At 69.1% G+C, this 57671-nt stretch carries 51 protein-coding genes, 2 tRNA genes and 1 pseudogene (2 of these 54 running past the window's edge); 38 read left to right on the forward strand and 16 right to left on the reverse strand.

Features of this window, described 5'->3' with window-relative positions:
- From hrcA to JDV09_RS05220, 9 genes are all read left to right on the forward strand, one after another.
- Positions 1-302 carry the final stretch of a heat-inducible transcriptional repressor HrcA gene (gene hrcA, locus JDV09_RS05180; protein ID WP_221368036.1) on the forward strand. Its footprint begins 730 nt before the window's first position, so the window shows 302 of its 1032 coding nt (coding positions 731-1032); the start codon falls outside the window, past its left edge; it ends in the stop codon at positions 300-302.
- A 50-nt stretch (positions 303-352) separates the two neighbouring features.
- Positions 353-1498, forward strand: a complete 1146-nt coding sequence (gene dnaJ, locus JDV09_RS05185) for a molecular chaperone DnaJ (RefSeq protein WP_221368037.1) — start codon at positions 353-355, stop codon at positions 1496-1498.
- 1 nt (position 1499) lies between these two features.
- Positions 1500-2279: a 16S rRNA (uracil(1498)-N(3))-methyltransferase gene (locus tag JDV09_RS05190; protein ID WP_221368038.1), complete on the forward strand. Its 780-nt coding sequence runs from the start codon at positions 1500-1502 to the stop codon at positions 2277-2279.
- 50 nt (positions 2280-2329) lie between these two features.
- Positions 2330-3379, forward strand: coding sequence for a PhoH family protein (locus JDV09_RS05195; protein WP_221368039.1), 1050 nt, complete (start codon positions 2330-2332; stop codon positions 3377-3379).
- Positions 3380-3388: 9 nt separating this feature from the next.
- Positions 3389-3925 (forward strand): rRNA maturation RNase YbeY, encoded by a 537-nt coding sequence (gene ybeY / locus JDV09_RS05200; protein WP_221368040.1) that lies wholly within the window; start codon positions 3389-3391, stop codon positions 3923-3925.
- Complete coding sequence (locus JDV09_RS05205; protein WP_221368041.1) at positions 3922-5229, forward strand: hemolysin family protein; 1308 nt, start codon at positions 3922-3924, stop codon at positions 5227-5229. The genes ybeY and JDV09_RS05205 overlap by 4 nt, the downstream gene beginning before the upstream one ends.
- Positions 5226-5555 (forward strand): cytidine deaminase-like protein, encoded by a 330-nt coding sequence (locus JDV09_RS05210; RefSeq protein ID WP_221368042.1) that lies wholly within the window; start codon positions 5226-5228, stop codon positions 5553-5555. The genes JDV09_RS05205 and JDV09_RS05210 overlap by 4 nt, the downstream gene beginning before the upstream one ends.
- A gap of 133 nt (positions 5556-5688) precedes the next feature.
- Positions 5689-6597 carry a GTPase Era gene (gene era / locus JDV09_RS05215; RefSeq protein ID WP_221368043.1) on the forward strand — a complete coding sequence of 303 codons (909 nt, stop codon included), beginning with the start codon at positions 5689-5691 and terminating at the stop codon, positions 6595-6597.
- Positions 6598-6764: 167 nt separating this feature from the next.
- Positions 6765-9866: an ATP-binding protein gene (locus JDV09_RS05220; protein WP_308124010.1), complete on the forward strand. Its 3102-nt coding sequence runs from the start codon at positions 6765-6767 to the stop codon at positions 9864-9866.
- A gap of 37 nt (positions 9867-9903) precedes the next feature.
- Here JDV09_RS05220 and JDV09_RS05225 read toward each other — a convergent pair whose 3' ends face one another.
- The 3 genes from JDV09_RS05225 to JDV09_RS05235 form a co-directional block, all read right to left on the reverse strand.
- Complete coding sequence (locus tag JDV09_RS05225; protein WP_221368045.1) at positions 9904-12522, reverse strand: AAA family ATPase; 2619 nt, start codon at positions 12520-12522, stop codon at positions 9904-9906.
- Positions 12523-12594: 72 nt separating this feature from the next.
- Positions 12595-13065, reverse strand: coding sequence for a CAP domain-containing protein (locus JDV09_RS05230; protein WP_221368229.1), 471 nt, complete (start codon positions 13063-13065; stop codon positions 12595-12597).
- Between the two features lie 25 nt (positions 13066-13090).
- On the reverse strand, positions 13091-14614 hold the full coding sequence (locus tag JDV09_RS05235) for an amidase (RefSeq protein WP_221368046.1): 1524 nt from the start codon (positions 14612-14614) through the stop codon (positions 13091-13093).
- A 62-nt stretch (positions 14615-14676) separates the two neighbouring features.
- Here JDV09_RS05235 and recO point away from each other — a divergent pair, with 62 nt between their 5' ends.
- Genes recO through JDV09_RS05255 form a run of 4 tightly spaced genes read left to right on the forward strand, consistent with a single transcriptional unit; the run spans position 14677 to position 16969 of the window.
- Positions 14677-15519 (forward strand): DNA repair protein RecO, encoded by an 843-nt coding sequence (recO, locus tag JDV09_RS05240; protein WP_221368047.1) that lies wholly within the window; start codon positions 14677-14679, stop codon positions 15517-15519.
- Positions 15455-16348, forward strand: coding sequence for a decaprenyl diphosphate synthase (locus JDV09_RS05245; protein WP_221368048.1), 894 nt, complete (start codon positions 15455-15457; stop codon positions 16346-16348). Before recO ends, JDV09_RS05245 begins: the two co-directional genes overlap by 65 nt.
- 7 nt (positions 16349-16355) lie before the next feature.
- Positions 16356-16763, forward strand: coding sequence for a hypothetical protein (locus JDV09_RS05250; RefSeq protein WP_221368049.1), 408 nt, complete (start codon positions 16356-16358; stop codon positions 16761-16763).
- Positions 16764-16777: 14 nt separating this feature from the next.
- Positions 16778-16969 (forward strand): hypothetical protein, encoded by a 192-nt coding sequence (locus JDV09_RS05255; protein WP_221368050.1) that lies wholly within the window; start codon positions 16778-16780, stop codon positions 16967-16969.
- Here JDV09_RS05255 and JDV09_RS05260 read toward each other — a convergent pair.
- Positions 16966-17370, reverse strand: coding sequence for a Fur family transcriptional regulator (locus JDV09_RS05260; RefSeq protein WP_221368051.1), 405 nt, complete (start codon positions 17368-17370; stop codon positions 16966-16968). The two genes, JDV09_RS05255 and JDV09_RS05260, sit on opposite strands and share 4 nt — an antisense overlap.
- Positions 17367-17729 carry an ArsR/SmtB family transcription factor gene (locus tag JDV09_RS05265; RefSeq protein WP_221368052.1) on the reverse strand — a complete coding sequence of 121 codons (363 nt, stop codon included), beginning with the start codon at positions 17727-17729 and terminating at the stop codon, positions 17367-17369. The genes JDV09_RS05260 and JDV09_RS05265 overlap by 4 nt, the downstream gene beginning before the upstream one ends.
- Before the next feature lie 87 nt (positions 17730-17816).
- On the opposite strand from JDV09_RS05265, the gene JDV09_RS05270 reads away from it, so the two are divergent.
- Complete coding sequence (locus JDV09_RS05270) at positions 17817-19211, forward strand: glycine--tRNA ligase (protein WP_221368053.1); 1395 nt, start codon at positions 17817-17819, stop codon at positions 19209-19211.
- A gap of 112 nt (positions 19212-19323) precedes the next feature.
- On the opposite strand, the gene JDV09_RS05275 is transcribed toward JDV09_RS05270, so the two are convergent.
- A complete protein-coding gene (locus JDV09_RS05275; protein ID WP_221368054.1) occupies positions 19324-21411 on the reverse strand; it encodes a TPM domain-containing protein in 2088 nt (695 codons plus the stop codon).
- Between the two features lie 71 nt (positions 21412-21482).
- On the opposite strand from JDV09_RS05275, the gene JDV09_RS05280 reads away from it, so the two are divergent.
- Genes JDV09_RS05280 through JDV09_RS05290 form a run of 3 tightly spaced genes read left to right on the forward strand, consistent with a single transcriptional unit; the run spans position 21483 to position 25095 of the window.
- Positions 21483-22766, forward strand: coding sequence for a deoxyguanosinetriphosphate triphosphohydrolase (locus JDV09_RS05280; protein WP_221368055.1), 1284 nt, complete (start codon positions 21483-21485; stop codon positions 22764-22766).
- 31 nt (positions 22767-22797) lie between these two features.
- Positions 22798-24741, forward strand: coding sequence for a DNA primase (dnaG, locus tag JDV09_RS05285; protein WP_308124011.1), 1944 nt, complete (start codon positions 22798-22800; stop codon positions 24739-24741).
- 60 nt (positions 24742-24801) lie between these two features.
- Entirely contained in the window at positions 24802-25095 is a 294-nt protein-coding gene (locus JDV09_RS05290) for a DUF7155 family protein (RefSeq protein ID WP_221368231.1), read from the forward strand.
- A 3-nt stretch (positions 25096-25098) separates the two neighbouring features.
- On the opposite strand, the gene JDV09_RS05295 is transcribed toward JDV09_RS05290, so the two are convergent.
- Positions 25099-25350: a hypothetical protein gene (locus tag JDV09_RS05295; protein WP_221368056.1), complete on the reverse strand. Its 252-nt coding sequence runs from the start codon at positions 25348-25350 to the stop codon at positions 25099-25101.
- 157 nt (positions 25351-25507) lie between these two features.
- Here JDV09_RS05295 and JDV09_RS05300 point away from each other — a divergent pair.
- The 3 genes from JDV09_RS05300 (at position 25508) to JDV09_RS05310 (ending at position 26633) form a co-directional block, all read left to right on the forward strand.
- Positions 25508-25583 (forward strand) — tRNA-Asn (locus JDV09_RS05300).
- Positions 25584-25862: 279 nt separating this feature from the next.
- On the forward strand, positions 25863-26099 hold the full coding sequence (locus JDV09_RS05305) for a hypothetical protein (RefSeq protein WP_221368057.1): 237 nt from the start codon (positions 25863-25865) through the stop codon (positions 26097-26099).
- Between the two features lie 66 nt (positions 26100-26165).
- Positions 26166-26633, forward strand: a complete 468-nt coding sequence (locus JDV09_RS05310) for an LppP/LprE family lipoprotein (protein ID WP_221368058.1) — start codon at positions 26166-26168, stop codon at positions 26631-26633.
- A gap of 1 nt (position 26634) precedes the next feature.
- On the opposite strand, the gene JDV09_RS05315 is transcribed toward JDV09_RS05310, so the two are convergent.
- Positions 26635-28557: an acyl-CoA dehydrogenase family protein gene (locus JDV09_RS05315; protein WP_221368059.1), complete on the reverse strand. Its 1923-nt coding sequence runs from the start codon at positions 28555-28557 to the stop codon at positions 26635-26637.
- Between the two features lie 102 nt (positions 28558-28659).
- Between JDV09_RS05315 and JDV09_RS05320 the strand changes: the two genes are divergently transcribed.
- Positions 28660-29394 carry a VIT1/CCC1 transporter family protein gene (locus tag JDV09_RS05320; protein WP_221368060.1) on the forward strand — a complete coding sequence of 245 codons (735 nt, stop codon included), beginning with the start codon at positions 28660-28662 and terminating at the stop codon, positions 29392-29394.
- A 156-nt stretch (positions 29395-29550) separates the two neighbouring features.
- Positions 29551-30105 (forward strand): hypothetical protein, encoded by a 555-nt coding sequence (locus JDV09_RS26560; protein WP_255604849.1) that lies wholly within the window; start codon positions 29551-29553, stop codon positions 30103-30105.
- 22 nt (positions 30106-30127) lie between these two features.
- On the opposite strand, the gene JDV09_RS05330 is transcribed toward JDV09_RS26560, so the two are convergent.
- On the reverse strand, positions 30128-30568 hold the full coding sequence (locus JDV09_RS05330; RefSeq protein WP_221368061.1) for a MarR family winged helix-turn-helix transcriptional regulator: 441 nt from the start codon (positions 30566-30568) through the stop codon (positions 30128-30130).
- Between the two features lie 104 nt (positions 30569-30672).
- Here JDV09_RS05330 and JDV09_RS05335 point away from each other — a divergent pair, with 104 nt between their 5' ends.
- The 13 genes and pseudogenes from JDV09_RS05335 (at position 30673) to JDV09_RS05385 (ending at position 44775) form a co-directional block, all read left to right on the forward strand.
- Positions 30673-32715: an ABC transporter ATP-binding protein gene (locus tag JDV09_RS05335; RefSeq protein ID WP_221368062.1), complete on the forward strand. Its 2043-nt coding sequence runs from the start codon at positions 30673-30675 to the stop codon at positions 32713-32715.
- Positions 32712-33539 (forward strand): CbiQ family ECF transporter T component, encoded by an 828-nt coding sequence (locus JDV09_RS05340; protein ID WP_221368063.1) that lies wholly within the window; start codon positions 32712-32714, stop codon positions 33537-33539. The genes JDV09_RS05335 and JDV09_RS05340 overlap by 4 nt, the downstream gene beginning before the upstream one ends.
- A gap of 28 nt (positions 33540-33567) precedes the next feature.
- Entirely contained in the window at positions 33568-35085 is a 1518-nt protein-coding gene (locus tag JDV09_RS05345; RefSeq protein WP_221368064.1) for a TldD/PmbA family protein, read from the forward strand.
- A gap of 3 nt (positions 35086-35088) precedes the next feature.
- The gene (locus JDV09_RS05350) at positions 35089-36462 is read left to right on the forward strand and encodes a metallopeptidase TldD-related protein (RefSeq protein ID WP_221368065.1); all 1374 of its coding nucleotides are present in this window, start codon (positions 35089-35091) and stop codon (positions 36460-36462) included.
- Between the two features lie 7 nt (positions 36463-36469).
- Complete coding sequence (locus JDV09_RS05355; RefSeq protein ID WP_221368066.1) at positions 36470-37312, forward strand: carboxymuconolactone decarboxylase family protein; 843 nt, start codon at positions 36470-36472, stop codon at positions 37310-37312.
- Positions 37313-37418: 106 nt separating this feature from the next.
- Complete coding sequence (locus tag JDV09_RS05360; RefSeq protein WP_221368067.1) at positions 37419-37814, forward strand: XRE family transcriptional regulator; 396 nt, start codon at positions 37419-37421, stop codon at positions 37812-37814.
- On the forward strand, positions 37811-38107 hold the full coding sequence (locus JDV09_RS26565) for an RES family NAD+ phosphorylase (protein WP_308124012.1): 297 nt from the start codon (positions 37811-37813) through the stop codon (positions 38105-38107). Before JDV09_RS05360 ends, JDV09_RS26565 begins: the two co-directional genes overlap by 4 nt.
- Positions 38108-38118: 11 nt before the next feature.
- A pseudogene (locus tag JDV09_RS26570) lies at positions 38119-38295 on the forward strand (RES family NAD+ phosphorylase); the annotation flags it as partial.
- A 45-nt stretch (positions 38296-38340) separates the two neighbouring features.
- Complete coding sequence (locus JDV09_RS26575) at positions 38341-38487, forward strand: hypothetical protein (RefSeq protein ID WP_255604925.1); 147 nt, start codon at positions 38341-38343, stop codon at positions 38485-38487.
- A 90-nt stretch (positions 38488-38577) separates the two neighbouring features.
- A tRNA-Ile gene (locus JDV09_RS05370) sits at positions 38578-38651 on the forward strand.
- A 1521-nt stretch (positions 38652-40172) separates the two neighbouring features.
- On the forward strand, positions 40173-40439 hold the full coding sequence (locus JDV09_RS05375) for a hypothetical protein (protein ID WP_221368068.1): 267 nt from the start codon (positions 40173-40175) through the stop codon (positions 40437-40439).
- 435 nt (positions 40440-40874) lie between these two features.
- Positions 40875-44054 (forward strand): AAA family ATPase, encoded by a 3180-nt coding sequence (locus tag JDV09_RS05380; RefSeq protein WP_221368069.1) that lies wholly within the window; start codon positions 40875-40877, stop codon positions 44052-44054.
- 124 nt (positions 44055-44178) lie between these two features.
- Positions 44179-44775, forward strand: a complete 597-nt coding sequence (locus JDV09_RS05385; RefSeq protein ID WP_221368070.1) for a hypothetical protein — start codon at positions 44179-44181, stop codon at positions 44773-44775.
- A 12-nt stretch (positions 44776-44787) separates the two neighbouring features.
- Here JDV09_RS05385 and JDV09_RS05390 read toward each other — a convergent pair whose 3' ends face one another.
- The 7 genes from JDV09_RS05390 to JDV09_RS05420 form a co-directional block, all read right to left on the reverse strand.
- A complete protein-coding gene (locus JDV09_RS05390) occupies positions 44788-45993 on the reverse strand; it encodes an ICP22 family protein (RefSeq protein ID WP_221368071.1) in 1206 nt (401 codons plus the stop codon).
- Positions 45994-46084: 91 nt separating this feature from the next.
- The gene (locus tag JDV09_RS05395) at positions 46085-46882 is read right to left on the reverse strand and encodes an ABC transporter permease (RefSeq protein ID WP_221368072.1); all 798 of its coding nucleotides are present in this window, start codon (positions 46880-46882) and stop codon (positions 46085-46087) included.
- Positions 46882-47721, reverse strand: coding sequence for an ABC transporter permease (locus JDV09_RS05400; RefSeq protein ID WP_221368073.1), 840 nt, complete (start codon positions 47719-47721; stop codon positions 46882-46884). Before JDV09_RS05400 ends, JDV09_RS05395 begins: the two co-directional genes overlap by 1 nt.
- Complete coding sequence (locus JDV09_RS05405; RefSeq protein ID WP_221368074.1) at positions 47721-48914, reverse strand: ABC transporter substrate-binding protein; 1194 nt, start codon at positions 48912-48914, stop codon at positions 47721-47723. The genes JDV09_RS05400 and JDV09_RS05405 overlap by 1 nt, the downstream gene beginning before the upstream one ends.
- 2 nt (positions 48915-48916) lie before the next feature.
- Positions 48917-50002, reverse strand: a complete 1086-nt coding sequence (locus tag JDV09_RS05410) for an ABC transporter ATP-binding protein (protein WP_221368075.1) — start codon at positions 50000-50002, stop codon at positions 48917-48919.
- Between the two features lie 98 nt (positions 50003-50100).
- On the reverse strand, positions 50101-51273 hold the full coding sequence (gene solA / locus JDV09_RS05415) for an N-methyl-L-tryptophan oxidase (RefSeq protein ID WP_308124013.1): 1173 nt from the start codon (positions 51271-51273) through the stop codon (positions 50101-50103).
- A 124-nt stretch (positions 51274-51397) separates the two neighbouring features.
- Complete coding sequence (locus JDV09_RS05420; RefSeq protein ID WP_221368076.1) at positions 51398-52282, reverse strand: NYN domain-containing protein; 885 nt, start codon at positions 52280-52282, stop codon at positions 51398-51400.
- 105 nt (positions 52283-52387) lie between these two features.
- Here JDV09_RS05420 and JDV09_RS05425 point away from each other — a divergent pair, with 105 nt between their 5' ends.
- From JDV09_RS05425 to JDV09_RS05435, 3 genes are all read left to right on the forward strand, one after another.
- Positions 52388-53203 (forward strand): SDR family NAD(P)-dependent oxidoreductase, encoded by an 816-nt coding sequence (locus JDV09_RS05425; RefSeq protein WP_221368077.1) that lies wholly within the window; start codon positions 52388-52390, stop codon positions 53201-53203.
- Positions 53204-53296: 93 nt separating this feature from the next.
- A complete protein-coding gene (locus tag JDV09_RS05430) occupies positions 53297-55495 on the forward strand; it encodes a molybdopterin-dependent oxidoreductase (protein ID WP_221368078.1) in 2199 nt (732 codons plus the stop codon).
- A gap of 199 nt (positions 55496-55694) precedes the next feature.
- A protein-coding gene (locus tag JDV09_RS05435; RefSeq protein ID WP_221368079.1) for a M4 family metallopeptidase crosses the window boundary here: on the forward strand, positions 55695-57671 show its 5' portion. Its footprint extends 834 nt past the window's final position; 1977 of the gene's 2811 nt are visible here — the first part of the coding sequence; the start codon lies at positions 55695-55697; the stop codon falls past the right edge of the window.

Consider the following 57671-nt stretch of genomic DNA (forward strand, 5'->3'; position numbering starts at 1 on the left):
ACAACACCGCTGACTTCGGCGGCTCGCTGCGCTCGGTGCTCGAGGCGCTGGAGGAGCAGGTGGTGGTGCTGCGCCTGCTGGCCAAGCAGCAGGAGGCGGGCAAGGTGACCGTCCGCATCGGCCACGAGACCGAGGCCGAGCAGATGGCGGGTACGTCGGTGATCAGCACCGCATACGGCAGTTCGGGCAAGGTTTTCGGCGGCATGGGTGTGTTGGGTCCCACACGGATGGACTATCCGGGAACCATCGCCAACGTCGCAGCGGTTGCTCTCTATATTGGCGAAGTCTTAGGTAACCGCTGATCCACGGGCCCGGAGGGGCCCGGCGGCTGGAGCGGGTGGGAAGGTTGAGCGTGGCACGCGACTATTACGGGTTGCTCGGGGTGAGCAACGGCGCAAGTGACTCGGAGATCAAACGCGCCTACCGCAAGCTCGCCCGCGAGCTGCATCCCGATGTCAACCCCGACGAGGAGGCCCAGGTCCGCTTCCAGGAGATCAGCGTCGCCTACGAGGTGCTCAGCGATCCGGAGAAGCGGCGCATCGTCGACATGGGCGGCGACCCGATGGAGACCGCCGGGGCCGGCGGCGGATTCAGCGGCTTCGGTGGTCTCGGTGACGTGTTCGAGGCCTTCTTCGGCAGCGGCACCGGCTCCCGGGGCCCGATCGGCCGGGTGCGGCCCGGGTCGGATTCGCTGCTGCGCATGCGGTTGACCCTCGAGGAGTGCGCGACCGGCGTGACCAAGCAGGTCACCGTCGACACCGCCGTGCTCTGCGACCTGTGTCAGGGCAAGGGCACCAACGGCAACTCCACCCCGGTGACCTGTGACACCTGCGGTGGGCGCGGCGAGATCCAGGCGGTCCAGCGCTCCCTGCTGGGCCAGGTGATGACGTCGCGTCCGTGCCCGGTGTGCGGCGGCATCGGCGAGGTGATCCCGGATCCGTGCAACCGGTGCGCCGGCGACGGCAGGGTCCGGGCCCGCCGCGAGATCAGCGTCAAGATCCCCGCCGGTGTCGGCGACGGCATGCGGGTGCGGCTGGCGGCCCAGGGCGAGGTCGGGCCGGGCGGCGGACCCGCCGGGGACCTGTACGTGGAGGTGCACGAGCAGGCCCACGAGGTGTTCGTCCGCGACGGTGACGACCTGCACTGCACGGTCTCGGTGCCGATGGTCGACGCCGCGCTGGGCACCACGGTCACCGTCGAGGCGATCCTGGACGGCGAGATCGAACTGACCGTGGCCGCGGGCACCCAGCCCGGGGCGGTGTCCACGCTGCGCGGTCACGGAATGCCGCACCTGCGCTCCGGGGTGCGCGGCGACCTGCACGCGCACATCGACGTCGTCGTGCCGTCGCGACTCGACCACGAGGACATCGAGTTGCTGCAGGCCTTGCGGGAGCGCAGTCGCGACACCGCCGAGGTGCGCACCGTCCGGAGCAATCATTCCTCGAGCGGCGGGGGTGGCCTGTTCTCCCGGCTGCGCGAGACGTTCACCGGTCGCTAGTGTGCGCACCCTGTTCTACGTCGACGTCCTGCCCGGACCGGGGGAGTTGGCCGTCGTCGACGGGGACGAGGGCTTCCACGCCGCCAACGTGCGGCGTATCCGGCCGGGCGAGCAGCTCGATCTCGGCGACGGCGCGGGGGCGGTGGCGCACTGCCGGGTCGAGGACGTCGCCAAGGGGCGGTTGACGGCCCGGGTGCTGGACCGCCGGGTGGTGCCGCCGCCGACACCGACGGTGACGGTGGTGCAGGCGCTGCCGAAGTCGGAGCGCTCCGAACTGGCGATCGAGCTGGCCACCGAGGCCGGCGCCGACACATTCGTGCCCTGGCAGGCGACGCGCTGCGTGGCCCGCTGGGACGGGGCGGCCAGGGTGGACAAGGGTCTGCGCCGGTGGGGCGCGGTCGCCCGGTCGGCGGCCCGGCAGTCCCGGCGGCCACATGTGCCCGCCGTCGACGGGGTGGTGTCGACCGGGCAGCTGATCGAGGTGGTCGCCGCCGCCCGCGCCGACCCGGTGCTGGTGCTGCACGAGTCGGCCACGGTGCGGCTGACCGAGATGGGGTTCACCGGGGCGGCATCGGTGATGCTGGTGGTCGGTCCCGAGGGCGGCATCGCCGACGACGAGATCGCCGCGCTGACCGGCGCGGGTGCCGTCGCGGTCCGGCTCGGGCCGACGGTGCTGCGCACGTCCACCGCCGCGGCCGTCGCGCTCGGTGCGCTGGGCGCGCTCACCCCCCGGTGGGATGACCCCGAATTGCCATTGGGAGGTGGCGGTGGACGACGCTAAACTGGGAATTCGGCACCGATGGAACCCAGAAAGCAGGCAGAAAACACCACGTGACGCCCAGCGAGACGAACGCCGCCTCGGACGCAGTTGAACCGTCGGTCCGCAGCAGCATTACAGTTCCGCCCGACCTCGTCGTGGATCTGCTCGGGTCCTCCGACGAGAACCTGCGCGCCCTGGAGCGCCTGCTCGCCGCCGATATCCACGCCCGCGGAAACGCGATCACCTTGTCGGGAGAACCCGCGGATGTCGCGCTGGCCGAGCGGGTGGTCTCCGAGCTGATCGAGGTCGTGGCCGGCGGGCAGACGCTGAGCCCCGACGCGGTGCGCCACAGCGTGGCGATGCTGACCGGGGCCGGCGACGCGTCGCCGGCCGAGGTGCTGACGCTGGACATCCTGTCCCGGCGCGGCAAGACGATCCGGCCCAAGACGCTGAACCAGAAGCGCTACGTCGATGCGATCGACGAGCACACCATCGTGTTCGGCATCGGCCCGGCCGGCACCGGCAAGACGTACCTGGCGATGGCCAAGGCCGTCAGCGCGCTGCAGGCCAAACAGGTCAGCCGGATCATCCTGACCCGTCCCGCGGTGGAAGCCGGTGAGCGCCTTGGCTTTCTGCCGGGCACGCTGAGCGAGAAGATCGACCCGTACCTGCGCCCGCTCTACGACGCGCTGCACGACATGATGGATCCCGAGCTGATCCCGAAGCTGATGAGCGCCGGGGTGATCGAGGTCGCGCCGCTGGCATACATGCGGGGCAGAAATCTGAACGATTCGTTCATCATCCTCGACGAGGCGCAGAACACCACGGGTGAGCAGATGAAGATGTTCCTGACCCGCCTGGGCTTCGGCTCCAAAATGGTTGTGACAGGTGATGTCACGCAGGTCGACCTGCCGGGCGGTGCTCCATCCGGACTGAACAACGCGATGCGTGTTCTGGGTGATGTCGACGACATTCACTTCGCCGAGCTCACCAGCGCCGACGTGGTGCGCCACCGGCTGGTGTCCGAGATCGTGGACGCCTACGCGAGATCCGAGGAGCCGGCCCTGATGAACCGCGCCCAGCGGCGTGCGTCCACGACGTCGAATCGGCCGAGGCGGTAACGGACAGCCATGACTATCGAGGTGTCCAACGAGTCGGGCATCGACGTCTCCGAACAGGAGCTGATCAGCGTCGCCCGGTTCGTCATCCGCAAGATGGACGTCAACCCCGCCGCCGAGCTGTCGATGGTGCTGCTCGACTCCTCGGCGATGGCCGACCTGCACATGCGCTGGATGGACCTGCCCGGCCCGACCGACGTGATGAGTTTCCCGATGGACGAGCTGGAACCCGGCGGGCGGCCCGACGCCCCCGAGTCCGGCCCGTCGATGCTCGGCGACATCGTGTTGTGTCCGGAGTTCGCCGCCAAGCAGGCCGCCGACGCCGGGCACTCGCTCGGCCAGGAACTGGCCCTGCTCACCGTGCACGGCGTGCTGCACCTGCTGGGTTACGACCACGCCGAACCCGACGAGGAAAAAGAGATGTTCGCGCTGCAGCGCGAGTTGCTCGAGGAGTGGGTGGCCGAGCAGGTCGAGGCCTACCACCAGGACCGGCAGACCGAGAAGGACCGCAGGCTGCTGGACAAGTCCCAGTACTTCGACGAACCGTGAGCGGCACCGGACAACTGATCGGGGCCGTCGTGCTGGTGGCCTTCGCGGGGCTGTTCGCCGCCATCGACGCCGCGCTGAGCACCGTGTCGATGGCGCGCGTCGAGGAGCTGGTTCGCGAGGAGCGACCCGGCGCGGTGCGGCTGTCGCGGGTGATGGTCGAAAGGCCGCGCTACATCAATCTGATCGTGCTGCTGCGCATCACCTGCGAGGTCAGCGCGACGGTGCTGCTGGCCGCCTACCTGGACGGGCACCTCGGCGTCACGTGGGGGCTGGTGGTGGCCGCCGCGATCATGGTGGTCGTCAGCTTCGTCGCGATCGGTGTCGGCCCGCGCACCGTCGGCAGGCAGAACGCGTACACCATCGCGCTGCTGACCGCTCTTCCGCTGCAGGCGATCTCGGTGCTGCTGCTGCCGGTCAGCCGCCTGCTGGTGTTGATCGGTAACGCGCTGACCCCGGGCCGCGGGTTCCGCAACGGCCCGTTCGCCTCCGAGATCGAGCTGCGCGAGGTCGTCGACCTGGCCCAGCAGCGCGGCGTGGTGGCCGACGAGGAGCGCCGGATGATCCAGTCGGTGTTCGAACTCGGCGACACGCCGGCCCGTGAGGTCATGGTGCCGCGCACCGAGATGGTGTGGATCGAGCACGACAAGACAGCGGGGCAGGCGACCTCGTTGGCGGTGCGCAGCGGTCACTCACGGATCCCGGTGATCGGCGAGAACGTCGACGACGTCGTCGGCGTCGTCTACTTGAAGGACCTGGTGCAGCGGACCTACTACTCGGACAACGGCGGTCACGACACCACTGTCTCGGAGGTGATGCGGCCGGCCGCGTTCGTCCCGGACTCCAAGCCGCTGGACGCCCTGTTGCGCGACATGCAGCGCGACCGGGTGCACATGGTGCTGCTGGTCGACGAATACGGTGCGATCGCGGGCCTGGTCACGATCGAGGACGTGCTGGAGGAGATCGTCGGGGAGATCGCCGACGAATACGACGTCGACGAGGTCGCCCCGGTGGAGGAGTTGGGGGACAACCACTACCGGGTGTCGGCGCGACTGCCGATCGAAGACCTCGGCGAGCTCTACGACGTGGAGTTCGACGAGGACCTGGATGTCGATACGGTCGGGGGCCTGCTGGCGCTCGAGCTGGGCCGGGTCCCGCTTCCCGGCGCCGAGGTCCTGTGGGACGGCCTGCTGCTGCGTGCCGAGGGCGGCCCGGACCCGAAGGGGCGGGTGCGGATCGGTACGGTGCTGGTCAGCCCCGTCGAGCCCGAGTCCGACGGTGACGCCGACGGACGGGAGGGACGATGACCAGCGCGCTGGACGCCGAGGACACCAAGCTGGTGGTGCTGGCCCGCGGCGCGATGGCCCGGGCCGAGGCCACCAGCGGCGCCGCCGTCCGCGACACCGACGGCCGGACCTACGCCGGCGCCCCGGTGGTGCTGGCGGCGCTGCAACTGACCGCGCTGCAGGCCGCGGTCGCGGCCGCGGTGTCCAGCGGGGCGGCCGGGCTGGAGGCCGCGGTCCTCGTCGGTGGCACGGCCGACGACCGCGGCGTCGCGGCGGTGCGAGAGCTGTCCGCCGGCACCTCGGATCCCGTCATCATCGTCACCGACCGGGCCGGTACGCCGCTATGAGAACCGCGAGTGTGCAGTCACTGCGAGATTCCGGGCCGAATATCGCGCTCAGCTCACACCCGGCGAGTGGTCGGGTGCCCAGCTCACACCCGGCGAGCGGCCGGGTGCCCAGCTCACACCCGGCGGGCAGCCGGTGACCGACCCGGCCGAGTTCCGTTCCGGCTTCGTCTGTTTCGTCGGGCGGCCGAACACCGGCAAGTCCACGCTGACCAACGCACTAGTGGGGTCGAAGGTCGCGATCACGTCCAACCGCCCCCAGACCACCCGCCACACCATCCGCGGCATCGTGCACCGCGACGATTTCCAGATCGTGCTGGTGGACACGCCCGGTCTGCACCGCCCGCGCACCCTGCTCGGGCAGCGGCTCAACGATCTGGTCAAGGACACCTACTCCGAGGTCGACGTCATCGGGCTGTGCGTTCCGGCCGACGAGAAGATCGGGCCGGGCGACCGCTGGATCTACGAGCAGATCCGTGCCGTTGCGCCGCGAACCACGCTGATCGCCATCGTCACCAAGACCGACAAGGTGAGCCGGGACCGCGTCGCCGAGCAGTTGCTGGCGGTCAGCGAGCTGGTCGGGCCCGACACCGAGATCGTCCCGGTCTCCGCCACGTCGGGCGCCCAGCTCGACGTGCTCGTCGACGTTCTGGTCGCCCAGCTTCCGCCGGGTCCGGCGTTCTACCCCGACGGGGAGCTCACCGACGAGCCCGAAGAGGTACTGATGGCCGAGCTGATCCGCGAGGCCGCCCTGGAGGGGGTGCGCGACGAGCTGCCGCACTCGCTGGCGGTGGTGATCGAGGACGTCGAACCCCGACCCGACCGTGACGATCTGATCGATGTGCACGCGATCCTCTACGTCGAACGCGACTCGCAGAAAGGCATCGTGATCGGCAAGGGCGGCGCGCGGCTGCGCGAGGTGGGCACGGTGGCGCGCACCCAGATCGAGAAGCTGCTGGGTACCAAGGTCTATCTGGACCTGCGGGTGAAGATCGCCAAGAACTGGCAGCGTGACCCCAAGCAGCTCGGCCGTCTGGGTTTCTAGGCGGAGCGCACCGAATCCGCCTGACCGGGCACGGCTGCGCCCTACCCTGTGGGAACTGGGTCGTCGGCGGTCCTTGATCGGGTGGTGCTGCAATGGCGGTGGGCGGGAAGTGTCGGTCGTGCGACACCCGGCTGCGTGCCGACGCCCGGTTTTGCGACCAATGCGGTGTGCCGACCGCAGTCGCGCCCGACCCTGCGAAGTACAAGCAGGTCACGGTGCTGTTCGCCGATGTGGTGCGGTCCATGGACATCGCCGCGGTGCTCGAACTGGAGCGGCTGCGTGAGATCCTGACCGAGTTGGTGGAGCGCTCTGTCGCCGTCGTGCGACGATACGGCGGCGGCACCGTGGAATACACCGGCGACGGACTGATGGCGCTGTTCGGTGCCCCCGTCGCGTTGGAGGATCATGCCCTCCGGGCATGCCTGGCCGCACTCGCGATCCAGGACGAGGCGAACCGGCTGGCGGCCGAACTGCACGAACGCGACGGGGTGGCGCTGCAATTGCGGGTGGGTCTGAACTCCGGTCGGGTGATCGCCGGCGAGGTCGCCATCGGGACAACGCGATACGCCGCGACGGGTGAGCCTCTGGGGATGGCCCAACGGATCGAATCGGCGGCCGAGCCGGGCGCGGTGATGGTGTCAGAGTCGACCGCGCGTCTCGTCGAGCGTCTCGCCGAGCTGGGTGAGCCGCAGTGGGTACACGTCAAAGGCGCCGCGGAGCCGGTACTGGCGCGCCTGCTGACGGCGGTCAAGAGGCGGCAGGGGATGGCCGCGCGCGCTGAGGCCAGCCTGGTCGGTCGGCGCGCGGAGATGGCGATCCTCGACGCGCTCGTCGAACGCACGGTCGCCGGCCTCGGCGCGGTGGTCAACGTGATCGGCCCACCGGGCATCGGCAAGAGCCGGGTTGCGCGGGAAGCCGCGGTGCTCGCAGCCGAGCGTGGTGTCTCGGTGGTGTGGGCCAGCTGCGAATCACACACCAACGAAGCCCCCTTCGGTGCGGTCACCACGCTGTTGCGGGCAGCCTTCGGGGTGGCGGAGTTGACCGCCGGCGCTGCGCGGGTGCGGGTGCGGGCGATGGTTCCGGAGGCCGCGCCGGACGATCTATTGATGCTCGAGGATCTTCTCGACATCGCAGACCCTGGCGTGCCGATGCCGAGCATCGACCGCGATGCGCGCCGGCGCCGGCTGATCGCGCTGGTCAACACCGCGACGTTGGCACGAACCGAGCCGGCGCTGTTCGTCATCGAGGATGTGCACTGGATCGACTCGGCCAGCGAGTCGCTCCTGACAGAGTTTCTCTCCGTCGTCGAGCGCACGCCGTCGGCCGTCGTGGTCACTGCCAGGCCCGAGTACCGGGGCGACCTCGCGCAATTGTCCAGCGGGCAGACGATAGCGCTTGCCCCGCTGGCTGATTCGGAAACGATCGCTCTGCTCGGGGAGCTGCTGGGGACCGACCCCTCGGTGGTTGAGCTGGCGCGCGTGATCGCCGGACGGGCGGCAGGCAATCCGTTCTTCGCCGAGGAAATGGTGCGTGAGTTGGCCCAACGCGGGGTGCTGGTCGGAGAAAGCGGCCGGTATCGCTGCAATGCGAACGTCGCCGAGGTGAGTGTGCCCGCCACGGTGCAGGCCGCGATCCAGGCGCGGATCGACCGGCTCAGCGCCCCGGCCCGTCGCACGGTGAATGCTGCGTCGGTGATCGGTGGCCGGTTCGACGAACACCTGCTGGCCGCCCTCGATGTGAACCCGGTGCTCGACGAGCTGCTTGGCGCGCACCTGCTCGATCAGGTGCAGTTCACACCGTTCGCCGAGTACGCCTTCTGCCATCCACTGATCCGCGCGGTCGCCTACGAATCACAGCTTAAAACCACCCGCGCGCAATGGCATCGGTGTCTTGCGACCGCGATCCAAGAGCGCGCGCCCGAGTCGGCTGAGCAGAATGCGGCATTGATCGCCGAGCACCTGGAGGCCGCCGGTGAATTGCCTGTCGCCTATGGCTGGCATATGCGCGCCGGCGCGTGGTCGGCTGGCCGCGACGTGGGTGCCGCCCGGATCAGCTGGGAACGGGCCCAACAGATCGCCGATCGGCTGCCCGCTGAAGACTCCGACCAGCTCTCGCTGCGCATCGCACCCCGGGTCATGCTGTGCGTCACCGACTGGCAGGCCCGACCGGTGCAGAAGAGCTGGGGCCGCTTCGCCGAACTCCGGGATCTGTGCACCGAGGCGGGGGATAAGGTGTCGCTGGCCGTCGGCATGACCGGGCTGGCGACCGAGCTGCTCTATGCGGGTCGGCCCGGCGAGGGTTCCCGGCTCGCGGCCGAGCAGATGGAGTTGCTCGAGTCGATCGGTGATCCCACGATGACCGTGGGATTGTCGTTTCTCGCGTTCGCCAACTGGTTCAACTCCGGAGACTTCGACGAGATCCTGCGGTGGTCTCAGACCGCCATCGAGTTGGCTGACGGCGACCCCACGATGGGAGCGGACTTCGGGGTGGGGTCGCCACTGGCGATCGCGACGGCGTTCCGTGGCATCGCGCGGTACTGGCTGGGGCGCAGCGGTTGGCAAGACGACCTCGACGACGCTGTCACACTGTCGCGGAGCGCCGATCCGGCCACGCTCGCCCTCGTCGTGGCGTGGACGTTCACGTCGGTGTTCTACGGTGCGGTGCGCTTCGACGACGAGTTGATGCGGATGCTGGAGGACGCGATGCAGCTGGCCCACGGGTCCAGCAACGATTTCGCTGTGACGGGGGCGCACTTCGGGCTGGGCGCGGCGTTGCTCTACCGACGCGGCCCGGCCGACGGGGCCCGGGGACTGGAGCTGATGTTGCATGCCCGCGACCGGTGGCTTCCCGAGCGCGCGCCCTCGCTGGTCCCGCTGGCTGAACTGCTGGCGGGCCGCGAGATGGCCACGTGCGGAGACCGCGATACCGCCATCGGGACGATGCACCGCGCCGCGCGACAACTGCAGGACGCCGGACGGCTCGGGTGGAGCGTCCTGGGCACGAGCCTGCTGGTGGAGACACTGCTCGCCGACGGCGGCCACGACGGGGTCCGTGACGCCGAGGAGGCGATCGGATGGCTGGCGCAGCTGCAGGGCGAGCGCCCGGCGCCGATGGTCGAAGTCACGCTGTTGCGGCTGCGGGCCCTGCTGGCCTGCGCCACCGGCGACGAGGTGACCCGCCGGGAGGCGGTGGGTAGATACCGCGCGATGGCGGAATCGCTGGGCTTCGAAGGACACGTCGCGTGGGCAGAGGAGATGGCCATCGGCTGACTGCGGCCCGGCTGCGGAACCCGTTTTGCGGGACGGATCACTGCGTGATGTTGTGACGCCGGGTCAGCAGCCCGGCCAGTTCGTCCCGGCAGGTGGTTCCGGTCTTGGTCATCGCCCGGTAGATGTGGCTTTCGACGGTGCGCACCGACAGGGTGAGCCGGCCGGCGATGTCGCGGTTGGTCAAACCTTCGCCGATCAAAACGACGATCTCGTGCTCCCGGTCGGTCAGCGGCAGGGGTTCGCTCGCGCGGCGTAGCGCGGGGGTGGTGGCGCCGCTGCGCCGGGCGAGCGCGTCCGCGCGGGCCGAACAGCGCAGGGCCGATCCACGCAGCGCTTGGGCGTGGAAGGCCAGCGAGGCGTGAGCGGCGGCGTCGATCGCCGCGACGAGGTCGCCGATTCGTTCGAATTCCTCTGACACCGAGTCCAGTTCGGCGGCATCCCCGTCGTGCAGGGCCTCGGCGAAGCGCGCCGCCAGGCCGGCCCGGGGTCCCTCGACCAGGGCGGTGAGTTCCCGTAGCCGCCGCCCGGCGGTGCGGTCGCCGAACTGGGTGGCGGTCTGTAGGCAGAGCACCTCGGCCGCGAGCCTGCCGCTGGCCGAAGCTCTTTCGGCGGCCGATCGGGCGATGGCGATGGCCTCGCTGACGGCGCCCTGTCCGGCGGTGATCCACGCGCGGGCCAGGCTCTGCTCGTAGTCGAGCAGCCGGAACCGGCGCGCCGTCCCGGCCAGCGCGGCGAGTTCGGCGGCGGCATCCTCGGGTGAGCCGCCGATGGCGAGCGCCGTCGCGCGCGGGATGCGATAGCGGAACCCCCAGCCGAGCGGGTGGCTGACGGTCAGCCTGTCGACGGCGTCGTCGAGCAGTGCGCGCGCCGCGCCGAGGTCGCCGGCGCCGAGCGCGGCCCGGCCCGCCACCGCCGCGCCGAGTAGTGATGCGGCTCCCGGCAGGTCGGCGGCTTGGCGTCGCACGCGTTCGGCCACCGCGCGGGCCTCGCCGATGCGGCCGGCCAGCAGCAACGCGCTGACGTGCGCGTCGGCGATGTTGAACCGCATATGTGGGGTGTCGAAAGACCGCTGCGTCGGCGAGTATCCGGCTTCCGCGCCGCTCACGGCGGCCTCGACCCGGCCGGCGTCGGCGTTGATCGTGGTCAGCGCCCACGCCAGCTCGGTGCCGACGACTGCGGGCAGTTGGTCGACGACGAGGTCGCCCGAGACCGACAGCGCGGTGTCGGGCCGGTCCATCGCAAACCAGTAGACGGCCAGGAACGCGTCGATATGGCTGCATTCGTGCGGCGGCGTGGTCCAGGCCGCATCGTCGATGAGTGCCTTGGCTCCTTGAGGATCACCGAGCGCCCAGAGCATGTTGCTGGCCCGCAGAAAGGCGAGTCGGGCGCGCTCGGCATCGGTCAGGCCGTCCTGGTCGATCTCGGCGAGCACCGCGTCGGCGTCCTCGCCGCGGCCGAGCCAGGACAGCGCGTGGGCACGAAGGAAGCCCGGCTCCGGTCCCGCACCGGCGCGGATGGCGGCCTCGGCGAGCCGGTCGGCGAGGTTCAGATCGGCCAGCCACACGGCGCCGTGGGCGGCCCGGGTCAACAGCTCGGTATCGGCTTTCAGATCGGAGTCCACGCTCAGGGTGGCGCGTCGCACCACCGTTTGGACCTGGTCGCGGTCGTCGGACGCGGCCAGTTCGGTGGCGACCAGTCCACGCAGCCGGCGCAGCTTGGTGGCCGGTGCGCACCTGCGGCGCACCTCGCCGTAGATCGGGTGCGCGACCCCTACCTCGATGCCGGTGCCGGTGGGGTGCAGCATGATCAGGCCGCGGGTCTCGGCCTCCTCCACCGCGGTCGGGTCGGTGATCCGTTCCAGGGCGGCCAGTTCGAGGGGCTCGCCGACGGCGAGGGTGTCGATGACGTCGGCGACCGCTGCCGGCAGCGCCCCGATCCGGGTTTCGATCAGCTCGACCAGGCTGAGCGGGATGACCGGGTCACCGACCCAGCGCCAGTTGCCGCGATCCCGTTCGACCCGGCCGTCGGAGATCTCCTGCTCGACGATGTTGCGTAGGTACAGCACGTTGCCGCGGGTCAATTGCCACAGTCGCCGGGCCGCATCCGGATCGGCGGGACCGCCGAGGGCAGCTGAGAGCAGGGTGCCGGTCTCGGCGGGCGACAACGGTTGCAGCTGCAGCCGATCGAACGCTCCCACCTTCCAGATCTCCTGCACCGCAGCGGGAATCGGCTTGCCGTCCAGCACGGTCAGGATCAGTCTGGCGGCGCCGCGCTGCACGATCTGGTGAACGACGAACGTGGAGAGGTCGTCGAGCAGATGCACGTCGTCGACGAACACCACCACCGGTTCGCCCGAGGGCGCGGCGGTCAGCGCGCTGATCACCCCGCGCAACAGTTGAACGGTGTCGGTCACCCCCGGCGGCGCCCACGTGCTGAACGAGCCCAGCGGGATCGCACGCGCGGACGACGTGCCGACGGCGACCCGGGTGGCATACCCGCGCGCCCGGGCGTCCGAGAGCGCCTCGCGCGCGATCCGGCTCTTGCCCACGCCCGCCTCGCCGCAGATGACGATCCCGGACACGTCGGGATCCGAGAGCGCGGCCTCGACGCGGCTCAGTTCCTCGGTGCGGCCGACCAGCGGCCACGACAGACGCACCTCAAGAGCCTAGGGGCGCCGATGACGCGCGACGGTACAAACGGGCGAACTTCGGCGGCGGTGCCGTCCTCGTCAGCCCGGCTGCCCGTAGACCGCCACCACCACGCTGCGGTCCAGGCTGTTCTCCGACCACACACCGATCTGGGTGTTCGCGCAGTTGGACATGATCGCCATGTAGTCGGGCCGGTAGTACCACTGGTTCATGATCTCGATGCCGTTGATCGCCAGCGCGGGGTTGATCGCGACCGTCTCGGCGACGGTGCCGACGAACCCTGCGGCGTTGGCCCGGTCCTGCACGGTCGAGCCGTCCGAACCGATGTCGCCGTCCAGCGCGCGGTTGTGCAGGACGTCGTTGGTGTGCCACTGCGCGGCGAGCTGCAGCTGCGGGTTGATCTTGATGTCGGTGTCGCAGCCGTGCTGCTGCTGGATGGTGTACACGTTGGCCACCACGCCGTCGTTGAGGCGCTTGTTGTCGGCGTGTGCGGTGGGGGCGGCCGTGACCGCGACGGCCGCGAACAGCACCGCGGATACCACGGGTGCGATCTTGACGGCGGTCACGGGCCGGACATTACGCGACCACGCCGGCCGCCGAGGCTCGAGTGGCGAGATTCGTCGCGGCCGGCTCCGGCTCGGGTGGTGCGGCCCGGCCGTCCCACCAGTTGTCGGGCTGGTGGGTCGCCCAACCGTTGAGGGCCTCCAATGCCGCGGCCAGCGAGACCAGCAACGGCTCGCTGTTGGCCGGGCCCATCAGCTGAACACCGATCGGCAGCCCTTCGGGGGTGAACCCGGCGGGCACGTTGATCGACGGCCAGCCGAGCAGATTCCACGGCCAGGTCACCGGACAGGCGCGGATCATCGCCCGGTCGGTGGACATTCCGCCGAGGTTGTCGAAGGCGTCGACCGTCGGCGGCGGCTGGGCCGTGGTGGGTGCGATGACCACATCGGCGAGATTGAAGATCCAGCCGACGCGGCGCTGTGTGACGGCCTCGTGGGCGCGCGCCTTGCGCAGCACGTGCTCGGACAGCAGCCGCCCCACTCGGGCGTTGGCGGTGGTGCGCCTGTCCAGGTCGACGCCGAGGCCGAGGCGCTCCACCCAGTCCGGGATGCCGGCCATCGAGCGGGACAGGAAGTTCCAGGACATGCGCAGGCCGTAGTCGGGATCCGCGGCCTGCACCGTGTGGCCGAGCTGTTCGAGCTGTCCGGCCACGTTCTCCAGGGCGGTCCGGATCCGGGGATCCAACCGGGCGCGGAAACCCGTGAACGGGAGCTTCGTCGACATCGCGATGCGCAGCGGGCCGGGCGCCTGCGAGACCGAGTCCGCCACTCGAACCGGGGGTGGGGTGTGCAGATCGCCGGGGGCGTTGCCCGATGCGGCGTCGAGCACCAGGGCTGCGTCGGCCACGGTGCGGGCCAGCACGCCGTTGACCGTGATCCCGTTGAACGTATCGGGAAGTGGCCAGGTCGAGATGCGTCCCCGCTGAGGTTTGATGCCGACCAGGTGCGTCCACGCGGCCGGGATGCGCACGCTGCCCGCGCCGTCGGAGCCGATCGCGGCCGCCACCAGGCCGGCGGCCACCGCGGCGGCGCTGCCACCGGAGGATCCGCCCGGGGTGTGTTCGCGGGACCAGGGGTTGCGGGTGTGGCCGAACCCGGGACCGCTGGTGAACGGCCACTGGCCGAGCTCGCAGGTGTTCGTCTTGCCGATGATCACCGCCCCCGCGTCGCGCAGCCGCCGCACCACCTCGGCGTCGGCGGTGGCCTCGCGCACCGTTCCGGCGGAGCCGAAGCGGGTGGGCACACCCGCGACGTCGACGTCGTCCTTGACCGCGATCGGGATGCCGAGCAGCGGTTGGTCCGATGTGTCGCGACCCGTCGCACGTCGACGGTCGGCGGCGGCCGCATCGGCGGTGGCCTGCTCGGTCAGCACCACCCGGAACGCGTTGAGGGTGTCCTGGCTCGCCTCGATCGCCGCCAGTGACCGGCGCACCAGCTCGGTGGATGTCACGGTGCCGCTTGCAAGCTCGTACAACTGGTCGCCCAGGGTGGGGAATCGGGTCCCGGACCCGGTGCTGGGGTGAGGAGCTTCGGCCATTGCCTACGAGAGTATCGGCGCTGCAACGACAATTCGTCACCTCACGGTGGAACACTTGCCGAATGCGTCTGTACCGGGACCGGGCGGTGGTGTTGCGGCAGCACAAGCTCGGCGAAGCCGACCGCATCGTGAGCCTGCTCACACGCGATCACGGTCTGGTCCGGGCGGTCGCCAAGGGGGTGCGCCGAACCCGTAGCAAGTTCGGTGCCCGGCTGGAGCCTTTCGCGCACATCGACGTCCAGCTGCATCCCGGTCGCAACCTGGACATCGTCACCCAGGTGGTCGCCATCGACGCGTTCGCCTCCGATATCGTCAGCGACTACGGCCGCTACACCTGCGCCTGCGCCATGCTGGAGACCGCCGAGCGGCTCGCCGGTGAGGAGCACGCCCCGATGCCCGAGCTGCACCGGCTCACGGTGGCCGCATTGCGCGCGGTGGCCGACGGCCGACGGCCCCGCGAGCTGGTGCTGGACGCCTACCTGCTGCGGGCGATGGGCATCGCGGGGTGGGCGCCGTCGCTGATCGAATGTGCCCGGTGCGCCGCGCCGGGGCCGCACCGCGCGTTTCACGTGGCGGCGGGGGGAAGCGTGTGTGTGCACTGCCGGCCGTCCGGGTCGGTGACCCCGCCGCAGGCCGTGCTGGACCTGATGGTCGCACTGCACGAGGGGGACTGGGAGCACGCGCAGAGCACCTCCGCGTCGCATCGCAGCCAGGCCAGCGGCCTGGTCGCCGCGCACCTGCAGTGGCACCTGGAACGACAGCTGCGCACCCTGCCCCTCGTCGAGCGTGTCTACCGGGCGGATCGGATGGCGGTGCCGGGCATCAGGCAGGATGAGGCGCATGGCAACGGAACGGACCGGGCGGAAGGGCAGGGTCAGCTACCCACAGCTGCCTCCGGCGCCTGACGATTACCCGATGTTCCCGGACACCTCGACGTGGCCTGTCGTCTTCCCGGATCTGCCGCCGAACACCAACGGCCGCTTCTCCCGGCCACCGCAGCACCCCTCCAAGGCGTCGGCGCCGCAGATCCCGGCCGGCCAGGTGCCCAACCACGTCGCCGTGGTGATGGACGGCAACGGGCGCTGGGCCACCCAGCGCGGCCTGGGCCGCACCGAGGGCCACAAGATGGGTGAGGCCGTGCTGATCGACATCACCTGCGGGGCGATCGAGATCGGCATCAAGCACCTGACGGTGTATGCGTTTTCCACCGAGAACTGGAAGCGCAGCACCGAGGAGGTGCGGTTCCTGATGGGCTTCAACCGCGAGGTGGTGCGCCGGCGCCGGGAGAACCTGAACGCGATGGGCGTCAACATGCGTTGGGTCGGGTCGCGACCGAAGATGTGGCGCAGCGTGATCAAGGAGTTCGACATCGCCGAGCAGATGACGGTCGGCAACGACGTCATCACCATCAACTACTGCGTGAACTACGGCGGACGCACCGAGATCGTCGAGGCGGCGCGGGCGCTGGCCCAGGAGGCGGTGGACGGCAAGGTGTCCCCGTCGCGGATCAGCGAGGCCATGTTCGCCAAGCACCTGCATCGCGCCGACATCCCCGATGTGGACCTGTTCATCCGGACCTCGGGGGAGCAACGGGCCAGTAACTTCCTGCTGTGGCAGGCCGCCTACGCGGAATACGTCTTCCAGGACAAGCTGTGGCCCGACTACGACCGCCGCGATCTGTGGGCCGCGTGCGAGGAGTACGTGCACCGCAACCGGCGCTTCGGCAGGACCTAGGGCCGCGATGGAGCTGACCGAGCGCCTCGCCGCCGCGCTGGCCGAGATCCTGCCGGTGCAGCGGGAGGACGACGGCGCGTTGACGGTGCCCCACGACGAGACGTTCGCTTCGCTGCGGGTGGTGACGATCGCCGAGGGCCTGGAGATGGTGTCGCTGACCCAGGTGCTGGCCTGGGATCTGCCGCTGGACGCCAAGATCCGGGCCAGGGTGGCCAAACACGCCCACGACACCCTGCTGGGCACGGTGTCGATGGTGGAGAAGATCGGGGTGGCCGGTCCGGGGCCGAGGAAGACCGGCGATGTGTTGCTGCGCTACAACTTCCCGGCGGCAGGGCTCACCGACGACGCTTTGCGCACGTTGGTGCTGATGGTGTTGGCCACCGGCGCGGACGTGCGGCGCGCGCTGGTGGCCTGACTAGGCTGACACCCGTGCGCACTGTGCTGATCGTCGTCGGGATCGTCGTCGCGCTCTTCGGTCTGCTGTTCACCCTGCAGGGCGTCGGCGCGGTGTCCGGCAGCCCGATGAGCAACACCACCACGTGGTCGGTCCTCGGGCCGATCATCGCGATCGCCGGAATTCTCGTCGCGGTCGCCGGGTGGCGTGGGCGTAAGCGGCGTTAGTTGCCCGACGAGCCGCGCGCGCAGCGGCCGCACAGCCCGAAGATCTCGATGGTGTGGCTGACGTCGACGAAGCCGTGTTCGCGGGCGACGTCGGCGGCCCAGTTCTCGACCTGGCGGCCCTGGATCTCGACGGTGCGCCCGCATGCACGGCACACCAGGTGATGGTGGTGATGCTGCGAGCAGCGTCGGTACACCGACTCGCCGGTGTCGGTGCGCAACGTGTCGACCAGTCCGGTCGCGGCCATCTGCTGCAGCGTGCGGTACACGGTGGTCAGCCCGATACCCTCACCGCGCCTGCGGAGTTCGTCGTGCAGCTCCTGAGCGGACCGGAAGCCTTCGATGTTCTCCAGCAGTGCGGTGATGGCGGCGCGCTGACGTGTCGAACGGACGGCGCCGGTCACGGCGTCTCCTCGGCGGAGTGCACGACCGCGGCGACGACGATGTCGGCGAGGTGGTGGTCCACCAGGCGGTACAAGACCTCGCGGCCGGACCGTTCACCCTCGACCACGCCTGCGGACTTGAGGATTCGCAGATGCTGGCTGACCAGGGGCTGGGGCAGATCCAGCACGTCGACCAGCTCGTGCACGCAGCGGGCGGCCTCGCGCAGCTGCAGCACGATCGCGATACGCACCGGAGCGGCCAGGGCGCGCAGCAGGTCGCCCGCGGTGTCGAGTACCTGGCGCGGGGGCAGCTCCGGCAGCGGCGCGCCGTCGTGTCCGTGGTGGTCCGACGGTCCCGCCGAAGTGGAAACGGTTTCCATTAGCCGTCACGATACATGCGTGATCGTGCATGTCAACAGGCCACGTCCGTGCCGGTGGCCTCAACCGGATCGCTACGCTGTTACGCCGTGGCTCCGTCTTCGTCGATCATCGAGACCGTTGCAAACCTGGCCAAACGTCGCGGGCTGGTGTACCAGTCCGGCGAGATCTATGGCGGCACCAAGTCCGCCTGGGACTACGGACCGCTCGGCGTCGAACTCAAGGAGAACATCAAGCGGCAGTGGTGGCGCTCGGTCGTCACCGGGCGTGACGACGTCGTGGGGCTCGACAGCGCGATCATCCTGCCCCGCGAGGTGTGGGTGGCCTCCGGCCACGTCGAGGTCTTCCATGACCCGCTGGTGGAGTGCCTGAGCTGTCACAAGCGGCACCGCCAGGACCACATGCAGGAGGGCTTCGCACAGAAGAAAGGTCTCGACGACCCGGATTCGGTGCCGATGACCGAGATCGCGTGTCCGGACTGCGGCACCAAGGGGCAGTGGACCGAGCCGCGCAACTTCAACATGATGCTCAAGACCTACCTCGGTCCGATCGAGACCGAGGAGGGGCTGCACTATCTGCGGCCGGAGACCGCGCAGGGCATCTTCGTCAACTTCGCCAATGTCGTCACCACGGCCCGCAAGAAGCCGCCGTTCGGCATCGGCCAGATCGGCAAGAGCTTCCGCAACGAGATCACCCCGGGCAACTTCATCTTCCGGACCCGCGAGTTCGAGCAGATGGAGATGGAGTTCTTCGTCGAACCGTCCACGGCGCCGGAATGGCACCGGTACTGGATCGACACCCGGCTGCAGTGGTACGTCGACCTCGGTATCAAGCGCGACAACCTGCGACTCTACGAGCATCCGCTGGAGAAGCTCTCGCACTACTCGGCGGGCACCACGGACATCGAGTACAAGTTCGGTTTCGCCGGCAACCCGTGGGGTGAGCTGGAAGGTATCGCCAACCGGACCAACTTCGACTTGTCCACGCACGGTGAGCATTCCGGTGTCGACCTGTCGTTCTACGACCAGGGCAGCGACACGCGCTACGTGCCGTATGTGATCGAACCGGCGGCCGGGCTGACCCGCTCGCTGATGGCGTTTCTGGTCGACTCCTACACCGAGGACGAGGCGCCCAACGCCAAGGGCGGGGTGGACAAGCGCACCGTGCTCAAGCTCGATCCGCGGCTGGCGCCGGTGAAGGCGGCGGTACTGCCGCTGTCGCGCAACGCCGATCTGTCGCCGAAGGCCCGCGACCTGGCCGCCGAACTGCGCACGTCGTGGAACGTGGAGTTCGACGACGCCGGCGCGATCGGCCGGCGCTACCGCCGCCAGGACGAGATCGGGACGCCGTTCTGCGTGACGCTGGACTTCGACTCGCTGGAGGACCACGCGGTCACCATCCGCGAGCGTGACGCGATGACGCAGGAGCGGGTCGCGATCGACGCGGTCTCCGACTATCTTGCCGTCCGGCTCAAGGGCTGCTGAGGTCCTGGGGGCGTCCGAGATTGCCCTGAGGGTCGCTCCGAGCGGCGCGCCACAGCCGTAGGCGCAACGTGGCCGGGTGGTCGCTCGAGATTGCGTTGAGGGTGGCCGAGGGTCAGAAGCGGCCGCCGCCGCCGCTGTAACTGCGCCCCGACGATCGCGACGCCCCGCCGTAGGACGACGAGCGACCGCTGCTGCGGCCACCGCCGAACCCGCCGCCGAACCCGCCGCCGATGCCGCCCCCGAATCCGCCGCGGCGCCGGCCGCCGCCCAGCACGTTGCCGATGATGATCCCGCCGATCACCGCGCCCAGATCGCCGCCGCTGCTGCCGCCGCCCCAGCCGCCGCCGGAGGTGTAGCTGCGCTGCGCGGCGCGCACATCGTCGTTGGCCAGCGACTGCGCCTGGCTGGCCAGCGTGGACGCGCCGTTGGCGTGCGCGATCGCCTCGCCGAGGTTGGTCATCTTCTTGTCCTGGGCGGCCTGCAGCTGCCGCACGGCTTCGGCCAGCCGGGTGCGCGCCTCTGGTCCGATGCTGCCGCGCCGGGTGTCGATGAAGTCCGACACCCCTCGCACCCGTGACTGCGCGGTGAACAGCGCCTGGTCGTAGGCGCGGCTCAGCCGCTCCTTGGCGCTGCGTTCCTCGTCGGCGCTGGCCAGCAACTGGTCCAGCCGGGCGTCGGCTTGGGTCAGCCGGGTGAACACGCCCAGCGGGTCGGTGTTGCCCTGCGCCTTCGCATCGGCGAGCGCTGCGACGGCTGCTGCGTGTGCCGACGTCAGTTGCGCCCGATACGAGGTGGGTTCGCGCTGCAACTGCTTGGCCGCCTCGTCGATCCCGTTCTGGATGTCGGTGATCGCCGACGGCAGCGTGGCCACCGCGCGGTTGATGTCGGAGCCGGCCGAGTCGATCGCCTCCAGCAGGCCCCGCGCCTGACCCAGGGACGACTCCGCGGCGCGGATCGCGTCGACGAGGCCCATCTGCTGACCGGCGGGCCGCGCGACCAGCCCGCGCGCGGTGCTGATGCTCTGTTCGGCGAACTTCAGCCGCTCCTTGGCGGTGGCGACGTTGTCCTCGACCGACGTCAGCGCGGTTGCGTCGAACTGGCTGTGCAGCGTCGCCATGGTCTGCTCGGCCGGGCCGATCCGGGCCATCAGGTCGATCATCTGCTGGGTCAGCGCGTCGAGCCGGTCCGGCGCATTGATCACCAGGTCGCGCAGCTTCTCGAAGGCCTCGCTCTGGGCGTCGAGTTCGTGGTCGGCCTTCGCCGCGGCGACGATCACCCGGGTCAGCAGGTCGCGGCGCTGCTGCGGGGTCTCGGGCACCGAGTCGTCGAGGGTCTGGCGGACGTTGAACGCCTGGGCCAGCGTGGTGCGGGCGTTGCCGACCGCCCGGCGGAACGGCTCGGTCTGCGACGTGCCGAATTCGTCTTCGGCCAGGGTGAGTTCGCTCTCGCTGGTGCGCACGGCGTTGTCGACGTCGACGACGATGAGCCTGCTCAGGTCGTCGAGTGCGTCGATCGGCACCGACGCCAGCGCCTGCGGGTCGGCGGGATCCAGCTTGCGCGCGGCCTCCAGGTCGGCGGCCCGGCGCTTGCCCCGCCTCCGGCGTGACCACAGCACCATCAGGACCACACCGACTGCCAGCACGCCGAGGATGACGATCATCGTCACCGGCGATCCCTTGGATTTCCCCGACGTGCCCGGGGTGCCCGCGGGCGAGCCCGACGGCGCGGTCGTGCGCGAGGCGGTCTGCCCGGCGATGCCGTCGGCGGCGGCCACCGCGGCGCCCGCGAAGTCGTCGGCGCGCAGCGCCGGTTCGATTCTGTCGACCTGCAGGCTCTCGGCCGCGGACTGCGACATCACCGCGGTGGGCACCTGGAACGCGTAGGCGCGTTCGGTGACGGCCACCGCCAGCAGGGCGTCGCGGTCGCCGAAATCGCTGAGCCGCATGGTGGACTGGGCCCAGCTCAGTGCGCTCTGTCCGAACTCGTCGACGAACACCACCCACAGGCGGACCCGCTTCTGGTCGTAGAGCCGGTTCACCGCGTCCTCGACCTCGGAACGCTGTGCCGCCGACAGTGTGCCGGTCTCGTCGGTGATGTAGTCCGGGATGCGGAACGGGGGCTTGGCCGACGCCGCCGGCGCCCCGAGCAGTCCGATCAGTACAACCGTGAGCAGCACGGGCAGCAGGCGGGCGACACGCATGACGTCAATCTAGTGGGGTGCGCCACGGCAGCAGCGGTTACGCGGTGAACCGCCTGGCAGACTGTGCGTCGGTGGCTACTGACCCGACGCGGCGCGACCCCCGCGATCCCTACGACGAGTTCGACCGGCAACGGCTGGTGGTCGAACCGCCCAAGGCTGCCGCGCTGCCGGGTACCGGCACCGAGCACCGTACCGACTTCGCCCGCGACCGGGCCCGGGTGCTGCACTGCGCGGCGCTGCGCCGCCTCGCGGACAAGACCCAGGTGGTGGGCCCACGCCAGAGCGAGACCCCGCGGACCCGGCTGACCCACTCGCTGGAGGTGGCCCAGATCGGCCGGGGGATGGCGGTCGGGTTGGGCGCCGACCCGGACCTGGTCGACCTGGCCGGGCTGGCGCACGACATCGGGCATCCGCCCTACGGGCACAACGGGGAGCGTGCGCTCAACCAGCTCGCCGAGGGTTGCGGGGGGTTCGAGGGCAACGCGCAGAACTTCCGGATCCTCACCCGGTTGGAACCCAAAGTCCTTGACGCGAAAGTGGATCCGCCGATTAGCGCAGGCCTGAACCTGACCAGGGCGGCGTTGGACGCGGTGACGAAGTATCCGTGGTACCGGCCACCCGAGGGCGGCAAGTTCGGCTTCTACGCCGACGACGCGGCCGCGGCGGCCTGGGTGCGCGGCGACGCGCCCGACCGCCAGCCGTGCCTGGAGGCCCAGATCATGGACTGGGCCGACGATGTCGCCTACTCGGTGCACGACGTCGAGGACGGCGTCATCTCCGGGCGCATCGACCTGCGGGTGCTCGCCGACGACGATGCGGTCGGTGCGCTGGGCCGGCTGGGTCAGTCCCACGGCATGGGCGGCGGCCTGGCCGCCGCCGACCTGGTCGAGGCGGCCGGGCGGCTCTCGGCGCTGCCCGCGGTGGCCGCGGTCGGCAAGTACGACGGCACGCTGACCGCGTCGGTGGCGCTGAAGACGATGACCAGCGAGCTGGTCGGCCGGTTCGCGTCCTCGGCGATCGCGGCGACCCGCGACGCCTGCGGCCCCGGCCGGCTGGTGCGCTACCGCACCGACCTCGAGGTGCCGACCGTGGTCCGCGCCGAGGTCGCGGTGCTCAAGATCCTGGCGCTGCAGTTCATCATGTCGGACCCGCGGCACCTGGATCTGCAGGCTCGCCAGCGCGACCGGATCGCCGCGGCGCTGCAGTTCGTGCTGGCTGGCGCGCCGTCGACGCTGGATCCGCTGTTCGCCCCGGAGTTCAACGCCGCCGCCGACGACGACGCCCGGCTGCGGGTGGTGATCGACCAGGTGGCGTCGTTCACCGAAGGACGCCTGGAACGGCTCGAACCCGCGTAGCCGGACCGTCGGCGGCCTCTAGACTGACCGGGTGGCGGCAGACGTGACCCGGGGCAGGGGCAGAATCCCCGACCGCGACATCGCCGCCATCCGCGAACAGGTCGGCATCGACGACGTCGTCGGCGACTACGTGCAGCTGCGCCGGGCCGGCGCGGATTCGCTCAAGGGCCTGTGCCCGTTCCACGACGAGAAGTCGCCGTCGTTCCACGTCCGGCCCAACCACGGACATTTCCACTGCTTCGGTTGCGGTGAGGGCGGCGACGTCTACGCGTTCCTGCAGAAGATCGAGCACGTCAGCTTCGTCGAAGCCGTCGAACTGCTCGCCGACCGGGTCGGCTACACCGTCACCTACACCGGTGGGTCCACCACCAACGTGCAACGGGACCGGGGCAGCCGCAGCAGGCTGCTGGCCGCCAACTCCGCCGCGCAGGAGTTCTACGCCGCCGCGCTGTCCTCCGACGAGGCCGCCCCGGCGCGCCAGTATCTGATCGAGCGCAACTTCGACGCCGACGCCGCCGCCCGGTTCGGCTGCGGGTTCGCCCCCTCGGGGTGGGACTCGCTGACAAAGCACCTGCTGCGCAAGGGATTCGAGTTCAAGGAGCTGGAGGCGGCCGGGCTGTCGCGGGAGGGCCGTCGCGGGCCGATGGACCGGTTCCACCGCAGGCTGCTCTGGCCGATCCGGGCCGGCGGCGGCGAGGTGATCGGGTTCGGCGCCCGGCGGATCTTCGACGACGACCCGATGGAGGCCAAGTACGTCAACACCCCCGAGACGGTGCTCTACAAGAAGTCCTCGGTGCTGTTCGGCCTGGATCTGGCCAAGCGGGACATCGCCAAGTCGCACCGCGCGGTGGTGGTGGAGGGCTACACCGACGTGATGGCGATGCACCTCGCCGGTGAGACCACCGCCGTCGCGTCGTGCGGCACCGCGTTCGGCGACGGGCACCTGGCCCTGCTGCGCCGGCTGATGATGGACGACAACTGGTATCGCGGCGAGCTGATCTTCGTGTTCGACGGCGACGCGGCCGGTCAGGCGGCGGCGCTGAAGGCCTTCGACGGCGACCAGCAGGTGGCCGGCAAGTCGTTCGTCGCCATCGCCGCCGACGGGATGGACCCGTGCGATCTGCGGCTGCGGTCCGGCGACGGCGCGCTGCGCGACCTGGTGGCCCGGCGCATCCCGATGTTCGAATTCGCCATCCGCAGCCTGATCCCCGACGGGGATGCGCTGGACAACGACCCACAGGCCCAGGTCGACGCGTTGCGCAGGTGTGTGCCGCTGGTGGCGCGCATCCGCGACTACGCGCTGCGCGACGAGTACGCGCGCCGACTGGCCGGGTGGACCGGCTGGCGCGACGAGGGGCAGGTGCTGACCCGGGTGCGCGAGGAGGCGGCCAAGCGGGGCATGCCCGACAGGTCACGTCGCCGGCCGGCCCCCGATCGCGATCAGCCCGCGCCGCCGCGGGCCGCCGCCGAACCCGCGGCGCGGCCCGACCCGGCCGACCCCACCCTGTGGCCGCAGCGGGAGGCGCTCAAGTCGGCGTTGCAGTACCCCGCACTGGCCGGTCCGGTGTTCGACTCGCTGGCCGCCGAGAGCTTCACCCACCCCGGTTACGCGGCGGTGCGTGCGGCGATCGAGGCGGCCGGCGGCACGTCGACGGGGGTTACCGGGGCGCAGTGGATCGAGCTGGTCCGCGAGCAGGTCGCCTCGCCGCAGGCCGCCAGCCTGGTCAACGAGCTGGGTGTGGAGGCCATCAACGCCGACGACGAGGTGCTGCCCCGCTACATCGGTGGGGTCATCGCACGCCTGCAGGAGGTGTGGATCGGCCGGCAGATCGCCGAGGTCAAGTCCAAGCTGCAGCGAATGTCGCCGGTCGAGCAGGGTGACGAATACCACGCCCTGTTCGGCGACCTGGTGGCGATGGAGTCCTACCGGCGCAGCCTGCTGCAACAGGCAAGTGGTGACGACCTGACTGCGTGACGGGGCGATCCGGGTTATGGTGGTTGCGCTCATTCCGTCGGGGATAACGCGAGCTGGGAGATTCTGGTGGACAAGATCAGGAACAATTCGACGCGGCTGATCGCAGGCGCCTTTGCCGCCGCGGCCGTCGCCGTGCCCCTCTACGTGTCTCTGACCAGCACCGACGCCCAGGTTAACGCCGGTCCGCCGTGCCTGGCGTGGTTCGGCAACAAGGAGGACGGCAACTGCCTGTCCTACTCCAACGGCTCCGGTGTGACCATCGGCAGCCCGAACGTCGGGTTCGGTGACTACGGTTTCGGCTTCTACACCGGCCCGCTGCTGCCCGGCACCACCATCAGCCAGGAAATCGGCTAACTCTCAGCTCTGCTCGCTCTTCGTCGACTCCGGCTCCATCACCTCGGTGCCGGTGTCGATCGGTGTCAGCTTGACCAGGGCCGGGTCGGGGGAGACCCGTTCGGCGATCTTGCGCCGGCCCGCGTCGATGACGGCCTTGGCGGCCGGGCTGCCGGTGACGGCCCGGCAGGTTCCCGCGATCTGCTCGTAGCGCTGTCTGCCCGCCTTGGTTCCCATCACGTAGCCGACGGCCAGGACGGCGACATACCCGATCACAGGGTTCCTCCCAGGGGTGTCTGACGTGTCGATGTTGTCCCCGTCCATCCTGCCTCACCGGTGCCGGTGCGCGCCCGGTCGGGATCGTATTGGCGAGTGCAACCAGACGTAGGCTAGAGTGCTCTCTGGCCCGCGGCGCAGACCCGCGGGAGGGCAATCCCCTGTAGCTCAATTGGCAGAGCATTCGGCTGTTAACCGAAGGGTTGCTGGTTCGAGTCCAGCCGGGGGAGCCACACCCGTTCAGCACCTCTGCTCCACCTCGAGACGGCCGTGTCCCGCACGGTTGGCCGCGTACGTCCCGGTGGGCTGCGGCACATCCCCACCCTGGTCATCGGGACCACTGTGCCTTTCCCATGAACATGCTGCGGACGCGGCAAACCGGGGTTGCGTCCGGTTACGGTGAATTCATCCGACGTTGACCTCGGGAAGGACGCTCTGGTCCAAAGGGTTTCGTCCTGTCCCAGATTTCGGTTCAGCGCAGAACCGCATCGCCAGTGAATCGAGGAGGCGAAATGCCGATGAAGCTCAGGATGATTGCCGCAATCGTCGGTGCCGCCGCGCTGTTGGGCGGGGTGGGCGTCGACGTCGCCCGGGCGGGCACCTACCCGAAGGACGGCACCTACCATGACGGTGGCACCGGAGCGACGGTTGAGCCGTCCCCGGATCCGACGACCCTTGCGACGGCGTCGTTCAGCCCGCAGGACCGCGCCAGGGTGGCCTGCGGTGCGGTGCCATGGGGCACCTGCTAAAGGCGCTCGACGCAACGGAATTGGCTCTCGGACCGTTCGCCGGTGGGTAGCCGCTAACCTGTCGTCATGCGAGTGACAGGTCTGTCGGTGGCGTTGGTGGCGTTGGTCACCCTGACCGCCTGTGGCTGGAGCCCACCGTCGGCGCCGCCCACCAGCACCGCCGACTGCGGTCCGGGCCCGGGCGCGGACGCGATCGGCGCAGAGACCTCGATGCTGCCCGCGGGCTCCTGGCGGGAGATTTCGCGCGGGAACACCCCGGACTGTCAGCTCTACTGGGTGGTGGTCGCTTCGGGCACCGCGCCCGACAGCCCGCAGCAGGCGCTGTTCTTCGACGGTGCGGCGCCGGTCGGCTGGCCGACACCGGATCCGCGCACGTACATCACGGTGACGCCGCAGGGCGACCACAACGCCGTCGTTCAGTACCAGTGGCGCCAGGGCGAGGACCAGCCGTGCTGTCCGACCGGAATCGGGTCGGCGCGGGTCACCCTCGAGGACGGCAGGCTGACGGTGCTCGATCCGATCCCGGGGCCGTGAGTCACTCGTCGGGGATGTTCTCCGGGTGCAGCATCTCGGCGTAGCGCAGCTGCTCGGGGATGCCGAACCCGTCGACGAGGGTTTCCGCGAGTGGCCGTAGCCGGCGGCAGCGGTCGTTGATACCGCGGGTGACCGCCTTCGCGCGCTCGGTCGACAGGAACCGGTGCTCGACGAACCAGGCCTTGTCCTGCTCGATCACCGACAACGCGTAGAGGTCGCACACCATGCCGAGGATCTGCCGGGTCTCCTCGTCTTCGCAGGAGTCGATGCCCGCCACGAACGCCTCCAGCACGATCCGGTCGATGTGCGCGCCGGCGGCGTGCAGCACGTGGTCCTGCACCGCGTTGAACGCGTCGAACGCGCTCATCTCCTTGGACTTGCCCTGCAGCCGGCGCGCCACCGAGGCCAGCATGTACTCCTCCCGGTCCTCGAACATCTTCACCTGGGTGCCGCGGTTGAAGAGGCTGCCCTCTTCCTCGTTGTCCTGGCGGGTGTCCAGGATCGTCTGCATGATGGTCTGTGCCGCAGTGCGTTTCATCACCCGCTCGCCGGCGAAATTCGCCGCGAAGCGCACCCATTCGACCGGGCTCATGCCCTTGATGTCGTCGGCGTAGGCGGTCAGCAGCTCCTTGGCGACCAACTGGGTCAACACGTGGTTGTCCCCCTCGAAGGTGGTGAACACGTCGGTGTCGGCCTTCAGTGCGATCAGCCGGTTCTCGGCGAGATAGCCTGCGCCGCCGCAGGCTTCGCGGGCCTCCTGGATGGCGTGGGTGGCATGCCAGGTGTTGGCCGCCTTCAGCCCGGCCGCCCGGGACTCCAGCTCACGCTGGTCCTCGGGGTCGGGATCGTCGGCGGTCTGCAGCTCGTGGCAGCGTGACACCAGCTCGTTCTGTGCGAACTGCAGTGCGTAGGACCGGGCGATGAGCGGAAGCAGCCGGCGCTGGTGGATCAGATAGTCCATCAGCAGCACCTCCTGTTCGTCGTCCGGGGCGGTGAACTGCCGGCGTTGCAGCGCATACCGGGTGGCGATGTCGAGGGCCACCCGGGCCGCCGCGCCGGCGCTGCCCCCGACGGTGACCCGTCCCCGGATGAGCGTGCCCAGCATCGTGAAGAACCGGCGGTTGGGGTTCTCGATCGGCGAGCTGTAGCTGCCGTCTGCTGCGACGTCGGCGTACTTGTTCAGCAGGTTCTCCCGCGGGACGCGCACATGGTCGAACTGGATGCGCCCGTTGTCCACGCCGGGCAGTCCGCCCTTGTAGTGACAGTCCGAGGTGGTCACGCCCGGCAGGTCGTTGCCGTCGTCGTCGCGGATCGGCACCACCAGGCAGTGCACCCCGTGGTTGACCCCGTCGGCGGTGATCAGCTGAGCGAAAACCGCAGCCACCCGGGCGGTTTGGGCGGCTCCGCCGATGTAGTCCTTGCGCGCGGTGCGGGTCGGCGAGTCGATCACGAACTCCTCGGTGCCCGGATCGTAGGTGGCCGTGGTCTCCAGCGCCTGCACGTCGCTGCCGTGCCCGGTCTCGGTCATCGCGAAGCAGCCCAACAGGTCCAGGTCGATGATCCGCCGCACATAGGCCTGGTGGTGGCGCTCGGTGCCGAGGTTCTCGACGGCGCCGCCGAACAACCCCCACTGCACGCCGGCCTTGACCATCAGCGAGAGGTCGCTCATCGCCAGCATCTCGATCTGGGTGATGGCGGCGCCGACGTCGCCGTTGCCGCCGTGTTCCTTCTTGAAACCGTCCTCGGCAGCACCGCGGGACGCCATGATCTTCAGTTGCTCGCCGACCTTCGTGCGGGCGATGACGGTGTTGGGCGTGTAGTGCGGCCGGAAGACCTCGTCGGCGAGTTCGCGCCGCATCCTGTTCTTCACGTCCCGGAACCGGCCGTCCAGCGAGTTGCGTAGATGCTCCGCGGTGGTGGTCATATCTCGAAGGTAGCCCTGTGGGCGCTTCGGCAAACCATGATGTGGCGAACCCAGGTCATCCTGAGTTCGCGGTGGCCGACGCGCTGGCGTTGAATCGTTCCCATGACAGATCCAGTGGACGACCCCGTGTCGCCGACCGGCACGCCGCACATCGCCGACCACACGCACGCCGACGTGAGCGGCGGGTGGCTGCGCGCTGCGACGTTCGGCGCGATGGACGGTCTGGTCAGCAACACCGCGCTGATCGCGGGTGTGGCGGCCAGCGCCAGCGCGCACACCGTCGTCATCAGCGGCGTGGCCGGACTGCTCGCAGGCGCGTTCTCGATGGCGCTGGGGGAGTACACGTCGGTCATGACGGCCAACGAGCAGATCGACTCCGAGGTGCGGGTGGAACGCTCGGCGTTCGAGACAGATCCGCAGGCCGAGCGGGCCGAGCTGGTCGCGATCCTGACCAATATGGGGATGTCACCGGAGACCGCGGCGAAGGCGACCGACGAGATCCACCGCGACGAGAAGAAGGCGCTGAACTTCCACATGGTCCAGGAGCTGGGCGTGGACCCGTGGGAGAAGCCGTCTCCGTGGGTGGCGGCGGGTTCGTCGTTCGTGCTGTTCGCCATCGGCGCGATCATCCCGCTGATCCCGTATCTGCTGGGCTACGAGTCGCTGTGGGTCGGGCTGGTGTTCGGCGGGGTGGGGCTGATGATCGCCGGGGCCGCGGCGGCGACCTTCACCCGCCAGCACAAGGTGTGGTCGGCGTTGCGGCAGTTGCTGTTCGGCACGGTGGCGATCGCGGCGACCTATCTGGTCGGCCTCCTGGTGGGGGTCGCGGTCACCTGATTCCTCAGCTGTCGCTGCCCAGGGTCACCGCACGGGCCCGATCGGTCAGCTCGTCGAGTGCCGGCTCGTCATCGACGACGACGGCACCACGCATGGTGCGAACGCCTGGCCCGCCAACGAGCGAGACCGCCGCATCTATCTTCACTGAGGTATGACATGACCACCAAGAACGACCAAAACCTCGCCGACCTCCTGGCCGAGGAGGGCGACGCTGTCGAAGCCGACCCCAACGCCCCCATCACCACCTCGACAGTGACTCGCGGCAACGGCCGCAGCAAGACACTGCAGATCCGGCTCAACCCCGAGGAACTCGAGGAGTTGGAACGCATCGCCGCCGCCCGCGGCCTGCCCACCCCGACAGTCGCGAGAGAGGCGATTCTGCGGCTCACCCGCCCCGCCGAGGCCCGCTCGGCGGTCGCCGCGGAGCTTGTCGACGGCTTCAGCCGCTACCGCGACACCGTGCAAACCGTGATCGCGGTGTCCAGCGACGACCGGCTCGCCCAGTTCAAGCCCGACATCTCCGCTCCGTCCCCATTGGGCGTGGTCGTGGAACTCCGCAGAGTCATGGAAGAACAAATCGCAAAGCTCAACACGTTCATCCACGGATACCGCGGCAACATCGGAGCTCTCGCACCCGACGAGGTGGTGGCTGGCAAGGTGGACATCGCGCCCGGCCCAGAAGGCCACGGCGCCAAGCGCGCGGAGAAGTAGGCCATGGGGCGAACGGGCGATCTCAGCGGCGGGTCGGAACCGGGGCGCCGGCGTCCCGCAGCAACCGGCGCATCACTTCGACGGCATCGGCCAGACACTCGCGGTCGGCCTGGGTGAGCCGCTCGAGGTACGGGTCGAACACCGCCCCGCGGTCCGCGCGGGCCTGCCGCAGCGCGGCCACCCCCTCGGGGGTGATCCGGATCAGCACCGCGCGGGCGTCGCCCGGGTCGGCGGTGCGGGTAACCAGTCCCGCGTCCTCGAGCCGGCGGACCTGGGTGGTCATCGTCGGCTGGCTGCAGTGGTCCAGCGCGGCGAGATCGGAGATCCGTGCCTCGCCCTGGTCCTCGATGGTGGACAGCAGGCGGGCCTGCGCGAACGGGATCGGCATCCGGACGCGCTGGTTGGCCAGCCGGTTGATCCGGGAAACCACCGAGAGCAGATCCGCGCCGAGGGTCTGGGACATGCCCCATGATTGCATAGGTTTACTATGCATACCAAACTGCGCCGGCGTGCCGCTGACAGCCCCGGCGTCGCGGCGGACGGGGTGCCGACTGGCAGAATCGTGGGATGACCTCGCCCGGCCCGGAGAGCGCGCCTCAACGGACGGGTTCGCTTCAACCGGTCGAGCTCGCCCAGGCCGCCGTGATGGCCGCACTGTGCGCCGCGATCGCCATCATCGCCGTGGTGGTGCCGTTCGCGGCGGGTCTGTCGCTGCTGGGCACGGTGCCGATGGGGCTGTTGGCCTACCGCTACCGGCTGCGGGTGCTCGTCGCCGCGACCGTGGCCGGCGGCCTGATCGCGTTCCTGATCGCCGGCATGGGCGGCTTCATGACGGTGGTCAACTGCGCCTACATCGGCGGTCTGACCGGCATCGTCAAGCGGCGCGGCCGCGGCACCCCCACGGTCGTCGCCGCCGCGCTGGTGGCGGGTGCGTTGTTCGGTCTGGCCACCGTGGCGGCGCTGGCCGTGCTGGTGCGGCTGCGGCACCTGTTGTTCGAGTCGGTCACCGCCAACATCACCGGCCTGGCCGCGATGATCGCCCGCATCCCGGGCATGGAAGGTGCCGCCGAGCGGCTGAAACACGGCTTCGCCGCCGCGCTGGACTACTGGCCGCTGCTGTTCTTCGGCGCGGGCGTGCTGTCCATCACCTGGGTCAGCCTGGTCGGCTGGTGGGCGCTGTCGAAGGTGTTGGCCCGCCTGCTCGGTGTCCGCGACGTGCACAAGCTGGATACGTCCCCGGAGACGGGCCCGATCGCACCGGTTCCGCTGCAGCTCCACGATGTCCGGTTCCGCTACCCGGGGTCGACGCACGATGCGCTGGGCCCGGTGACGTTGTCGGTGCAGCCCGCCGAACACCTGGCGGTGACCGGCGCCAACGGTTCGGGCAAGACCACGCTGATGCTGGTGTTGGCCGGGCGCGAGCCGACGTCGGGGACCGTGCAGCGGCCCGGCGCCGTCGGGTTGGGCGCGCTGGGTGGTACAGCCGTGGTCATGCAGCATCCGGAGAGCCAGGTGCTGGGCACCCGGGTGGCCGACGACGTGGTGTGGGGCCTGCCGCCGGGCGCGTCCACCGACGTCGACCGGCTGCTGGCCGAGGTGGGCCTCGACGGGCTGGCCGAACGGGACACCGGGGGCCTGTCCGGCGGGGAACTGCAGCGCCTGGCGGTGGCCGCTGCACTGGCCCGCGAACCGTCGCTGTTGATCGCCGACGAGGTCACCAGCATGGTCGACCAGGCCGGCCGCGACGCGTTGATGTCGGTGCTGTCCGGCCTGACCCGCCATCACCGCACCGCGCTGGTGCACATCACCCACTACAACACCGAGGCCGACGCCGCCGACCGCACGGTGAATCTCACCGGCCGCGGCACCGCCAACACCGACATGGTGGAGAAGGCCACCGCGCCGACGGCGACGGGAACCGTCGAACAGCCGCAGGGGGCGCCGGTGCTGGAGCTCAACGGTGTCGGCCACGAATACGCCACCGGTACGCCCTGGGCCAAGACGGCGCTGCGTGACATCGACTTCGCCGTGCACGAGGGCGACGGCGTGCTGATCCACGGGCTCAACGGGTCGGGCAAGTCGACGCTGGCCTGGATCATGGCCGGGCTGACCGTCCCGACCGTCGGCAGCTGTCTGCTCGACGGCGCCCCGGTCTCGGATCAGGTTGGTGCGGTGGCGATCTCGTTCCAGGCCGCGCGACTGCAGCTGATGCGCAGCCACGTGGCACTGGAGATCGCCTCGTCGGCGGGGTTCTCGATCTACGACCAGGCCAAGGTCACCGAAGCGCTCAACACCGTGGGCCTCGATCCGACGCTGGCCGCCCGGCGCATCGACCAGCTCAGCGGCGGCCAGATGCGCCGCGTCGTGCTGGCCGGGCTGCTGGCCCGATCGCCGCGCGCGCTGATTCTCGACGAACCGCTGGCCGGGCTGGACGCCGCGTCGGCGCGGGGGCTGGTGCGGCTGCTGGTGGACCTGCGCCGCCGCGAGCGGCTGACCGTCGTGGTGATCTCGCACGACTTCGCGGGCCTGGAAGAACTGTGTCCGCGCATCCTGCACCTCGAGGACGGCGTGCTGGCGACGGCGCCGACCGCCGCCGGGGGCATGTCGTGACCGCCGCGCGCAGGCAGCGCCGGCAGGTGGTGCTGCTGCGGCCGGTGCCCGGGCGCACCGTGATCCACCAGCTCTGGGCCGGATCCAAGCTCGCGATCGTGGCCGGGATCGGCGTGCTGCTGACGTTCTATCCGGGCTGGGTGCCGATCGGCGCGGTGGCCCTGCTGGTGACGGTGGCCGCGGGGCTGGCCCACATCCCGCGCGGCGTGCTGCCCGGCATCCCGCGCTGGCTGTGGCTGCTGCTCCTGCTCGGCGCGGTGACGGCCGCCTTCGCCGGCGGCAGCCCGGTGATCGCGATCGGCTCGGCCGAGGTCGGCCTGGGTGGCCTGCTGAACTTCCTGCGCATCACCGCGCTGTCGATCGTGCTGCTCGGGCTCGGCGCGATGGTGTCGTGGACCACCAACGTCGCCGAGGTGGCGCCCGCGGTGGCGACGCTGGGCCGGCCACTGCGCCTGCTGCGGGTTCCCGTCGACGATTGGGCGGTCGCGCTTGCGTTGGCGCTGAGGGCATTCCCGATGCTGATCGACGAGTTCCGGGTGCTCTACGCGGCACGACGGTTACGCCCCGCCGACGCCGACCGGAGCCGACGGCGCTGGGCGGTGGAGTTGATCGACCTGCTGGCCGCCGCGATCACCGTGGCGCTGCGCCGCGCCGACGAGATGGGCGACGCGATAACCGCCCGCGGCGGTGCCGGGCAGATCTCGGCCCTTCCGTCCCGGCCCCGCCGGCGCGACTGGGTGGCGCTCGCGGTCGTCATCGCCGTGTGCGGCACCGCACTGGCGCTCGAGCTGACCATCCTGGGCACCAGCGGCATGCGCCGCTGAGACCGGCGCCAGCCGTTACGGTGGAACGGTGACGGGGCCCCGACGGATCGACGCCGACTTCCTCGCGGTGCCGCGCCATGCGCTGGCCGATGCCGCGCTGACCGCCGCGCTGCAGGCCGGCGCGAGCTATGCCGACCTGCGTATCCACGCGATCACCACCGAGACCGTCCAGTTGCGCGACGGCGCGCTGGAGACCGCGGTCACCGACTACGAGATCGGCCTGGCGGTGCGGGTGATCGTCGACGGCACCTGGGGTTTCGCGTCGCATGCCGAGCTGGCACCCGGCGTGGCCGCCGACACCGCGCGCCGGGCGGTCACGGTGGCCAGGACGCTGGCGGCGCTGAACGCCGAGCGCATCGAGCTGGCGCCTGAACCGGTCTACCGCGACGTGTCCTGGGTGTCGGACTACCGCACCGACCCGTTCGGCGTGGCCGCCGCGGACAAGATCGCGGTGCTGGAGGACTACTCGGGCCGGCTGCTGGCTTCCGACGGCGTCGACCACGTGTCGGCGCTGCTGCGCGCGGCCAAGGAGCAGACCTTCTACGCCGACACGTTCGGTTCCTCGATCACCCAGCAGCGGGTCCGGGTGCTGCCCAGCCTGGAGGCAGTCAGCGTCGACGCGGCCGAGGGCAGCTTCGAGTCCATGCGCACGTTGGCCCCGCCGACCGGGCGGGGCTGGGAGGCCGTCGTCGGCGACGAGGTGTGGGACTGGGCCGGCGAGCTGGCCCGGCTGCCCGAACTGCTCGCCGAGAAGGTCAAGGCGCCCAGCGTGATCGCCGGCCCGACCGACCTGGTCATCGACCCGACCAACCTGTGGCTGACCATCCACGAATCGATCGGGCACGCCACCGAGTACGACCGGGCGATCGGCTACGAGGCGGCCTACGCGGGCACGTCGTTCGCCACCCCCGACAAACTGGGAACGATGCAGTACGGCTCGCCGGCGATGAACGTGACCGCCGACCGGACCGTCGGGCACGGTCTGGCGACGGTCGGCTTCGACGACGAGGGGGTGCGCGCGCAGAGCTGGGATCTGGTGCGCGACGGGGTGTTCGTCGGCTACCAGCTGGACCGGGTGTTCGCGCCCCGGCTCGGGATGGCGCGGTCCAACGGCTGCTCCTACGCCGACTCGCCGCACCACGTGCCCATCCAGCGGATGCCCAACGTGTCGCTGCAGCCCGGTCCCGAGGACCTCGGCACCGCCGATCTGATTTCGCGGGTGTCCGACGGCATCTACATCGTGGGGGACAAGTCGTGGTCGATCGACATGCAGCGCTACAACTTCCAGTTCACCGGCCAGCGGTTCTTCCGGATTCGGGACGGCAGGATCGACGGCCAGGTCCGCGACGTCGCCTACCAGGCGACCACCACCGATTTCTGGGGAGCGATGGAAGCGGTTGGCGGACAGTCGACCTGGCGCCTCGGCGGGGCGTTCAACTGCGGCAAGGCCCAGCCGGGTCAGGTCGCCGCGGTCAGCCACGGCTGCCCGGCCGCGCTGTTCCGGGGCATCAACGTGCTCAACACACGCGAAGAGGGTGGGCGGTAGCCGGTGATCGGTGCACAGCAGGTCGTCGATGTCGTGTTGGCCGAGGCGGCCCGGCTCGGCCGGGCCGACCAGACCATCGTGCTGGTCACCGACTGCGTGGACGCGGCACTGCGCTGGGCCAACAACACCATGACCACCAACGGCGAATCGACCTCGCGGACAACGACGGTCATCTCGATCGTGCGCCGCGGTGAGGACGCCCATGTCGGATCGGTGCGCTCCAGTTCGGTGGATCCCGCCGTGCTCGCCGAGGTGGTCGCTGCCTCCCAGTCCGCCGCCGCGGGCGCGCCTGCCGCGCATGACGTGGCGCCCGCGCTGGCCGGCGGCCCGGAACCGGCGGACTGGGACGCGCCGATCCCCGGCACCGGGGCGGAGGTCTTCCACGGCATCGCCGGGCCCTTGGCCCGCGGATTCGCCGGCGCCGACATGCTGTTCGGCTACGCGCGGCACATCGTCGAGACGACGTTCCTGGCGACCTCGGGTGGGCTGCGCAGGCGGTTCACCCAGCCGACCGGCTCGGTGGAGATCAACGCCAAGCGTGCGGGCGCGAGCGCATGGGCCGGGGTGAGCACCGCCGATTTCACCGATGTGCCAACGGATTCCCTGCTCGACGAGCTCGAAACCCGTTTGTCGTGGGCCGAGCGCACCGTGGAGCTGCCCGCGGGCCGCTACGAGACGATCATGCCGCCGTCGACGGTCGCGGACATGATGATCTATCTGACCTGGACGATGGGCGGTCGCGGAGCGCAGGAGGGCCGCACCGCGCTGGCGGCGCCCGGCGGCGGCACCCGGGTGGGGGAGAAGCTGACCTCGCTGCCGTTGACGATGTACTCCGATCCGCAGGTTCCGGGGCTGGAGTGCACGCCGTTCGTCGCGGTCCCGAGTTCCTCGGAACGGATGTCGGTGTTCGACAACGGGATGGCCGTCGAGCGGCTGGACTGGATTCGCGACGGCGTCATCAACGCGCTGGCCTACCCCCGGGCCGCCGCCGCCGAGTTCGGCGCCCCGGTGGCCATCGGGGCCGACAACCTGGTGATGACGGGCGGGTCGGCCAGTCTGCAGGAGATGGTCGCGGCCACCGAGCGCGGGCTGCTGCTGACCACGATGTGGTACATCCGCGAGGTCGACCCGTCGGTGCTGCTGCTCACCGGCCTCACCCGAGACGGTGTCTACCTCGTCGAGGACGGTGCGGTCACCGCCGCGGTCAACAACTTCCGGTTCAACGAGAGCCCGCTGGACCTGCTGCGGCGCGCCACCGAGGCCGGCGTCAGCGAGCGCACGCTGCCGCGGGAGTGGGGCGACTGGGCCACCCGCGCGCAGATGCCGTCGCTGCGGATCCCCGACTTTCACATGTCCTCGGTCAGCCAGGCGCAATAATCCAGGGGTGTCCGATCATGCCGCGGCCGACCGTCTGGCGGCGCTGGTCGCCCTGTCCAGCGGGAACGAGCGCGCCGACACGCTGATCCGGCTGACGTGTGCGCGGGCGCTGGCGCTGGCGCCGCTACCGTGTCTGGGCTATCTGCCCGACGACCTGTCCGAGGCCGAGACCGTGCTGGTGGCGTTCGCCGAGCAGTTCTCGACCGACGTGACCGGCATCGGGGACAACCAGCGCGCCCGCTTCGCAGAGACCTGGGGCGCCGACGCGTTCCGGGTGACGGTGGCGGTCTTCATCGCCGACTTCGTGCCCCGGGTGTGGGCGGGCTGCTCGGCGCTGGGGCTCGGGACCCCCGGGCGGACCGACGAGGTCAGCATCGACCACGACACCGACCCGGTCGAGGCGCTGCTCGACGGGTTCGTGCCGGCGGTGGCGCGGATGCGCGAGCTCGATCCCGTCACCACCGAGGTGGTGCGGTTACGTGGGGCGGCAGCACACAACTGCCGGCTCTGCCGCTCGCTTCGGGAGGTCCACGCGCTCGACGAAGGCGGATCCGAGCAGCTCTATGCGCAGATCGACGACTTCGAGCGGGCGGCCGACCTGACCGAGGCGCACAAGGCGGCGCTGCGCTACGTCGACGCGCTGATCTGGACCCCGTCGCAGATCGGTGACGATGTCGTCGCCGGCGTGCGGAGCAACTTCTCCGAGAAGCAGTCCCTGGAGCTCACCCTCGACGTGATGCGCAACGCGGCCAACAAGATCGCGGTGTCCCTGGGTGCCGATGCCCCGCGGGTGGCCGAGGGCACCGAACGCTACGAGGTCGACGACGCGGGGCAGACGATCTTCGCCTGAGCCGTGGTGTGCAGGCCGGTGCTTCGGATGGTGCGTTTTGAGGGTGAGTTACCGGTGTAGTCAGAGGTAGCCTCGCTGTATCGTGACATTGACGTAAGGGGCTCGAATGCCGGTCCTCACCTCCTCGGCAGCGCAACGGCTTGACGATGAAGCCGCGACACGATCTATTCGCGAGATCGCCGAGTACCTCCAGGGGGTCGTCGGTCAGAGGATTGCTGCCGCTATCGCCGGTTTGGCCGACGCCAGACAGATCGGCCGTTACGTGCGCGACAACGGTCCGAGGCCACATGGAGCAACCGAACGCCGGCTACGTGAGGGCTACAAGATCGTACGGATGCTGAGCGACGCCTATGACGACAAGACGGCGCGAGCTTGGCTTTTCGGAACCAACACCCGCCTTGATGACCGTGCGCCGATCGACGTGCTCGGCGCGGCGACCGACACTGCCGACTTCACCTCGGTGGTGCGCGCCGCCCGACAGGTCGCCAGCTTCCAGGCGTGATCGGAAATCCGGATGACGGGCCGATGTTGTGGCGGGTTGGCTACCATCTCGACCCGCTTGGATTCACCCCGCGAGAGCTTTATGAGTTCAATCATCGCTTCGACGACATCCACCGTCGATTTCGCACGCTCTACTGCGCCGAATCGGCCGAGACCTGTTTGTGTGAAGTACTTGCCGACTTCCGCCCCAACCTCGCCGCGATGCGCGCCACATCGAACGCTACGGACACGAGGGTTCCCAAGATTTCGCGACGCACCCGATCACGGCACAGTGGCGCAGGCAGCATGTTCTAGTCGCAGTCCAGGTGCGACTCGACGATTACCTCGTAGACCTCACCGACGTCTCAACCCGTCAGCAGATCGAAGATCGACACGGTGACTTGCTACTTCGGCACGACTTGCCACACCTCGATCTACATGAGATCACGACCAGTCGGCGCGCTGTGACTCAAACGATCGCTGCGGACCTGTACGACCGAGGCGCCGGCGCAATCCGGTTTCCGTCCCGACTGGACGGCAATGCATGCGTGGTCTTCTTGGAGGGCCGCGGGACCATCTCGGCTGCGGGGGACCCCGTCGCGCTTACCGACCCGACTCCAGTGCAGCTCAGCAACGTCGCCGAGCAGTGGAACCTCGCGCTGGAGCCAACGGCAGGGCCGGGACGCGACACCTGAGGCAGCGGGACATGTCTGGCCTGCCCGACGGGACAGACGATCTTCGCCTGAGCCGTGGTGTGCGACCATGGTGGCCGCGCACGTCGCGCCGGGGCGGTAGCTCAGTTGGTTAGAGCCGTGGACTCATAATCCATTGGTCGCGGGTTCAAGTCCCGCCCGCCCCACAGCATATGTGCTGGTAGCAGGCTTATAGGCCGGTTCGGTGGTCACCGCCGCGGGGTTTCGGTGTCACGAGTTGTCACAACCGGTCGAAAACTGCTCACAGCAGCCTTCAGCGCCTCATTCTGGGAGTGCGCATACGTCGCCATCGTGAACGCCGCTGACGCGTGCCCGTGCAGGGCCGAGTGGCCGCCGGCCGAGTTTCACTGGCTGGCGCGACTGTTAGGCTGCGACCCGCTGCCCCGGCCTGAAACGCGGGCTCTGAGAAGGCCGTAGACGAACGAAGCCGCCCACCCTGGTATGTCCAGAAGTGGGCGGCTTTCGTGTTACCTAGGCCACCCCGTTCAGCATCGAGGTCGTACCCGATGCGGACGCCCGTGTGACCTGCCTCGGCAAACGCCGAGCCGCTACTTAGTCCTGCTGCCCCGGTGCCGACTCCGGGTTCGTCCCCGGCCCGTTGTCCTTGGCCGTATGGACGCCTTCCGAAACACCTGGCTGGCCGTCCTGAGTTCTCTGACCTCTCGCAAATTCGCTGGCCTTTTTGCCCCAGTCGAAGCCGGACCCGTCAGGGCCGACGTGAAATTCGTCCTTAAAGACCGCCCCGCAATTGCCCCGATTAGTTCCACTAGAGCAACCATTCTCATCGCCTGGCTTAGCCCAGGCCGTTGAGGCCGTTCCCAGCATCAGGGCGAAGACCGCCATGCCTACTACCACTGCTCGTTTCATGGGTGTCTCCTCTTGCGTTAGATGCAGCAAATTGTTTGCTGTGGGTGCCGAACGCTAATCGCCCGGATTGCTGGGGGACTAGGGACCAAAGTCCTCCGCGCTGATCCGTTGTTCCTCCGTCTTGAGTTCCTGCTCGGGGTGTCGAGCGGTTCTGGCTGCCCAATGGAGTTCCATTGGTTGGCGCGACTGCTGGGCTGCGATCTGCTGCCGGCGTAAAGCTCGGTGTCACGACGGTGTCACAACTGCCGCGCTAACACCCCCACCCAACGCTTGCGCACACCCGCGAACACGCACGGCCCTGTGCGGGCGTGCAGACGCGCCACCTCCGCAGCGGGGTGCGCGTAAGTGTGTCTAGCCTGCGCCGGGCGGAACGTCCCGAGTGGATGCGCGGCCAGGCTGGCGGGGACCGCTGTGCTGTGCCTTCGCGCCATGATCACTCCTTCAGTATGCAAATCATGGGCTGGGCTGAAAGCCTATGAAATGCATACTCATACTCAACATTCGCCGTCGCCTGCCGAGCGTCCGTCCGGTCCGGGAGGTCAGTCACCGGCTGCGTCTCGCAGAGTGGTCTACGAGTCGGGCCTGATCGGGGTGTCCGGCGCGTCGTCACGGGATTGAAGGTCATCGCGTGATTCGTCGGGAGACCGGCCAAAGTCACTCGAGCAAAGGAGTCGACGCGATGACCGTCAGCATAAGGTCAAGCACCCTACGAAACCTGGCGCACTATGTTGGGTCTGCTGCACGATCAGGTGACAGTTTTGCCGTGACCCGATGCCAGAGCGGTCACCTACCATGGCGTCATGGCAACTCTGGAGGACCTGGAGGCGCGCGTCGCCGCGCTTGAAGCGTCCCAGGCCGACTACCGCGCAGTGTTGGCAGCGGTCAACGCGTTGGGCGCCAATCAGCGTGATCATGCGCTCGGTCTCGGGGCGGTGAAGACGGAGCTGGCCGAGGCGGGGACAGAACTAGCCGAGTTTCACCGGGGGACTCGGGCCACGTCTCGCTCAGTTGACGAGCAGCTCGCTGAGCTCAAGGACCTCATCATCAGCCGGCGCGACGGTCAATAGGGGCATCCACATCGAGGGACCCATTGCGGGGTGGGCGCGCTGACCTGTACCCAGTTGGGTGATCGTTTCGGTAGACCGCCAGCGGTCCATTCGTTGCTCTTGAAGACTGGAACCTGCTGTGTGATTTGGGTTTTCGCCAGTGATTCGACTAATTCGACGTCTTGCGCATGCGCGGCCCCTCCTACGCGGGTTCGAGCACCGCCCGCCCCACTTCAGCCCCTCCGACCCCTGCAGGTGAGGCGAAAGAGCGGGGAACTCAGCAGTGTCGCTGGTGCACATTCCCGACGCATGGCACAGAAAACCCCTCTCACCTGCAACATCGCCGCGATCCGGCCCCCGATCACTATCCCGGACTGCAACGGGGGATATATCCCACGCCGGCCGGCCGGCGGTGACACCATGGTGTGGTGAGCGAGGGTGGGGAGTCCGCCTGAGATGACAGCGGCGGGGCTGGTGTGCGGATCGTGCGGCACGGAACTGAGCCAGGCGGCCAGGTTCTGTAGCCAGTGCGGTGTGCCCGTGGTGGCGGCCACCACCCCGGCGGAGTACAAGCAGGTGACGGTGCTGTTCGCCGACGTGGTGCATTCGATGGACATCGCGGCGGCGGTCGGAGCAGAGCGGCTCCGAGAGATCATGGCCGGACTGGTCGACCGGGCCGCCGCTGTGGTGAAACACTACGGCGGCACAGTGGACAAGTTCACCGGCGACGGAATCATGGCCGTCTTCGGGGCACCCGTCGCCCTCGAAGACCACGCTGTTCGGGCGTGCCGGGCCGCACTCGAGATCCACAGTGCCATTGGTGATCTGGCTCAGGACGTCGCCCGCCAAGATGGTGTCGAACTTGCGTTGCGGATAGGGCTGAACTCCGGACAAGTCATCGCCGGGGAGATCGGCACGGCAGCAACTGGTTACACCGCCGTCGGGGAACAGGTGGGAATGGCTCAGCGGATGGAGTCGGTGGCCCCGCCGGGTGGAGTGATGCTGAGTGCCTCTACCGCACTGCTGGTCGAGGGTGCAGCGGTTCTTGGTGATCCTGAGTTCGTTCGGATCAAGGGTGCAGACCAGCCGGTGGTGGCCCGTCGGCTGCTGGACATGGATGAACAGCATCGCGTTGCCGGGCGTGCGCAGTCGGCTCTGGTAGGTCGGCGCTGGGAAATGGCTGCGGTCGAAGGTCTGTTGGAGCGGGCTATCGAGGGCCACGGCGCGGTGGTCTGCGTGGTGGGCTCCCCAGGTATCGGTAAGAGTCGTCTGGTGCGTGAAGTCTCGACGATGGCCAGCGGTCGCGGTGTCGAGGTGTTCAGTGCCTATTGCGAGTCGCACGCCACCGACGTGCCGTTCCATGCGGTTTCGCGGCTGCTGCGGGCGGCCACTGGGGTGAGCGGGTTGGACAGCGCGACGGCGCGCGTGGGGGTGCGGGCGCACGCCCCCGCCGACGCCGACCCCGAGGACTTGCTGCTGTTCGATGATCTGCTGGGGATCGCTGATCCCGACGTGGAGCTTCCGAAGATCGACCCGGACGCCCGTCGGCGACGGTTGACCGCCTTGGTCAACGCCGCCTCGCTGGCCCGCACCTCCCCGGCGGTCTATGTCATCGACGACGTCCATTGGATTGATGAGGTCAGCGAGTCGATGCTGGCCGATTTTCTGGTGGTGATCTCACAGGCACCGGCGCTGGTGCTGATCACCTATCGTCCCGAATACTGCGGCTCGTTGAGCCGGGTGCATGGTGCTCAAAGCCTGGCCCTGGCTCCGCTGAGCGGTTCCGAGACCGGCGCATTGGTCAGCGACTTACTCGGCGCAGACCCCTCAGTTGCCGGGCTGGCCGCCCTGATTGTCGAACGCGCCGCCGGCAACCCGCTGTTCGCCGAGGAGATCGTGCGGGATCTGGCCGAGCAAGGGGTGTTGCAGGGCACCCGTAGCCGCTTTGTCTCGACAGCTGATGTCGCCGAGGTTCGCTTGCCGGCCACGGTGCAAGCCAGCATCGCCGCGCGTATCGACCGGCTCGACCCGGCAGCCAAACGCACGCTGAGCGCGGCAGCGGTCATCGGCGCGAGGTTTAGCCGGGACCTGCTGGAAACCTTCGGGATCGACCCCGTCATTGATGACCTGGTGCGGGCACAGTTCATCGATCAGGTCAGCTTCACCGGAGATCCGGCCTACGTGTTTCACCATCCGTTGATCCGCACAGTGGCCTATGAATCACAGCTGAAATCGGATCGCGCCCAGCTGCACCGGCGCGTCGCGGCCGCCATCGAATCACGTGACCCCGCAACGGCTGACGAAAATGCCGCCCTGATTGCCGAACACTTGGAGGCCGCCGGTGACCTGCACGCCGCCTACGGCTGGCACATGCGCGCGGCCACCTGGGCGACCAACCGCGACATCAGCGCGGCGCGACTGAGTTGGGAGCGTGCGGAAAAGATCGCCGACGTCCTACCCGTCGAGGACCCCAACCAGGTCGCCATGCGCATCGCCCCACGCACCATGTTGTGCGGAATTGCCTGGCGAGTCCATGTGAATGTTGCCGGTGACCGCTTCGAAGAATTGCGGCAACTGTGCACCGCGGCCGGGGACAGTGCGTCACTTGCCATCGCAATGGCAGGGCTGGTAACGGATCACGTATTTCAAGGCCGGATCCATGAGGCATCGCAGCTGGCATCGGAAGCCTGGGCTCTAATCGAGTCGCTCGGTGATCCGGCCTTGACGGTGGGGCTGGCCTTCGCGCCGATCTACGCCAAGGTTCACATCACCGAATGGTCTGACGTGTTGGGGTGGTCACAAAGAGCGATCGACCTGGCTGACAGTGATCCGACTCGAGGCAACTTCCTCTTCGGGTCCCCATTGGCGGTCGCGTTGACGACGCGGGCGATGGCCCGGTATTGCCTGGGTCGCAACGGATGGCGCGACGATCTGCAGCAGAGCTTGGTCATTGCCCGCAGCGCCGACGCCTTCTCCTATGCTGCGGTCATCGCCTACGTCTACTTCGGGGCGATAGCCTATGGAGTGCTGGCTCCCGACGATCGGGCGGTGCGCGAGATCGAGGATGCGCTACGGATCGCCGAAAGATCCGGTGACGATCTCGCGCTGTCGCTCGCCGGGGCAACGCTGGGCGGTGCGCTGGTACACCGTGATACGGCTTCCGAGTGTGACCGCGGACAGAAGCTGCTGGCCGAACTCAGCGACGCGTTGGCGCGCCGCGAATACCTCCTGTGCGAGTTACCTTGCGTAGAGTTGTATTTGGCGCGTGAGTGGTCTGGGCGTGGAGATCGCGATGAGGCGATCCAGTTGATGCGTGCATCCACCGACGGCCTGTTCCGCGAGGGACAGATGCTTTGGTACGGCATTGCTGCGACCGGTGTTTTGGTGGAGGCGTTGCTCGATCGTGGGACCCACGGTGATGTGGCCGAAGCCGAAGCGGCGATCACCAGGTTGGCCGAAGCACCCGCCGATGAGGACCTGGTAATACGCGACATCTGGCTGCTGCGACTTCGCGCCCTGTTGGCAAAAGCCCAAGGCCACCCCGCCGCCTACTGGAACTATCGGGACCGCTACCGAAAGATGGCCACCGAACTGGGCTTTGAAGGGCATATGAAGTGGGCTGAGGCGATGCCGTGACAGCGGGCGGCGACGCCTACCGCCGCGTCTCGGAATAGACCACGTCCGAGACACCTGTTGACGCCGTTGCCGTGCTGGGTCACACGTCCCGCTCGGAGGGGCGCGCCGTGCCTACACTTCGTGCATGCGCGGGGGCAAGCTGTTGAGCGGGTTGGTCGTCGGCGTCTCGGCGGTGGTATTCGTGGCGTCGCTGATCGGGTGGTTGGTGGCCATGGGTATCGACACACACGCTGACGACTACCGCGCCTACGGGGAGATCCCCGTCGGGAGGCTAGCCGTGGTGCACCTGCCCGCCGGCGACGTCAATGTGTCTGTGCACTCCCGATTTTCGGGCCATTTCGTCGATTCAAACAATGTGCCTGTGCCGGCTCTATCGCTGGCGATCGAACCGCCCGACGGGGTCGACCGGCCCAGGCTGGACGAGTACAACGGTGCGGGATCCGGTGGGGAGCAGGATTTTCGGAAGCAGATCTGGATCGCCAGGGTCCCTGCGGACGGGGAATACACGGTCCGATTCGGTGGCGATGTCCGCTCCGACGGCAGCATCGGCCCGTTGGTGAACCCGCAACTGGCCTTCGGCCGGCGAAGCGCGGCGGAGGATGCCGCCTACTGCTTCCTGTGGTTGCTGGCCGTCAGCGTGGTCGGATTGGCGATTGTGCCGTCGATCCAGGCGGTGCGCCGCTACCGAGGACACTCACCCGAGCGTCGGCACGGCGCATAACACCAGCGGGCGTCAGTCCTCCTGGCTGGCTTGGCTTTCGCCAGTGTCCGCGGTCTTCTCCGCGGTGTCGGTGTCCGCGGGCTGAGTGCCGCTCTTGGATTGCTCGGCATCGGCGCCGTCACCGGCCTCGTCGCCTTGGTTCTCGTCACCGGACTCGACCGCGGACTCGTCGAGATCTTCGTCGACCGACTCGTCCGTTCCGTCGACGGCGGCCTCTTCGTCGAGGGTGGTCTCTTCGTCGACCCCGTCGGTCACGGTGTCGCCGGTCTCTTCGGTGACGTCGGGGGCTTCGGTCCCGCCGGTCTCCTCGGTGACCGTTTCCCCGGTGGTCGGCTCCTCGGTGACCGTTTCGTCGGTGACCGTTTCGTCGACGGTCGTTTCCCCGGTGCCCGGCTCCTCGGTCACCCCGGCAGCGGTGCCGTCGGCCGCATCGGTTTCGGATCCCTCGGATTCGCCGGTGCCGGCCTCGTCGGTGGCGTCGGTGGCGGCTTCATCGATCTCGCTGGAGGCCGGCGTTGCGGTGGCCACCGCCGAACTCGAGGCCAAGAACGGGAGGGGCGGAATCGGCGGTAGCGGGATCGGGAACCAGCCGAACGACGCGATGTAGTTGATCTCGGCGATGGCGCCGTTGACGACGCCGTTGACGGCGGTGCTGACCACCGCGTTGATGCCGTTCACCCAGACCGCGGGATCCAGGGGAGCGTTCACCACCGGATCGAGGAAGTCGTAGACGAAGCTGTCGGCCACCGGTTGGACCACGGCGGGGTACCAGATGTAGATCTGGTCGGCGATCAGGTACCCGAACGGCACCCAGCCGAGCAGCCAGGGCCCGAGATCCAACGCGATGTAGTCCGCCCAGTACATGATGACCGAGTACGCGTTGTCGATGATGTCGGATGCCGTGTTGAGCACGACGGGCCCGTCCGCCGCCGCCAGGTCCTGCGTCTCGCCGCCATCCAGCCCGACGGTGAGTTTGCCGAGGCCGGACACGCCGCCGATCTGGTCGATCAGGGTCAGGGCGGACCTGACGTCCTGCTCAGAAACCGGCTCCAACGGCACGGTCGAGCCCACCGGAGTGGAATCAGCGGTGAAGGTCACCGGACGAGGTACCTCGACGGTCCGCATCGACATCGGCAGCACCGACGGCGCAACCACCACGGCGCCGACGGTCAATGCCGCGATACCGGTGGTCAGCGCCCTACAGGTCGTCACTTTCATCCGGATTCCCGCCTGTTCTCTTGCTCCCGCCCACGGTTAATCTACGCGGTGGTCCGGCTCGCCGCGCGCATTAGGGGATCGTCGTGTCCCGCTAGATGCGCGCTGCCGGGTCCCCGCCGATCCGCTGCGTGAGCCAGACCGGGATGACCGCGACGACCGTCAGCGCCGCGGCGACCACGTTGATCACCGGCGCCTGGTTCGGGCGGAACAGGTTGCCGAAAATCCAGATCGGCAGCGTCTGCACGGTCGGGCCCGCGGTGAACGTGGTGACCACGATCTCGTCGAAGCTCAGCGCGAAGGCCAGGATTGCGCCGGCCACCAGCGCGCCCCGCATCATCGGCAGCGTCACGAAGCGGAACGTCTGCCACGACGACGCCCCGAGGTCGGCCGAGGCCTCCTCCAGCCCGGTACCCAGGCGCCGCAGCCGGGCCTGGGTGTTGTTGAACACGATCACGATGCAGAACGTGGCGTGGCCGACGATGACGGTGGCCATCCCCAGGGTGACGCCCAACGCGGAGGTGAACGTCGCGTTCAGGGCGATACCGGTGACGATGCCGGGCAGCGTGATCGGCAGCACGACCAGCAGGTTGACCGTCTGGCGCCCGAAGAACTCGTGACGCTGGATGGCGAAGGCCACCATCGTGCCGAGCACCAGCGCGATCGCGGTGGCAGCCAGGCCGACGACCACCGAGTTGCCCAGCGCCGCCCACATGCCCTCGCTGCGCAGGGCGGTGCGCCACCACTGCAGCGTGAACCCCGACGGCGGGAACGCGAAGGTCTTCGACGTGTTGAACGCGTTGATGACGACGAGCACCAGCGGCGCGTAGATGAACACCAGGACCAGCACGGTCCAGGCGAGTGTGGCGGTGCGCATCCGTGCCGAGCGCATCAGACGTTCTCCAGTGCGCCGGTGCGGCGCATCGCCAGCAGGTACAGGATGATCGCCACCAGCGGGATGAGCGACAGCGCCGCGGCCATCGGCTGGTTGTTGGCCGTCACCAGCTGGCCGTAGATCACGTTGCCCAGCAGCTGGGTCTTGCCGCCGACGATCGTCACCGCGATGTAGTCGCCCAGCGAGAGCGAGAACGTGAAGATCGACCCCGCCGCCACGCCCGGGAAGATCATCGGCGCGACGATCAACCGCATCGTGGTCAAGTCGGAGGCGCCGAGGTCCGAGCTGGCGTCGGTCAGCGCGTCGGGCACCCGCTGGAACGCGGCGAACACCGGAATCACCATGTACGGCAACCAGAGATAGGTCAGCGTGAGCACCGTCGCGACCAGCCCGTAGCCCGGCGAATACCCCGTCGCCCACGCCAGCGGCCCCTCCGGCGACAGCAGCATCCGCCAGGCGTACGCCTTGACCAGGTAGCTGGCCCACAGCGGCGTGGTCACGGCGACCACCAGTGCGATCTGCACCGCGGGCGAGGCGAACTTGGCCATGAACAGCGCCAGCGGGACGGCGAGCACCGCGCACAGCACGGTGACCGCCAGCGCCACCGCGAGGGTGCGCACCGTCGTGGTCCGGAACACCGGCTCGGTGAGCACCCGGATCACATTGTCGAAGGTGAACGTGCGCACCACCGCGCCGGTGAAGCTGCTGGTCCGCCAGAATGCCGAAACCATCAGCACCGCAAGTGATCCCAGGTAGGCGATGATCAGCCACGCCAGCGGCGGCACCAACAGGAATGCCAGCGTGGCCCTCTCCCGCAGCCGCGGGGATGCGGGCATCAGCCCTTGATCTCCTGCCACTTGCTGACCCACTCGTCATAGCTGGTGCAGTTGTCCCCGCTGCCGTCGACGCACTTGGTCTGCGGGGTGGTCCAGTAGTGGATCTGCGCCGCGTACTCCTCGTCGGTGGCGTGGTAGGTCTCGCAGTGGGCCTTGTCGGCGGTCAGGTCGCACGACTTGGTCTGCGCGGGCGCCTCACCGAAGTACTCGGCGACCTGGGCGTTGGCCTCCGGCGAGATGATGTAGTCCATCCACTTGTACATGCAGTTGGGATGGGCGGCGTCGGCCGCCAGCATCCAGGTGTCCGACCAGCCGGTGGAGCCCTCGTTGGGCAGCACGGTGGCGATGTTGACCTTGCCGTCGGCCTCGATCGTGTTGGCGATCACCTGCCAGCTGGTGCCGATCACGCTCGTGCCGGACTCGAAGGCCTGCACCTGCTTGGTGTAATCCGACCAGTACTCGCCGATGTTCTCCTTCTGCTGTTTGAGCAGCTCGGCGGCGGCGTCGAGCTGCTCGGCGGTCAGCGAGTACGGGTCGTTGATGCCCAGCTCTGGCTTGGTCTTCGACAGATACAGCGCCGCGTCGGCGATGTAGATCGGCGAGTCGTAGGCGGTGACCTTGCCCTTGACGTCGGGGGCGCCCGGGAACACCGCGCCCCACGAATCGGGTGCCTCGGTGACCACGTCGGCGTTGTACATCAGGATGTTGGCGCCCCAGCCGTGCGGAACGCCGTACATCTGACCGTTCACCGAGTTCCACGGCTTGTCCTTGAGGAACGGCACCACCGTCGCGTAGTTGGGGACCAGGTCGGTGTTGACCGGGGCCACGTCGCCGGCGTAGATCAGCCGCAGCGTGGCGTCGCCGGAGGCCGACACCCCGTCGTACTGGCCGGTGCGCATCAGCTGGACCATCTCGTCGGAGGTGTTGCCGATCTTGATGTTGACCTGGCAGCCGGTCTGTTCCTCGAACGGCGTGACCCAGTCGACCGCGGGGTCGTTGGAGCCGTTCTCCGCGTAGCCGGGCCAGGCGATCAGGTTGAGTTGGCCCTCGCCGTCGCCCACCGAGGTGGCGGCGTCCATCTTCGGAGGTTCCCCCGAGCCGCCCCCGGAGTCGCCGGAACTCGAACAGCCTGCCGTGACCAGCAGCGCACCGGCTGCCAGCGCGACCCCAAGGCGGCGAATCGGATATCTCATGGCTACTCCTTCTGTCCTTTGATCGATGTGACGTTCAGGTCGCGGACCGCTGAGTCGGGCCACGCCAGAACCACGGGCGTTGCATGGGCGATGCCGGCCGACGCCTCGGCCGACAGCAGGGTCGCGGTCAGCCGCACGGGTTGCGGCAGGCGGGCGGCGCCGGTGACGGTCGCCGCGACACGGGTGATCGGCCCGGCGTAGACGACCTCGTCGACCTCGGCGGTGACGCTGTGCAGCCCGTCGGGGGCCCCGGCGCCGGCGTCGAGCACCTGGATGCGTTCCGGGCGGATCGCGAATGTTCCGTGCCGGCCCAGCATCGTCTCGGCGGTCTCGGCGTCGAGAACATTGGAGCTGCCGACGAAGTCGGCGACGAACCGGTTGGCGGGGTTCTCGTAGACCTCGCGGGCCGCCCCGATCTGCTCGATGCGGCCACCGTTGAGCACGACGAGGCGGTCACACAGCGTCAGCGCCTCGTCCTGGTCGTGCGTCACGATGACGAACGTGATGCCGACCTCGCGCTGGATCGCCTTGAGCTCGATCTGCATCTGCTCGCGCAGCTTGAGGTCCAGCGCGCCCAGCGGTTCATCGAGCAGCAGCACCCGCGGGCGCCCGACCAGGGCCCGGGCCAGCGCCACGCGCTGCTGCTGCCCGCCGGACAACTCGGCGGGCTTGCGTGTGGTGTGGCCGCTGAGTTGCACCATCTCCAGCGCCTCGGCGGCCCGGCGGCGCCGTTCGTCCTTGCCGACGCCGCGCACCCGCAGTCCATACTCGACGTTCTGCGCGACGCTCATGTGCGGGAACAGCGCGTACTGCTGAAAGACGGTGTTGGTGTCGCGTCGGGCCGGCGGCAGCGCGGTGACGTCCGTTCCGCCCAGCTTCACGGTGCCCGCGCTGGGCTGCTCGAATCCGGCGATCAGCCGCAGCAGCGTGGTCTTGCCGGAGCCGGACGGCCCGAGAATCGCGAACAGCTCGCCGTCACCGACCGACAGATCGGCGCCCTCGACGGCGACGACCCGGTTGCGACCGTCCCCGAACTCCTTGCGCACGCCGATCAGCTCGATCTGCGGCGGTGCGCTTGCGGACGGCATGCAGGCATCCTAAGAATTCCGTTGCCACGGCGCAGGTTTAGTGCGGATTTCGCCATGCACGTCCGGAACACGGTGTGGAAACCGCATCGGCACCGCCGTCAGCGTGCCCTGCGGTGATCAGCCAGCGTGAACACCTCTTCGGTGAAAGAGGATTCGCCCTTGGTGGCCAGATCGGCCAGCGTCTCGCCCCACACCGGGGCGAACTTGAAGCCGTTGCCGCTCAGCGCGGTGGCGATGACGATGCGTCCGTCGGCCAGGGTGTCGATGATCGGCATCTTGCCCTCGGTGAACGACTCACCGTGCACCGACCAGCGCGACGCCTCCGGGATCAGGTCCGGGAGCATCGTGTGCATCTGTTCGCCGGCCCACTTCAGCTGTTCGCGGGTCAGCAGCGTGCAACGGTCGGCCCAGTCGTCGACCATCGGGAAATCGATGTTCGGCGTCGCCTTGACGCTGTAGCCGTCCAGGCTCGGGATCCCGAACGCGTGCACGCCGTGCAGGTCGCGCATGAAGCCGGGGAAGCGGTCGGGGGTGAACATCTCGATGTGTCGCGGCAGGAACCAGATCAGCGGGTAGGTGGCCACCTTGACCAAACCGGTGAGTTCGGGCATCAGCCGCGTGGTCCACGGACCGGTTGTGAGCACCACCCGCCGCGCGAGCAACTCGCCGTTCGACGTCACCACCCGCACCCCGTCGTCATGCGGCTCGATCGCCTCGACGGTGGTGTCGTAGTACACCGTGGTCCCGCACGCCAGCGCGCGATCGGTGGCCGCGGCGACCGCCAGTTCCGGGCGCAACAGCCCGCCGAAGGTGTCCAGCACCCCGATGTCGTCGTCCTCGACATGGAACTGGGGGTAGCGGGCGCGCACCTGCGCGGCGTCGAGGATCTCGTGGGGCAACTCGAACTCGGCGATCGTGCGCAGCGTGGACTCCAGGTCGGGGTGCCCGCTCGGGCCCAGGCTCAGCGCGCCGACCGGCAGCATCGGGTCCTGACCGTAGGCGGCCCCGAGCCTCTGCCACAGCTCGCGCGAGCGCAACAGGGCCGGGGTGAACAACCGGCCCTCCTTGGCGGCGACCCGGAACAGTCGCGACTCCCCGGCGTAGGCGCCATAGGTGTGCACCCGTCCGAACTGCTCCACGCCGACCACGTCCGCGCCGCGGACGGCCAGTTGCCACAGGGCCATCGATCCCATCGATCCGATGCCGACGACGACCACGTCCCTGATCGCGGTGCCGTTGCCGATCGTCATGCCGGTGCCGGCCTTTCCCACAGGGGCAGGGTTGTCCCGATGCCCAGCTCAACAGCCTTGCGGTACAACGGGGTTCCCCGGGTCACATCCTCGACGGGCATGCCGCCGGCCGACGGGATCACCACGGAGGGTAGATCGGCCTGCTTCAGGCCTTGTCGCGCAGCCGCACCATCCGCGTGGTCGAGCTCTCGTCGAGTTCCACCAGATCCGATCGGGAACGCAGGAAGTCGCTGAACGACTTGAAGCCCAGCGACTTCTCGCTGAACGACGGGTCCATCCGCCGCATCTGGGCCTTGACCTCGGAGTTGTGCAGCCATTCCACGTCGTCCTTCTCCAGGCCGATGCGCAGCGCGCGGGTCAGCAGGCCGGTCGCGGCCGCCTGCGGATCCGACGGTTCCTGCTCGGCCGACGCGGCTTTGCCGCGCCGGGTGCGCTTCTTGGGCGCGGAGTCGGCCGGCCCGTCGCCGGGTGGCTCGAACACCGGGATCCCGGGCAGCGCGTCGTAGGTGACGAACTCGTCGCACGCCGAGGCCAGCGCGCGGCTGGACGACCCGGCCACGCCGATGCCGACCACGTAGCGGCCTAGCCGCTTGCACCGTTGGGCCAGCGCGATGTAGTCCGAGTCGCCACCCACGATCACCACATGGGTCAGGTCGGGCAGCCGGAACATGTCCTCGACGGCGTCGACCGCCAGCCTGATGTCGGCGCCGTTCTTCCCGTACGCCGCGGCCGGGAACAGCTGCACGAGATCGACCGCGCGCCCGACGAGTTGGTCGCGGTAACCGGCGTTGACCTCCGCCGACCAGTCGGCGTAGGCGCGGGTCAGCACCAGGGTCCCGAACGACGAGGCGAAGTCGATGATGGCCCCGACGTCGACGGTGGCGCGCTTGAGCCGCTCCGGGAAGTCCTCGACCCCCTTGCCCTTGTCCCGCTGGAACGAGTTGCGTCCGTTGACCTGGTCGTACCGCGAGATGACGATGTTGTCGAAGTCGAGATATACAGCGACGCGGGGAGTACCGGCTTCCGTCATGGCCCCAGTCTGGCCCATCGACTTGTGGGTTCTCATTCAAAGAGGCCGAACACGGGAAACCGCGCTGGCATACTCGCCGGTGGCTGGACCGATTCGGGGGCGATCATGGAGAGTTTCGCGGGCAGGGTCGCCGCCGTGACCGGCGCCGGTTCCGGGATCGGGCAGGCCCTTGCCGTCGAGCTGGCCAGGTCGGGTGCAAGGCTTGCGATCAGCGACGTCGACGGTGACGAACTTGCCTTGACCCACAAGCTGATACGGGAAATCGGCGCCCCGGTGCGGTCCGACCGGCTCGACGTCACCGAACGCGCGGCGGTCGTGGCATACGCCGACGATGTTCAGGACCACTTCGGCGTGGTCAACCAGATCTACAACATCGCGGGTATCGCCTTTCTCGGAGACGTCGAGATCAGCCGGTTCAAGGACATCGAACGGATCATGGACGTCGACTACTGGGGCGTCGTCAACGGCACGAAAGCCTTCCTGCCCCACCTGATCGCCTCAGGCGACGGCCGCGTCGTCAACATGTCGAGCATGTTCGGCTTGTTCGGGGTGCCGGGGCAGGCGGCCTACAACTCGGCCAAGTTCGCCGTCCGCGGCTTCACCGAGGCGTTGCGCCAGGAAATGCTGCTCGCGGGCCATCCCGTCGGCGTCACCACGGTGCATCCGGGATATGTCAAGACGGCTGTGGCCCGCAACGCGGCATTTGCACCGGGTGTCGACAAGGCCAAAGCCGTCCGGACCTTCGAGAGGCTGGCCGTCACGAGTCCCCGGCGTGCTGCGCGGGTGATCTTGAAGGCTGTGCGCCGGAACAAGGCTCGCGTGCTGGTGGGCCCCGATGCCAGAGCGTTCGATCTTGTCGTCCGTATCGCACCGCAGCGCTATCAGCGACTGCTGATGCCGATGACGGCACGCTTCCAATAGTCGCCGACGCGACATCGGTGAACACTTTGGTCGAAATGTCCAGCGCAGCCGGCGAGGGGGTGCCACGGTAGAACGCAACAGAAAGGGGCGTGGATGCCAGCCCAACAGCATGTGACCTACTGCCGGATCTGCGAGGCGCTGTGCGGGCTGATCGCCACCGTCGAAGACGGCCGTCTGCAGTCGCTGCGCCCCGATCCCGACAACCCGCTGTCGCGGGGCCGGGCCTGCCCGAAGGGCATCGCGTTCACCGACGTCCAGAACGATCCCGACCGGGTGCTCACCCCGCTGCGCCGACGGTCCGACGGTGGCTTCGACGAGGTCGGCTGGGACGAGGCGCTCGACGACATCGCCGCCCGATTGACCCGCATCGTCGCCGCCCACGGCGGTGGCGCGGTCGGCCAGTACTTCGGCAATCCGATCGCGTTCGGCTATGCCATCGGCCTGTGGTCGGGTTTGTTCCTCAGCCGCCTCGGCGCGCACCACCAGTACTCGGCCGGATCGCAGGACATCAACTCGCGCTTCGTGGCCAGCAAGCTGCTCTACGGCGCGGCCAGCCAGATCCCGTTCCCGGACCTGGCGCGTACCGATTTCCTGTTCATGCTCGGCGCCAATCCGCTGGTGTCGCACGGCTCGGCGGTGCGCTCCCCGCGGATCAGGGACGACCTGTCGGGCATCGTGCGCCGCGGCGGGCGCGTCGTGGTCGTCGACCCGCGGCGCACCGAGACCGCCCGCGCCCATGAGCACCTGCCGGTGCGGCCGGACTCGGACGCCTGGCTGCTGCTGTCGATGCTGCAGGTGATCTTCTCCGAGGGGCTCGCCGACACCGCCGCGCTGCGGGAGCAGACGACGGGCTGGCAGGCGCTGCGCGAGGTCGCCGGCGACTTCCCGCCGGAGGACACCGAGGTGCGCACCGGGGTGGCGCCCGACGTGTTGCGCGGGCTGGCCCGCGAGTTCGCGGCGGCGCCGCATGCGGTGGCCTACGGGCGCACCGGGGCGTGCCTGGGCCGGCACGGCACGCTGGTGAGCTTCCTGCTCGACGCGCTGAGCATCGTCACCGGAAACCTGGACCGGGCCGGCGGAATGTTGTTCTCCCGCGGCGTGATTCCGCTCGAGGAGATGGGGGAGCGGGCCGGCAAGATGACCTACGACACCTCCCGCTCCAGGGTCGGTGGTCTGCCCGAGGTGATCAGCACCTACCCGGCCGCGCTGATCGCCGAGGAGATCATCACGCCCGGCGACGGACAGCTGCGCGCGCTCTTCGTCACCGCGGGCAACCCGGTGCTCACGGTGCCCAACGGGCCGATGCTGGAGAAGGCGCTCGACGAACTCGAGCTACTGGTGTCGCTGGACCTCTACGTCAACGAGACCAACCGGCACGCCGACTACGTGCTGCCCGCCACCACCTTCCTCGAGCGCCACGACGTGCCCTACAGCTTCGCCAACTGTTCGCCGACGGTGTTCTTCCAGGCGGCCGAGCCGGTGCTGTCGCCCTACGGGCAGGCCCGCAACGAGTGGGAGGTGTTCGACGAGTTGGCCCGCCGGATGGGTCTGTCGCTGTTCGCCACCGGGGCGTTGGAACGCTTCAACGGCGTGCTGAGCTGGCTCGACCGGCGCGGGATCGGACGCCTCACGCCGCGCCGGCTGGTCGAGCTGATGATGCGGATCGGGCCGTACGGCGACCGGTTCGGTCTGCGCCGCCATGGCCTGAACCCGCGCAGGCTGCGGGCCAACCCGCACGGCATCGTGCTGGCCGAGTACGCCGCGGTGGACATCCGCGTCGAGTCGGTTCGCCACCCGGGCGGCATCGTGGCGTTGGCACCGGCGGAGATCCTCGCCGAGGTCGACCGCCTCGGCGAACGGCACCCCGATGATCCGCAGTTCCCGTTGATGGCCATCGGGATGCGCGAGATGCGATCGCAGAATTCGTGGATGCACAACAGCCCGACGCTGATGAAGGGCGACCGCAGGCACCGGGCCCGGATCAACCCGGTCGACGCGGCAGCCGCGCAGCTGTCCGACGGCGACACGGTCCGGGTCACCTCGCCACACGGTGCGATCGAAACCGAGGTCGCGATCACCGACGACGTCCCCGTGGGCACGGTCGCGATCCCACACGGCTGGGGTCACCGCGGCGGCTGGGAGCTCGCGAACCGTTCCGGGGGCGCCAACGTCAACGAGCTGACCTCCAACGACGCCGCCGATCTCGAACGCCTCGCGGGCATGTCGGTGCTCAACGGGGTGGCCGTGCGGATCGAACCGATCGGGGTGCCATCCGCGTCTGCCGTCCGGTAGGCCCGACGCAGATCGGCGCGGGAACCCGAAATTGTTTGCTGTGCGGTGGTAGGTTCTCCGCTACGGCACCTCACGTCGCATGCCGCGTGCCGAAGCGCGTTAACACTGGGGGTTTCGCGTGGTCAGCTGTCTACGCCGACGCAGGCCCGCCCGTCCCGGGCGGTGGCTGTCGGCCGTGGTGGTGACCGCCTGGATTGGGATGAGCTCGGTCATCGGCCACGGCGTCGCTGCGGCCGCACCCGTCGATCCGTCCGGCCCCTCCGAAACGTCCTCGCCGGCGGAGTCCGATACCGCGGCGGAGGACCGTAATACCGCTGACGATGCCGCTGATGCCGCTGATGCCGCTGATACCGACGAGGACGTCGCCGCCGAGGCCGCCGAGGACGCCGAGGCCCCGACGCTGGACGCCGAGGGCGACGACACTGTCGCGGGCGTCGCGGGCGTCGCGGGCGTCGCGGACGTCGCGGACGAGGAGACGGCGGAGCCGGCCGAGGAGTCGACCGCCTCCGGGGACGACACCGACGAGGTGACCGGCGAACCGGAGTCCGACGGCTACCAGGACAGCGCCGAAGGGGCCGGCAGCTACCAGGAGGGCGCCGAAGGGACCGACGAGACGGTCCCGGCCCGCGCGAGCCGCGTCGCCGTGCAGCCGGCCGACGAGCCCGCGACCGACGACGAACCCGGCGACGTACCCGCCGCCGACGAGGCCGGGCCCGTCGACAAGGCCGAGCCCGCCGACGAGCCCGCCGGCACCGCCGAAGCACCGGTGGTGTCGACCGCGGCGATCAAGGTTCGGACACCCGCCTCGGTGCCGATCGTGCACAGCCTGGCTGCCCCGCGACCGGTCACGCTCAACAGCCGACCGGTCACGCCCAACAGCATCGTCACCGATCTGCTGACCTGGGTGGGGCTGGCGCCGGTGGCCGACGGCCTGCCCGTGCCGGCGACGCCGGTGTCCACACTCGTCGAGTCACTGTGGCTGGCGGTGCGTCAGTTGCAGTACACGTTCAACAACCAGCGCCCCACGGCGGAGGCGACGGTGTCGGGGCCGGGACCCGACGGCGTCGTGACCGGCGGCGTCAACGCCGTCGACTTCGACGACACCGCCCTGACCTACACGGTCACCGTCGCGCCCACCCACGGCCGCGTCGTCGTCGACGAGTCCGGCAACTTCACCTACACGCCGGACACCCCCGGCGCCGCCGACCAGTTCACCGTCGCGGTCGGTGACAGCACAGGCAACCCGTTCCACATCCACGGCCTGCTCGGGCTGCTGGGCGTCAGCGCTCCGACCCAGGTGGTCATCACCATCGCCGCGGTACAGCCGGTGCAGCCGGCGCGGCAGGCGGTCGCCACGGTCGACCTGACCGAGCTGCTGTCCAGCGGCGACGTCGCCCTCACCAGCACCGACGAGGGCGCGGTCCGCGTCATCGAGGGCACCTTCACCGACCAGATCGTCACCAGTGCGGACGACGCCGCCGCGGTGATGAACTCGGTGGCACCGGTGCTGGGCGCCTCGGCCGGTTTCGCCGATGCCGACCACATCACCACGACGACCGCCGGTGTCGGCAACTCGGTGGAGACCTTCTACCGCTACACCGAAACCGTGGGCGGGGTCACCGTCCTGGGCAGCGACGTGATCCTCGTGACCGACGCCGACGGCACGGTCACCAGCCTGTTCAACAACTATGTCGGGCTGGCCGAATCGTTCGACGTCACACCGGATGTGACGGTCGACGAGCAGGCCGAACTGGACCGGCTCGCGAGCGTGGCCTACCTCGGCGCCGATGTCGATCCGGACGTGCTCACCGCGTTCATGGAGCAGAACACCTTCACCTCCACGCTGGTGGTCTACGCCCTCGACGACCAGATCGACCCCAGCCTGGCGTGGCGGGTGGTGGTCGTGCTGCCGGACACCGGCGACATGTCGTCGTCGGGAGCGACGTATGTGATCGACGCGGACGGGGCCGACGCGGGCACCATCCTGGTGACCACATCGAACCTGCAGGACGTCACGGTGAGCACCGTGGCCACCGACTATCTGGGCGCATCGCGGAGCATCACCGTCGACGAGGGCGGTTGGTTGTACCCGTGGTTCCCGACCTACTCGATGGTCGACGCAGAACGAAACCTGACGACCTACCAGACGTCCTACCCGTTGTTCGGGTTGCTGGGC

It is taken from the genome of Mycolicibacterium xanthum, assembly GCF_019710635.1.
Taxonomy (GTDB): domain Bacteria; phylum Actinomycetota; class Actinomycetes; order Mycobacteriales; family Mycobacteriaceae; genus Mycobacterium; species Mycobacterium xanthum.

Bases quoted from the DNA above. Each gene is read 5' to 3' on its own strand.
- JDV09_RS05390 (WP_221368071.1), bottom strand. From the start codon at position 45,993: ATGAAAGTGACGACCTGTAGGGCGCTGACCACCGGTATCGCGGCATTG.
- JDV09_RS26560 (WP_255604849.1), top strand. From the start codon at position 29,551: ATGACCACCAAGAACGACCAAAACCTCGCCGACCTCCTGGCCGAGGAG.
- JDV09_RS05235 (WP_221368046.1), bottom strand. From the start codon at position 14,614: ATGGCCGAAGCTCCTCACCCCAGCACCGGGTCCGGGACCCGATTCCCC.
- JDV09_RS05245 (WP_221368048.1), top strand. From the start codon at position 15,455: ATGGCAACGGAACGGACCGGGCGGAAGGGCAGGGTCAGCTACCCACAG.
- JDV09_RS05210 (WP_221368042.1), top strand. From the start codon at position 5,226: ATGACCAGCGCGCTGGACGCCGAGGACACCAAGCTGGTGGTGCTGGCC.
- JDV09_RS05250 (WP_221368049.1), top strand. From the start codon at position 16,356: ATGGAGCTGACCGAGCGCCTCGCCGCCGCGCTGGCCGAGATCCTGCCG.
- ybeY (WP_221368040.1), top strand. From the start codon at position 3,389: ATGACTATCGAGGTGTCCAACGAGTCGGGCATCGACGTCTCCGAACAG.
- recO (WP_221368047.1), top strand. From the start codon at position 14,677: ATGCGTCTGTACCGGGACCGGGCGGTGGTGTTGCGGCAGCACAAGCTC.
- JDV09_RS05360 (WP_221368067.1), top strand. From the start codon at position 37,419: ATGCCGGTCCTCACCTCCTCGGCAGCGCAACGGCTTGACGATGAAGCC.
- JDV09_RS05375 (WP_221368068.1), top strand. From the start codon at position 40,173: ATGGCAACTCTGGAGGACCTGGAGGCGCGCGTCGCCGCGCTTGAAGCG.
- JDV09_RS05380 (WP_221368069.1), top strand. From the start codon at position 40,875: ATGACAGCGGCGGGGCTGGTGTGCGGATCGTGCGGCACGGAACTGAGC.
- JDV09_RS05275 (WP_221368054.1), bottom strand. From the start codon at position 21,411: ATGCGTGTCGCCCGCCTGCTGCCCGTGCTGCTCACGGTTGTACTGATC.
- JDV09_RS05310 (WP_221368058.1), top strand. From the start codon at position 26,166: ATGCGAGTGACAGGTCTGTCGGTGGCGTTGGTGGCGTTGGTCACCCTG.
- JDV09_RS05405 (WP_221368074.1), bottom strand. From the start codon at position 48,914: ATGAGATATCCGATTCGCCGCCTTGGGGTCGCGCTGGCAGCCGGTGCG.
- JDV09_RS05330 (WP_221368061.1), bottom strand. From the start codon at position 30,568: ATGTCCCAGACCCTCGGCGCGGATCTGCTCTCGGTGGTTTCCCGGATC.
- JDV09_RS05430 (WP_221368078.1), top strand. From the start codon at position 53,297: ATGCCAGCCCAACAGCATGTGACCTACTGCCGGATCTGCGAGGCGCTG.
- JDV09_RS05315 (WP_221368059.1), bottom strand. From the start codon at position 28,557: ATGACCACCACCGCGGAGCATCTACGCAACTCGCTGGACGGCCGGTTC.
- JDV09_RS05335 (WP_221368062.1), top strand. From the start codon at position 30,673: ATGACCTCGCCCGGCCCGGAGAGCGCGCCTCAACGGACGGGTTCGCTT.
- JDV09_RS05410 (WP_221368075.1), bottom strand. From the start codon at position 50,002: ATGCCGTCCGCAAGCGCACCGCCGCAGATCGAGCTGATCGGCGTGCGC.
- JDV09_RS05400 (WP_221368073.1), bottom strand. From the start codon at position 47,721: ATGCCCGCATCCCCGCGGCTGCGGGAGAGGGCCACGCTGGCATTCCTG.
- JDV09_RS05305 (WP_221368057.1), top strand. From the start codon at position 25,863: ATGCCGATGAAGCTCAGGATGATTGCCGCAATCGTCGGTGCCGCCGCG.
- JDV09_RS05425 (WP_221368077.1), top strand. From the start codon at position 52,388: ATGGAGAGTTTCGCGGGCAGGGTCGCCGCCGTGACCGGCGCCGGTTCC.
- JDV09_RS05395 (WP_221368072.1), bottom strand. From the start codon at position 46,882: ATGCGCTCGGCACGGATGCGCACCGCCACACTCGCCTGGACCGTGCTG.
- JDV09_RS05265 (WP_221368052.1), bottom strand. From the start codon at position 17,729: ATGGAAACCGTTTCCACTTCGGCGGGACCGTCGGACCACCACGGACAC.
- JDV09_RS05420 (WP_221368076.1), bottom strand. From the start codon at position 52,282: ATGACGGAAGCCGGTACTCCCCGCGTCGCTGTATATCTCGACTTCGAC.
- JDV09_RS05320 (WP_221368060.1), top strand. From the start codon at position 28,660: ATGACAGATCCAGTGGACGACCCCGTGTCGCCGACCGGCACGCCGCAC.
- JDV09_RS05385 (WP_221368070.1), top strand. From the start codon at position 44,179: ATGCGCGGGGGCAAGCTGTTGAGCGGGTTGGTCGTCGGCGTCTCGGCG.